This is a genomic window from Methylophilus sp. UBA6697 (assembly GCF_002454655.1).
Classification (GTDB): domain Bacteria; phylum Pseudomonadota; class Gammaproteobacteria; order Burkholderiales; family Methylophilaceae; genus Methylophilus.
The window spans coordinates 1-57,671 of sequence record NZ_DKJH01000007.1 but is presented as its reverse complement, the minus strand read 5'-3'; the positions used below and the strand labels follow the sequence as shown (position 1 = coordinate 57,671).

Annotated in this window: 52 protein-coding genes, 1 tRNA gene and 2 pseudogenes (1 of these 55 running past the window's edge); 43 read left to right on the top strand and 12 right to left on the bottom strand. The window is 49.9% G+C overall.

Going from position 1 to position 57,671, the window contains the following annotated elements:
• Nucleotides 1-1,686: the 3' portion of a monovalent cation:proton antiporter-2 (CPA2) family protein gene (locus tag B3355_RS03785; protein WP_292780287.1), read on the top strand. It extends 102 nt beyond the left edge of the window; 1,686 of the gene's 1,788 nt are visible here — the last part of the coding sequence; the start codon falls outside the window, past its left edge; it ends in the stop codon at nt 1,684-1,686.
• A gap of 1 nt (nt 1,687) precedes the next feature.
• Here the strand turns inward: B3355_RS03785 and B3355_RS03780 are convergent, their stop codons facing one another.
• Nucleotides 1,688-1,870: a LysR substrate-binding domain-containing protein gene (locus B3355_RS03780; RefSeq protein ID WP_292780284.1), complete on the bottom strand. Its 183-nt coding sequence runs from the start codon at nt 1,868-1,870 to the stop codon at nt 1,688-1,690.
• Nucleotides 1,848-2,528, bottom strand: coding sequence for a LysR substrate-binding domain-containing protein (locus tag B3355_RS03775; RefSeq protein ID WP_422655870.1), 681 nt, complete (start codon nt 2,526-2,528; stop codon nt 1,848-1,850). Before B3355_RS03775 ends, B3355_RS03780 begins: the two co-directional genes overlap by 23 nt.
• A 156-nt stretch (nt 2,529-2,684) precedes the next feature.
• Between B3355_RS03775 and B3355_RS03770 the strand changes: the two genes are divergently transcribed.
• Genes B3355_RS03770 through B3355_RS03760 form a run of 3 tightly spaced genes read left to right on the top strand, consistent with a single transcriptional unit; the run spans nt 2,685 to nt 4,864 of the window.
• Complete coding sequence (locus tag B3355_RS03770) at nt 2,685-3,434, top strand: glucose 1-dehydrogenase (protein ID WP_019880783.1); 750 nt, start codon at nt 2,685-2,687, stop codon at nt 3,432-3,434.
• A 17-nt stretch (nt 3,435-3,451) separates the two neighbouring features.
• Nucleotides 3,452-4,087, top strand: coding sequence for a glutathione binding-like protein (locus B3355_RS03765; protein WP_292780277.1), 636 nt, complete (start codon nt 3,452-3,454; stop codon nt 4,085-4,087).
• Between the two features lie 3 nt (nt 4,088-4,090).
• Nucleotides 4,091-4,864 carry an alpha/beta hydrolase gene (locus B3355_RS03760; protein WP_292780275.1) on the top strand — a complete coding sequence of 258 codons (774 nt, stop codon included), beginning with the start codon at nt 4,091-4,093 and terminating at the stop codon, nt 4,862-4,864.
• Between the two features lie 271 nt (nt 4,865-5,135).
• Here B3355_RS03760 and gyrB read toward each other — a convergent pair whose 3' ends face one another.
• From gyrB to dnaA, 3 genes are all read right to left on the bottom strand, one after another.
• A complete protein-coding gene (gene gyrB, locus B3355_RS03755) occupies nt 5,136-7,541 on the bottom strand; it encodes a DNA topoisomerase (ATP-hydrolyzing) subunit B (protein ID WP_019880780.1) in 2,406 nt (801 codons plus the stop codon).
• 70 nt (nt 7,542-7,611) lie between these two features.
• A complete protein-coding gene (gene dnaN / locus B3355_RS03750) occupies nt 7,612-8,715 on the bottom strand; it encodes a DNA polymerase III subunit beta (protein ID WP_024930202.1) in 1,104 nt (367 codons plus the stop codon).
• A gap of 256 nt (nt 8,716-8,971) precedes the next feature.
• Nucleotides 8,972-10,393 carry a chromosomal replication initiator protein DnaA gene (dnaA, locus tag B3355_RS03745; RefSeq protein ID WP_292780271.1) on the bottom strand — a complete coding sequence of 474 codons (1,422 nt, stop codon included), beginning with the start codon at nt 10,391-10,393 and terminating at the stop codon, nt 8,972-8,974.
• Between the two features lie 325 nt (nt 10,394-10,718).
• Between dnaA and rpmH the strand changes: the two genes are divergently transcribed.
• The 5 genes from rpmH to mnmE are packed head-to-tail and all read left to right on the top strand — an operon-like array spanning nt 10,719 to nt 14,411.
• Nucleotides 10,719-10,853, top strand: coding sequence for a 50S ribosomal protein L34 (gene rpmH, locus B3355_RS03740; RefSeq protein ID WP_018987191.1), 135 nt, complete (start codon nt 10,719-10,721; stop codon nt 10,851-10,853).
• Nucleotides 10,854-10,885: 32 nt separating this feature from the next.
• Nucleotides 10,886-11,230, top strand: coding sequence for a ribonuclease P protein component (gene rnpA / locus B3355_RS03735; RefSeq protein ID WP_024930200.1), 345 nt, complete (start codon nt 10,886-10,888; stop codon nt 11,228-11,230).
• Complete coding sequence (yidD, locus tag B3355_RS03730) at nt 11,230-11,448, top strand: membrane protein insertion efficiency factor YidD (protein WP_081624271.1); 219 nt, start codon at nt 11,230-11,232, stop codon at nt 11,446-11,448. The genes rnpA and yidD overlap by 1 nt, the downstream gene beginning before the upstream one ends.
• 19 nt (nt 11,449-11,467) lie before the next feature.
• On the top strand, nt 11,468-13,063 hold the full coding sequence (gene yidC / locus B3355_RS03725) for a membrane protein insertase YidC (RefSeq protein WP_292780256.1): 1,596 nt from the start codon (nt 11,468-11,470) through the stop codon (nt 13,061-13,063).
• On the top strand, nt 13,053-14,411 hold the full coding sequence (mnmE, locus tag B3355_RS03720; RefSeq protein ID WP_292780253.1) for a tRNA uridine-5-carboxymethylaminomethyl(34) synthesis GTPase MnmE: 1,359 nt from the start codon (nt 13,053-13,055) through the stop codon (nt 14,409-14,411). Before yidC ends, mnmE begins: the two co-directional genes overlap by 11 nt.
• Nucleotides 14,412-14,420: 9 nt before the next feature.
• Here the strand turns inward: mnmE and B3355_RS03715 are convergent, their stop codons facing one another.
• Together B3355_RS03715 and cycA are read right to left on the bottom strand one after the other, a co-directional pair.
• Nucleotides 14,421-15,005 (bottom strand): cytochrome b/b6 domain-containing protein, encoded by a 585-nt coding sequence (locus B3355_RS03715; RefSeq protein ID WP_081979310.1) that lies wholly within the window; start codon nt 15,003-15,005, stop codon nt 14,421-14,423.
• 5 nt (nt 15,006-15,010) lie between these two features.
• A complete protein-coding gene (gene cycA, locus B3355_RS03710) occupies nt 15,011-15,445 on the bottom strand; it encodes a cytochrome c'' (protein ID WP_019880773.1) in 435 nt (144 codons plus the stop codon).
• A gap of 209 nt (nt 15,446-15,654) precedes the next feature.
• Between cycA and mnmG the strand changes: the two genes are divergently transcribed.
• The 19 genes and pseudogenes from mnmG to B3355_RS03615 all read left to right on the top strand — a co-directional run bounded on the left by mnmG (nt 15,655) and on the right by B3355_RS03615 (nt 34,595).
• On the top strand, nt 15,655-17,586 hold the full coding sequence (gene mnmG, locus B3355_RS03705) for a tRNA uridine-5-carboxymethylaminomethyl(34) synthesis enzyme MnmG (protein WP_292780348.1): 1,932 nt from the start codon (nt 15,655-15,657) through the stop codon (nt 17,584-17,586).
• A complete protein-coding gene (rsmG, locus tag B3355_RS03700; RefSeq protein WP_292780244.1) occupies nt 17,583-18,212 on the top strand; it encodes a 16S rRNA (guanine(527)-N(7))-methyltransferase RsmG in 630 nt (209 codons plus the stop codon). Before mnmG ends, rsmG begins: the two co-directional genes overlap by 4 nt.
• Nucleotides 18,212-18,906 (top strand): annotated as a pseudogene (locus B3355_RS03695) (ParA family protein). Before rsmG ends, B3355_RS03695 begins: the two are co-directional and overlap by 1 nt.
• Before the next feature lie 49 nt (nt 18,907-18,955).
• Complete coding sequence (locus tag B3355_RS03690) at nt 18,956-19,816, top strand: ParB/RepB/Spo0J family partition protein (protein ID WP_019880768.1); 861 nt, start codon at nt 18,956-18,958, stop codon at nt 19,814-19,816.
• Nucleotides 19,817-19,964: 148 nt separating this feature from the next.
• A complete protein-coding gene (locus B3355_RS03685; RefSeq protein WP_019880767.1) occupies nt 19,965-20,357 on the top strand; it encodes an ATP synthase subunit I in 393 nt (130 codons plus the stop codon).
• Nucleotides 20,358-20,386: 29 nt separating this feature from the next.
• Complete coding sequence (atpB, locus tag B3355_RS03680; RefSeq protein ID WP_019880766.1) at nt 20,387-21,223, top strand: F0F1 ATP synthase subunit A; 837 nt, start codon at nt 20,387-20,389, stop codon at nt 21,221-21,223.
• Nucleotides 21,224-21,271: 48 nt separating this feature from the next.
• Nucleotides 21,272-21,538, top strand: coding sequence for a F0F1 ATP synthase subunit C (atpE, locus tag B3355_RS03675; protein ID WP_018987204.1), 267 nt, complete (start codon nt 21,272-21,274; stop codon nt 21,536-21,538).
• Between the two features lie 78 nt (nt 21,539-21,616).
• Nucleotides 21,617-22,087: a F0F1 ATP synthase subunit B gene (locus B3355_RS03670; RefSeq protein WP_019880765.1), complete on the top strand. Its 471-nt coding sequence runs from the start codon at nt 21,617-21,619 to the stop codon at nt 22,085-22,087.
• 17 nt (nt 22,088-22,104) lie between these two features.
• Nucleotides 22,105-22,641, top strand: coding sequence for a F0F1 ATP synthase subunit delta (locus B3355_RS03665; RefSeq protein WP_292780234.1), 537 nt, complete (start codon nt 22,105-22,107; stop codon nt 22,639-22,641).
• 16 nt (nt 22,642-22,657) lie between these two features.
• Nucleotides 22,658-24,199 (top strand): F0F1 ATP synthase subunit alpha, encoded by a 1,542-nt coding sequence (atpA, locus tag B3355_RS03660; RefSeq protein ID WP_024930194.1) that lies wholly within the window; start codon nt 22,658-22,660, stop codon nt 24,197-24,199.
• Nucleotides 24,200-24,228: 29 nt separating this feature from the next.
• Nucleotides 24,229-25,098 carry a F0F1 ATP synthase subunit gamma gene (gene atpG / locus B3355_RS03655; RefSeq protein WP_019880762.1) on the top strand — a complete coding sequence of 290 codons (870 nt, stop codon included), beginning with the start codon at nt 24,229-24,231 and terminating at the stop codon, nt 25,096-25,098.
• A gap of 67 nt (nt 25,099-25,165) precedes the next feature.
• Nucleotides 25,166-26,602 (top strand): F0F1 ATP synthase subunit beta, encoded by a 1,437-nt coding sequence (gene atpD, locus B3355_RS03650; RefSeq protein ID WP_019880760.1) that lies wholly within the window; start codon nt 25,166-25,168, stop codon nt 26,600-26,602.
• A 73-nt stretch (nt 26,603-26,675) separates the two neighbouring features.
• On the top strand, nt 26,676-27,101 hold the full coding sequence (locus B3355_RS03645; protein WP_019880759.1) for a F0F1 ATP synthase subunit epsilon: 426 nt from the start codon (nt 26,676-26,678) through the stop codon (nt 27,099-27,101).
• Between the two features lie 73 nt (nt 27,102-27,174).
• The gene (gene glmU / locus B3355_RS03640) at nt 27,175-28,545 is read left to right on the top strand and encodes a bifunctional UDP-N-acetylglucosamine diphosphorylase/glucosamine-1-phosphate N-acetyltransferase GlmU (RefSeq protein WP_292780230.1); all 1,371 of its coding nucleotides are present in this window, start codon (nt 27,175-27,177) and stop codon (nt 28,543-28,545) included.
• A gap of 4 nt (nt 28,546-28,549) precedes the next feature.
• Nucleotides 28,550-30,385: a glutamine--fructose-6-phosphate transaminase (isomerizing) gene (gene glmS, locus B3355_RS03635; protein ID WP_292780228.1), complete on the top strand. Its 1,836-nt coding sequence runs from the start codon at nt 28,550-28,552 to the stop codon at nt 30,383-30,385.
• 102 nt (nt 30,386-30,487) lie between these two features.
• Complete coding sequence (locus B3355_RS03630) at nt 30,488-31,708, top strand: EAL and HDOD domain-containing protein (protein WP_047515611.1); 1,221 nt, start codon at nt 30,488-30,490, stop codon at nt 31,706-31,708.
• A gap of 110 nt (nt 31,709-31,818) precedes the next feature.
• Nucleotides 31,819-32,283: an Hsp20 family protein gene (locus B3355_RS03625; RefSeq protein ID WP_019880755.1), complete on the top strand. Its 465-nt coding sequence runs from the start codon at nt 31,819-31,821 to the stop codon at nt 32,281-32,283.
• Nucleotides 32,284-32,405: 122 nt separating this feature from the next.
• Nucleotides 32,406-34,070, top strand: a complete 1,665-nt coding sequence (gene ettA, locus B3355_RS03620; protein WP_047515615.1) for an energy-dependent translational throttle protein EttA — start codon at nt 32,406-32,408, stop codon at nt 34,068-34,070.
• Nucleotides 34,071-34,259: 189 nt separating this feature from the next.
• Nucleotides 34,260-34,595 carry a YegP family protein gene (locus tag B3355_RS03615; protein ID WP_019880753.1) on the top strand — a complete coding sequence of 112 codons (336 nt, stop codon included), beginning with the start codon at nt 34,260-34,262 and terminating at the stop codon, nt 34,593-34,595.
• A 17-nt stretch (nt 34,596-34,612) separates the two neighbouring features.
• Here B3355_RS03615 and B3355_RS03610 read toward each other — a convergent pair whose 3' ends face one another.
• Complete coding sequence (locus tag B3355_RS03610) at nt 34,613-35,422, bottom strand: SDR family oxidoreductase (protein WP_292780223.1); 810 nt, start codon at nt 35,420-35,422, stop codon at nt 34,613-34,615.
• Between the two features lie 66 nt (nt 35,423-35,488).
• Between B3355_RS03610 and B3355_RS03605 the strand changes: the two genes are divergently transcribed.
• Together B3355_RS03605 and B3355_RS03600 are read left to right on the top strand one after the other, a co-directional pair.
• On the top strand, nt 35,489-35,863 hold the full coding sequence (locus B3355_RS03605; RefSeq protein ID WP_019880750.1) for a DUF6394 family protein: 375 nt from the start codon (nt 35,489-35,491) through the stop codon (nt 35,861-35,863).
• A gap of 60 nt (nt 35,864-35,923) precedes the next feature.
• Nucleotides 35,924-37,582, top strand: coding sequence for a potassium channel family protein (locus B3355_RS03600; protein WP_019915199.1), 1,659 nt, complete (start codon nt 35,924-35,926; stop codon nt 37,580-37,582).
• 303 nt (nt 37,583-37,885) lie between these two features.
• Here the strand turns inward: B3355_RS03600 and B3355_RS03595 are convergent, their stop codons facing one another.
• The 3 genes and pseudogenes from B3355_RS03595 to argS all read right to left on the bottom strand — a co-directional run bounded on the left by B3355_RS03595 (nt 37,886) and on the right by argS (nt 40,933).
• The gene (locus tag B3355_RS03595) at nt 37,886-38,533 is read right to left on the bottom strand and encodes a thiol:disulfide interchange protein DsbA/DsbL (protein WP_292780219.1); all 648 of its coding nucleotides are present in this window, start codon (nt 38,531-38,533) and stop codon (nt 37,886-37,888) included.
• Nucleotides 38,534-38,616: 83 nt separating this feature from the next.
• Nucleotides 38,617-39,207, bottom strand: a complete 591-nt coding sequence (locus B3355_RS03590) for an SPOR domain-containing protein (RefSeq protein ID WP_024930182.1) — start codon at nt 39,205-39,207, stop codon at nt 38,617-38,619.
• Between the two features lie 42 nt (nt 39,208-39,249).
• Nucleotides 39,250-40,933: pseudogene (argS, locus tag B3355_RS03585) on the bottom strand (arginine--tRNA ligase).
• A gap of 59 nt (nt 40,934-40,992) precedes the next feature.
• Between argS and B3355_RS03580 the strand changes: the two are divergent.
• The 12 genes from B3355_RS03580 to B3355_RS03525 all read left to right on the top strand — a co-directional run bounded on the left by B3355_RS03580 (nt 40,993) and on the right by B3355_RS03525 (nt 56,091).
• Nucleotides 40,993-43,266, top strand: coding sequence for a primosomal protein N' (locus tag B3355_RS03580; protein WP_292780216.1), 2,274 nt, complete (start codon nt 40,993-40,995; stop codon nt 43,264-43,266).
• Nucleotides 43,267-43,404: 138 nt separating this feature from the next.
• Nucleotides 43,405-45,114, top strand: coding sequence for a ShlB/FhaC/HecB family hemolysin secretion/activation protein (locus B3355_RS03575; RefSeq protein ID WP_292780214.1), 1,710 nt, complete (start codon nt 43,405-43,407; stop codon nt 45,112-45,114).
• Nucleotides 45,115-45,359: 245 nt separating this feature from the next.
• A complete protein-coding gene (locus B3355_RS03570) occupies nt 45,360-48,716 on the top strand; it encodes a filamentous hemagglutinin N-terminal domain-containing protein (protein ID WP_292780212.1) in 3,357 nt (1,118 codons plus the stop codon).
• Between the two features lie 105 nt (nt 48,717-48,821).
• Nucleotides 48,822-48,895: transfer RNA gene (locus tag B3355_RS03565), tRNA-Gly, on the top strand.
• An 11-nt stretch (nt 48,896-48,906) separates the two neighbouring features.
• Complete coding sequence (gene thiD / locus B3355_RS03560) at nt 48,907-49,764, top strand: bifunctional hydroxymethylpyrimidine kinase/phosphomethylpyrimidine kinase (protein ID WP_024930177.1); 858 nt, start codon at nt 48,907-48,909, stop codon at nt 49,762-49,764.
• Nucleotides 49,748-50,374: a thiamine phosphate synthase gene (gene thiE / locus B3355_RS03555; protein ID WP_292780210.1), complete on the top strand. Its 627-nt coding sequence runs from the start codon at nt 49,748-49,750 to the stop codon at nt 50,372-50,374. Before thiD ends, thiE begins: the two co-directional genes overlap by 17 nt.
• A 70-nt stretch (nt 50,375-50,444) precedes the next feature.
• Nucleotides 50,445-51,815 (top strand): UDP-N-acetylmuramate:L-alanyl-gamma-D-glutamyl-meso-diaminopimelate ligase, encoded by a 1,371-nt coding sequence (mpl, locus tag B3355_RS03550; RefSeq protein ID WP_292780208.1) that lies wholly within the window; start codon nt 50,445-50,447, stop codon nt 51,813-51,815.
• A gap of 15 nt (nt 51,816-51,830) precedes the next feature.
• On the top strand, nt 51,831-52,787 hold the full coding sequence (locus tag B3355_RS03545) for an energy transducer TonB (protein ID WP_292780206.1): 957 nt from the start codon (nt 51,831-51,833) through the stop codon (nt 52,785-52,787).
• Complete coding sequence (locus B3355_RS03540) at nt 52,784-53,140, top strand: (2Fe-2S) ferredoxin domain-containing protein (RefSeq protein ID WP_414683406.1); 357 nt, start codon at nt 52,784-52,786, stop codon at nt 53,138-53,140. Before B3355_RS03545 ends, B3355_RS03540 begins: the two co-directional genes overlap by 4 nt.
• Nucleotides 53,141-53,152: 12 nt before the next feature.
• A complete protein-coding gene (locus tag B3355_RS03535; RefSeq protein WP_292780203.1) occupies nt 53,153-54,406 on the top strand; it encodes a biosynthetic peptidoglycan transglycosylase in 1,254 nt (417 codons plus the stop codon).
• Between the two features lie 45 nt (nt 54,407-54,451).
• On the top strand, nt 54,452-55,552 hold the full coding sequence (locus B3355_RS03530) for a pseudouridine synthase (RefSeq protein WP_292780201.1): 1,101 nt from the start codon (nt 54,452-54,454) through the stop codon (nt 55,550-55,552).
• A 149-nt stretch (nt 55,553-55,701) separates the two neighbouring features.
• The gene (locus tag B3355_RS03525; RefSeq protein WP_292780199.1) at nt 55,702-56,091 is read left to right on the top strand and encodes a YidB family protein; all 390 of its coding nucleotides are present in this window, start codon (nt 55,702-55,704) and stop codon (nt 56,089-56,091) included.
• 42 nt (nt 56,092-56,133) lie between these two features.
• Here the strand turns inward: B3355_RS03525 and pyrE are convergent, their stop codons facing one another.
• Entirely contained in the window at nt 56,134-56,781 is a 648-nt protein-coding gene (pyrE, locus tag B3355_RS03520; RefSeq protein WP_292780197.1) for an orotate phosphoribosyltransferase, read from the bottom strand.
• Nucleotides 56,782-56,807: 26 nt separating this feature from the next.
• Here pyrE and B3355_RS03515 point away from each other — a divergent pair, with 26 nt between their 5' ends.
• Nucleotides 56,808-57,581 carry an exodeoxyribonuclease III gene (locus B3355_RS03515; protein WP_292780195.1) on the top strand — a complete coding sequence of 258 codons (774 nt, stop codon included), beginning with the start codon at nt 56,808-56,810 and terminating at the stop codon, nt 57,579-57,581.
• Nucleotides 57,582-57,671 lie beyond the last annotated feature (90 nt).

The following is a 57,671-nucleotide window of genomic DNA, read 5'->3' as shown; positions in this document are numbered from 1 at the left end:
TATTTGATTGCGGGCATTCTGATTGGGCCTTATGCCTTAAAACTGATTGCGGACCCCGAACATGTGCTGCACTTTGCCGAGTTTGGCGTGGTGCTGATGTTGTTCCTGATTGGCCTGGAGCTGGAATCGCAAAAAGTATGGGAGTTACGCAAGCTGCTATTTGGGCTGGGAGGCTTGCAAGTCACACTCACCATAGGCCTAGTCACCGTCATTGCACATAGCCTGCATTTTAGCTGGCCTGAAGCTCTGATTATCGGCATGGGTGTCGCCATGTCATCCACCGCCATTGGGCTGACCGCGCTGATTGAGAAAAAACAATTGCACACGGCTGGCGGCCAGGCTGCGTTTGCCACCTTGCTGTTTCAGGATTTATCGGTGATTCCGCTGTTTATGCTGCTGGCGTTTATTGCGCCCAACCATACGGGCTCCAGCGTTGACCTGTTGGCTGTGGCTAAGGCGGTTGCCGTGATCGTCGCCATTGTTCTGGCCAGCCGGACGGTGTTGCGCCCTATCATGCGCGTGATCGCGCAAACTGGTGTGCGCGAGATTTTTGTCGCTTTTTCATTATTGCTGGTGATTGGTATCTCGCTCGCCATGGAGTCGGTAGGCTTGTCGATGGCGTTGGGCACCTTTCTGGCCGGTGTGTTATTGGCCGATTCAGAATACCGCTATGAGCTGAGGCTGGATATTGAGCCGGTAAAAGGCTTGCTGCTCGGCCTGTTTTTTATTGCCGTGGGCATGACCGTCGATTTAGCGCTGGTTACCAACCAGCCATTGCTGATTTTTGGCGGCGCCTTACTGATTGTACTCACCAAACTATTGGTGCTGGTGGGCCTGGGCTGGCTGTTTAAATACCCACTGCGTGACAAGTTGTTGTTCGGCGCATCATTGTCGCAAATCGGCGAGTTCGCATTTGTGATTTTTGGCCTGGCGCTCGCGCAAGACTCTATTTCACGCGACACATACAACATCCTCAATGCCATGGTCGCCGTCTCCATGCTAACCACGCCGATACTGCTGTTGCTGTATGACGCGTTTGTAGGCCTGCAATGCAGTGAACGCCCCAAAGACTCCATCCCCGAAAATAACGCCGTCATCATTGCCGGTTTTGGCCGCTTTGGGCAAATCGTCGGCCGCGTACTCATGGCCAAAGGCATCACCCCTACCCTGATTGATAACGACCCTAACCAGGTTGATTTAACGCGGCAATTTGGCTGGCGTTGTTATTACGGCGATGCCTCCAGACTGGACTTGCTGGAAGAGGCAGGCATTGCCGAGGCAAAATTACTGGTGATTGCGGTTAATGACTCCCATGCGGCGTTAGAGATGGCGAGGCTGGTTAAAGAGCGCTGGCCGCAGGTAACGATTGTGGCCAGGGCCAGAAGCAGAACGGACGCGTTTGATTTACGTGAGCTGGATTTACATCCGATTCGGGAAACGTTTTACTCTTCGTTAGAAGCGGCTAAACAATCGCTGGTCGCTATTGGTGAAACCGCCAGTGCAGCGGCCAAAATCATCAAGCAATTTGAAAAACACGACCAGGAACAACTGGAAGCCACACTTAAAATCAGGCATGACAGAAAAGCCTTATCCAGCGTCATGGAACAGGGTCGCCAGGATCTGAAAACCTTGCTGGAAATGGAAAGCACCAGTGCCGAAAAAAATGAGGCGCAGGCAGCGCCTTGATTCAGCGTACGTTCTGTAGCAAGCTACATTCAGAAAATAACTCGGCCACCCACTCAATAAACGCCCTCACCTTGGAGGAAAGGTGCCGGTTTTGTGGGTACAGCGCATTGATAGGCAAGCTGCCAGCTGGGTAATCCTTCAATACCTTTTCTAACTTACCGTCACTTAAATAGCCTTGCACCATAAANNTTATTAATGGCCAGTTTGCGTATGGTAGGGATTTCTTGCTCTACGCCATTTTGCTGAAGGATGAAGTTGCGCACTTTGCCGGTTTTGGATGAAAAGAAGTGCACAGCCTGGTGACGTTGCAGGTCGTCCGGGGTTTGTGGTGTGCCGTAGGTTTTTAAATACTCTGGCGAGGCTACCAGCAAAAACTGCATGGTGCCAACACGGCGGGCGACCAAGCTGGAATCGAGCAGATTGCCGATGCGGATCACACAATCAACGCCCTCTTCCAGCAAATCAATCGGCCTGTCATCACAGCCGATCTCCAGTTGTATTTCCGGGTAACGTTTAAAAAAATCCGGCAGCGACGGAATAATCACTAACCTCCCCAACGGGGTAGGAACATCTACCCGTAACCGCCCTTTGGCACTGACCGTGGCCTGGTTAAGAGAGGCTTCGGTTTCTTCGAGCTCGTTTAATAGCCGAATCGCCCTTTCGTAATAGGCGGCGCCATCGGTGGTGACGCTGATACGCCGGGTAGTGCGGTGCAGCAGTTTGACGCGCAGGCGTTTCTCCAGCGCCAGCACCTGCGCCGAGACCGTGGTCTTGGGCAGATTAAGCGACAGCGCAGCTTTAGTGAAGCTCTCGAGTTCTACCACTCGCGTGAACGCCAGCATGGTGTCAAAGCGGTCCATACACTTCCTTGTTGATCTTGATTGTCCAATAAATTAGCACAGTGATTGCATATTTAGCTTATTTATCTGTGATTTTTATTTATTTATAGTGGTCACCAGATTTAAACAACTTCATTACTTTTTATTTAGGAGATTTTTATGAGCAAGAAACTTGAAGGTAAAGTGGCCGTGGTCACTGGTGCATCCAAAGGCATAGGCGCTGAAATTGCCAAACGTTTTGCACGGGATGGCGCGGCAGTGGTCGTTAATTATTTATCCAGCAAAGCAGGTGCAGATAAAGTAGTGGCCGAGATTACCCAGGCCGGTGGCAAGGCGGTTGCCGTGGGTGGCAGTGTGAGCGAGGCGGCCGAGGCGCAAGCCATTATTGAAGCAGCCATCAGCAACTTTGGCAAACTGGATATTTTGGTCAACAACTCCGGTATCTACGAATTTGCCACCATTGAAGAAATTACTCCTGAACATTTCCACAAACAGTTCAACATCAACGTGCTGGGCTTGTTGCTCACGACGCAAGCCGCGGTCAAATACTTGCCTGAGGGCGGCAGCATTATCAACATCGGCTCAGTGGTCAGCCGCTTAACGCCTCCAGGTGCTGCTGTATACACCGCCACCAAAGGCGCAGTGGATGCGATTACTGGCTCATTATCTAAAGAACTGGGCCCACGCAAAATTCGCGTCAATGCCTTGAACCCGGGCCTGGTAGCAACAGAAGGCACACAAACCGCTGGTGTGATTGGCTCAGAGATGGAGAGCGGCTATGTAGCACAAACACCACTGGGGCGCACTGGCCAGCCGAATGATATTGCATCAGTGGCAGCCTTTTTAGCCTCTGAAGATTCCTACTGGCTGACTGGCGAGCAACTGTTGGTAGGCGGTGGCTTGCGTTAATTTTAGAGAGTAAATAAATGATCAACTTATATACATGGGCAACGCCGAATGGTCGAAAAATCTCCATCCTGCTGGAGGAGTTAGGACTCGACTATGCGGTGAGCCCGGTTGATCTGGGCAAGCTGGAGCAGTTTTCTGCCCATTTCAGCGCGATTTCGCCCAACAACAAGATTCCGGCCATTATCGATACTGAACCAGATCGCGACCCGGTCGTGATTTTTGAGAGCGGCGCTATTCTGACTTACCTGGCGGAGAAAAGCGGCCAGTTTCTGGCACCTCATGGACAAGCACGCTATAGCGCTATGGAATGGTTGCACTGGCAAACCAGTGCGCTGGGGCCAATGTTAGGACAGCTTGGTTTTTTCGCAGTGAGAAGCCAAGAGAAATCACCATTAGCCATTGCGCGATTTACCGAAGAAGTGGAGAGATTGCTCACCGTGATGGAAAAGCAGTTAACAAGCAATGCTTATCTGGCAGGTGAAGAGTATTCAATCGCTGACATTGCCTGCTACCCTTGGGTGCAAGCGGCTACGGTCTATTTCAAAGAAGCTTTAAATGGCTCGTTTGACACTAAACCAGCGTTGCAACGCTGGTTAAAAACGGTGGGCGAACGCCCTGCGGTTAAGCGAGGCATGGCGGTGCCAACACTTTAAGCCATGTGGACAACAACTTTTGAATACTCGGCCAGTGCAACACCAATTACTTTGCAGGTGTTTGGCAAAGGCGATGCTAAACGCAAACAACCCGTCCTGATTTATTTTCATGGCGGGTTGTTTAACTGCGGCAGTATTGAAACCGCTTATGACATCGCCCACGCGCTCTCTGAGCACATGGTGGTGGTGTGTGTCGCCTATCCTTTGGCGCCGGCCATGCAGTTTCCTGACACGATAGAAGTCGCCTACGCAGCGCTGGCGTGGGTCAGTGCGCACGCGAAAACAATAGGCGCGGACACCAAAAGGATCTTTGTTGCCGGGGAGCAAGCGGGGGGCAATCTGGCCGCAGTCGTCGCCATGCTGTTTCGTGACCGCGGATTAACTTGCCGTAATCAATGCAGCCTGCAGGGACAAATATTGATCAACCCCATGCTGGATGCACTGCAAACGTCAAAATCACTGGCAGCTGTGGCAGATAGCCCGTGTCGCCGGGCGTGGGCGGATTATACGCAGGTGGCCAGCAATGCCTTGCATCCGTATGTGTCGCCGGTCAATTCCTGTCGACTGGCCGGACTGGTACCCGCCATGATCATCAACAGTGACACCAACCCGCTCAGGGATGAAGCCGAAGCCTATGCCACAAAACTGGTGCTCGCTGGCGTGCCAGTGCAAGTACAAAGACTGGAAGATAATGCTTTGAACTTAAGTAACAGCCAGCATCCTGCTTTTCACACACTCTGCCAGTTAATCAGGCAGTTTATCGGGCCCACCGCATAAATTGCCTGCTGGCTCAGTGATAATTCATCCTGTCGAGCGCCAGGGCCGGCTATTTATCTGTCGTAGATGCAACAGAAAGTGCTAGCAAGGCCGCCTAGCGCACGAATAGGCTGCTCCCCACCCCAAGGTATGTCCTGGGAAGTATTTTGAGCGCAGGCGCGCCGATAGTGATATCAGCCAATCATCCGGCAACGCTAAAAATCAAACGAATGGCAGAATAATAAAAAAGCGCCCTCAGGCGCTTTTTTAATTCAGATGAAAACGAATTTCCTTAGACATCCAGTGAGCTAACGCTAAGCGCATTGCTTTCGATAAACGCACGACGTGGTTCCACATTGTCGCCCATCAGTGTCGTGAAGATTTCATCGGCACCGATAGCATCTTCAATTTGCACTTTGAGCAGGCGGCGTACGGTTGGGTCCATGGTGGTTTCCCACAATTGTTCCGGGTTCATCTCGCCCAAGCCTTTATAACGCTGAATATTCAGGTTATGTTTGGCTTCGCCCAGCAACCAGTCCAGCGCTTGTTTGAAAGTACTGACTTTTTGCTCTTTCTCACCACGCTTGATCAATGCGCCCTCGCCTAACAGGTTGTTGACCATGTTTGAGGTACGGTTGATCTGGCGGAAATCGCCACTATTCAGGAACTCGGCATCGATCACGCAGCTTTGCAGGTTACCGTGCACGTATTTGTTTACTTCCAGGCGATAAGCGCTGGTTTCAGTATCTTGCGCCACAATGACTTCCGAGCCGACGGCACCCAGGATAGGACGCAATTTTTCAGCTGCAGTATTGGCCGCAGATTCCGTACTCAAATCCAGGTCACCTAAATCCTGAATCGCGCGCAACACGCTTTCATCGTAAAGGTTGGCGATACGGCGGATCACCGCTTCTGTCAGCACCATTTGTTTGGCGATACTGGTCAGGGCGTCATCTTTCAGAATGTCGCCACCGTCTTTTGTCACCAGCACGGCATCACGCAGGGCTGAGTTAAGCAGGTATTCATCCAGCTCGTGCTCATCTTTGAGGTAACGCTCGTCACGGCCTTGTTTGACTTTGTATAACGGTGGTTGCGCAATGTAGATATGGCCGTTTTCAACCAGCTCAGGCATTTGACGATAGAAGAAAGTCAGCAACAAGGTACGAATGTGCGCACCATCCACGTCCGCATCGGTCATGATGATGATGCGGTGATAGCGCAATTTTTCCAGGTTGAAGTCATCTTTACCGATGCCCGTACCCATGGCAGTAATCAGCGTGGCGATTTCCTGTGAGCCCAGCAGTTTGTCAAAACGCGCTTTTTCTACGTTTAAGATCTTACCTTTGAGCGGCAGAATCGCCTGGAATTTACGGTCACGACCTTGTTTGGCTGAACCACCTGCAGAGTCACCCTCGACCAGGTAGAGTTCGCTCAAGGCTGGATTTTTTTCCTGGCAATCAGCCAGCTTGCCTGGCAAGCCCATAGTATCCATCACACCTTTACGGCGGGTGATTTCACGCGCCTTACGCGCCGCTTCGCGCGCACGCGCTGCTTCTACAATCTTACCGCAAACAATTTTGGCATCGACCGGGTTTTCTTCCAGGAACTCTGCCAGTTTGGCTGCCACAATCTCGGAGACCACTGGCTGCACTTCGCTGGACACCAGTTTGTCTTTGGTTTGTGATGAGAATTTAGGATCTGGCACTTTGACTGACAGCACGCAGGTAATCCCTTCGCGCATATCGTCACCGGTGGTTTCGACTTTGGCTTTTTTAGCGAATTCGTTTTGTTCGATATATTGATTCAGCGTGCGCGTCATCGCGGTACGCAAACCGGTCAAATGGGTACCGCCATCGCGTTGCGGAATGTTGTTAGTAAAACACTGTACAGTTTCAGAGTAGCTATCGTTCCATTGCATCGCTACTTCAACCGTCATATTGTCTTTTTCGCTGATGGCATAAAACACTTTTGGGTGCAGCACCGTTTTAGTACGGTTCATGTACTCCACAAAGCCTTTGATACCGCCGCTAAAAGCGAAGTTTTCAGATTTGCCTGTGCGTTGGTCGATCAACTCGATCTTCACGCCATTGTTCAGGAAAGACAGTTCACGGATACGCTTGGCCAGAATTTCAAAGTGATATTCAACCAGGGTAAATGTTTCAACCGATGCCAGAAAATGGACTTCTGTGCCCTTTTTTTCAGTTGTGCCAGTGATGGCTAATGGCGCTTGTGCCACACCACGATGAAACTCCATCTGATGCACTTGGCCCTTGCGGTAAATTTTCAGTCTCAGCCAGTCAGACAAGGCGTTCACCACAGACACACCCACACCGTGCAAACCACCAGACACTTTGTAAGAGTTCTGGTCAAACTTGCCGCCCGCATGCAACTCTGTCATCACAATTTCAGCGGCCGAGCGTTTGGGTTCGTGTTTGTCGTCGTCTTTAATATCGGTTGGAATACCACGGCCGTTATCAGAAATACTGATGGAATTATCCGGATGGATAATCACTTTAATATCGTCACAGTGGCCTGCCAGTGCTTCGTCAATCGCATTATCGAGCACTTCGAATACCATATGGTGCAAACCGGAACCATCTGACGTGTCACCAATGTACATGCCTGGACGTTTACGTACAGCGTCCAAACCTTCCAAAATCTTGATACTGTCTGAGTTATATTCTTGTGGCTGTGCCATAACAAAAGTTTCTTTAATTGAGATTTAAAAGTCACTGCAGCGTGTTTCACGTGAAACACGGGTGCAGGCATTATATGCGCATTGGCATCACAACGTATTTATAGTTGCTATCGCTGGCAGCGGTGATCAGGCAACTGCTATTGGCGTCGGCAAAAGCAAACTCAATTTGCTCATCACTCAGGTTATTCAGCACATCAATCAGATAAGTGACATTAAAGCCAATATCCAGCGCTACCTGGCTGTAATCAATTTCCAGTTCTTCTTCCGCTTCTTCTTGCTCGGTGTTGGTGCTAATCAGCTTGAGCAAGCCTTGCGTGATGACCATGCGAATACTGCGGTATTTTTCGTTAGACAAAATCGAAGCACGTTGCAAAGCACTCAAAATCGCTACGCGGTTCACCATAAAGGTATTTTGATGGCCGGTTGGAATCACGCGGTTGTAATCGGGGAACTTGCCGTCGATCACTTTGCTGATCAGTTGAATATCACCAAACTCAAAACTAACCTGGCCATTGAGTAAATCAATGACGACTGGTGCTTCAGATTGTTCATCCAGTAACTTGGTCAGCTCCAGCACGGTTTTACGCGGCAAGATGACTTCCGTTTTTTCAAAACTTTGATCCAGCGTGGTGTTGGTATAGCTCAAACGATGGCCATCAGTGCCCACAACATGCAACTGGTTACCATTCACTTCGAGCAACAAACCGTTCAGATAATAACGGATATCTTGCTGTGCCATAGCAAACTCAACCTGTTTCAACAGGCGCTTGAGCTCTGACTGCGCCAGGCTGAAACTAATGTTCTGGCCGCTGGCTTTACTCATCAAAGGATAATCAGCCGCTGGCAAGGTTTGCAAGTTAAAACGGCTCTTGCCTGCCTTGAGCGTAATGCGGTTGTCCTGGTTGTTCATTTCAATAGACGAGCTATCTGGCAATGAGCGACAAATATCCAGCAATTTTTTTGCAGAGATGGTGGTACTCAATTCACCTTCTACCCCGCCATTGACTCTCAGCGAAATCTGCATTTCCAGATCGGTGGCTGTCAGATGCATTTCTTGCTGCTTGATGTTCACCAGCAGATTAGAAAGGATAGGCAGTGTATGTCTGCGCTCTACGATGCCAGTGACACTATTGAGGGGTTTAAGCAGTACCTCACGGTTTATTTTGATTTGCATGGCCTGACCTGATTAATAACTTTATTTCAATATATAAAAGATAAGACTAATAGTAATGTACGACTTTTTTGTGGGTAACTCTAAAAATTAATTTAATTCAAAGACTTACAAACATTTTAGCTTGTGCATAAATTGCGTTTTAAACATGCATTATTTGTGGCTGATATTGTAAACTGATTTTATCCTGTCTATACGCAATATTTAAACACACGTCATTCTCAACTTATCCACAGCTTATCTTGTTAAAATTTTTTCTCTAATCACGAATGACTTGCGTCAGCAAACCAATATCGCGCGCTAACGTTTGGTCATTTAAGCGTAATTGTTCAATTTCTTCACAGGCATGCATCACGGTGGTGTGGTGACGTCCGCCAAAAGCTTCACCGATTTCCGGGAAACTGTGATTGGTCAGTTCACGTGCCAGTGACATCGCAACCTGGCGCGGTCTGGCGACATTACGTGAACGTTTTTTACTAAACATATCGCTGACTTTAATCTTATAGTAGTCAGCGACTGTTTTCTGGATGTTTTCAATGGTGATCTGGCGTCCACGTACGGCGATCAGGTCGCGTAAGGCATCTTTAGCCAGATGCACATCAATGGCATGGCCGGTGAAATTGGCCATGGCAATAATACGGTTTAGTGCGCCTTCAAGCTCACGCACGCTGGAGCGAATCTGCTTGGCCACGAAGAAAGCCACATCTTCATGCAGGTTGATTTTGAGGTTTTCAGCTTTTTTGCGCAAAATCGCGACGCGCATTTCCAGTTCTGGTGGTTCAACTGCTACAGTCAGGCCCCAGCTAAAACGCGTACGCAGGCGTTCATCCATGTCTACGATCTCTTTGGGATACGTATCGCAAGTGATGACGATTTGTTTTTTCTCTTCGATTAAGGAGTTAAAGGCGTAGAAAAACTCTTCTTGGGTGCGGGTTTTTTTAGCAAAGAACTGAATATCATCAATCAATAATAAATCGAGCGAGTGATATTGCTGCTTGAACTCGTCAAAGGCCTTGTTTTCGTAAGCTTTCACCACGTCAGACACATAACGCTCAGCGTGCAGGTAGCGTATATTGGCTTCTGGCTTGGCTTTTTTCAGCTCATTGCCAATCGCCTGCAACAAATGGGTTTTGCCCAAGCCCACGCCACCATAAATAAATAAGGGGTTATACGCCTGGCCAGGATTGCCTGCTACTTGAATGGCTGCAGCACGTGCTAACTGGTTGGCGCGACCGGTGACATAGTTATCAAACAGGAAGCTGTCATTGAGGCCACTGCTTTTCTCTGACTTGAGATGTTTGGCCGGGGCGCGGTTACTCACCGGTTTTTTATCAATGACTCTGGCTGTGTGTTGTTGTGCGGCTGCTGCAACCACCGCTTCTACTGGTGATTGCGCAGATGGCGCAGTTTTTATTGGCGCTGCGCTAGGTGCGGGCGCGGCCTGCTCAGACGTATCTACGATGAGTTCAACGACTGCGCTGGGGGATAATTCGGTCGCAATGGTGGCAATGCGGGTGAAAAATTTGCTTTTTACCCACTGCATGACAAATTTATTAGGCGCGACAATCTGCACCGCCTCGCCATTGACGCGTGCTTTCAGGGGTTTAATCCAGGTATTGTATTGTTGTGCCGAAAGTTCTTTTTCGAACTTGAGCAAACAATAGGCCCAAAAATTTTCCATTGCTCCAGTGCTTTTTAAAAGTGTCAGCAAAAAGCCAGCCTGTTTCCGTGTTTCAGGCGCTGTTTGCGTTTATTCGTTATAATTGCCGGGAAGAGTGGCAGAAGACGTGGTCTTGATGGTGATTGTCACCTTGACCTGTTGCAGACATTCTAAACGTTTTAACCTGAGTTATCCACAGCCACGACCTATAAAAAAATAAAAAAAATCATTGACATAAGGTCGCGATTTGCTGTTTAATTAAGGGTTTTTGAAATCGGCAAATATTCACTGTTAAATCAGCGTTGCCGGATTAGAGTTTAATTGCCAATTTGGCAGGAGTTTAATAATGAAACGTACCTATCAACCATCCAAAACCCGTCGTGCACGTACCCATGGCTTTCTGGTACGCATGAAAACCAAAGGTGGCCGTGCAGTGATTGCTGCTCGTCGCGCTAAAGGTCGTAAACGTCTGGGTCTGTAATCCCTGACGATGCATTGCTTGAAACTCAATGCATGACATTGTACAAGCTAAAAAAAACGGATGAATTTTCATCCGTTTTTAGTTTCAGGAAACGGTTTTATGGTGAGTGGCTGTTTGCCAACATCATGCCTAACCAGCAAGACCATCATCGCTACGGTTTGGTCGTGTCGAAAAAAGTCGCCAAACTGGCGGTTAAGCGTAACTATATGAAGCGTGTCTTGCGCGAGTTATTGCGCGCACAAACCTCTCCAGTAGCCAGTGGTTTTGATGTGGTGCTGCAAGTGCGCAAGGCTTTTCAACACGAAGATTTTCCGGCCATACAACGTGATTTGTCACAATTGCTGGCTAGACTGAAAAAAACTGCACCTGTTTCCTAATGACGCTGATGAAAACGATACTGATTACATTAGTAAAATGTTACCAGTGGGGGTTAAGCCCCTGGCTGGGGCGTCAGTGTCGTTTTCATCCAACCTGTTCACACTACGCCATTGAGGCGCTGCAACGCTATGGTGCCTGGCATGGTAGCCTGTTGGCCTTGCGCCGCATTGGTCGCTGTCATCCGTGGCATCCGGGTGGTGTGGATCCCCTTCCCTGACTTGTAAATACGAAACCTTATGGATACTCGCCGTTTAATTCTGTTCGTGATCTTTTCCTTCTCCATTATGTTGCTATGGGACGCCTGGCAGCAGCACGCACCTGCGCCAGTTGCACAGCAAGAGGCAGTGCAAACCTCGCCTGCTGACAAACCACAGGAAAATGGTTTTAAACTCAGCCAGGGTGCACGTATTGCTGTGAAAACAGACCGTTATGCGGCAGTGATTGATACAGTTGGTGGCGATTTGCGTCAGCTGTCCTTGCTGGAGCATAAGGCCGATGACAACTCCGGCCCTTATGAGCTTATGAGTGATGCCAGTGCAGATAAACTGTATGTGGCACAGACCGGTTTAAAAGGGGATGGCTTACCTACGCATTATGTAACGTTTACGGCCGCTGAGACTAATTACAGCCTGCAAGAAGGCCAGGACACATTGGAAGTGCGTTTAACTGCGCCAGAAACCAATGGTGTGGCTGTGGATAAGGTATATCGCTTTCACCGTGGTCAATACCTGATCGATGTACAGTATGAAATCAAAAACAACAGCGATAAAGCGATTTCGCCTTCTGTGTATTACCAGATTATTCATGATAACGAGTCTAACCAGGGCTCTAAAATGATGCCGACGTTCACTGGCGGCGCTTATTTTACTGAGGCAGACAAATACAACAAGGTCAAATTTGATGAAATGGCCAAGAAGGATGTGTCGATTAATGCCAAAGATGGCTGGGTAGGTCTAGTACAACATTATTTCGTCAGCGCCTGGGTGCCGCAATCCACGGCTGAGCGCAAGTTCTACACGACCAAGCTGAGTGAGCATGATTTCTCTATCGGTACTATTTTGCCTGTCGGTGAAATTGCAGCCGGTAGCAGTAAAACGGTAGATGCGAAACTGTTCAGTGGCCCACAAGCTCAGGATGACCTGGCAGCTGCTGCGCCTGGTCTGGAGTATGTGGTGGATTACGGTATTCTGACCGTGATTGCCAAACCTCTAATGTGGTTGTTGACCCATATTCACGAACTGGTGAAAAACTGGGGCATTGCCATCATTGTACTGACCATTCTGATCAAGGCCGCATTCTTTAAACTGTCTGCTTCTGGCTATCGCAATATGGCGCATTTACGTGAAATGGCGCCTAAGATGCAGTCTCTCAAAGACAAATTTGGTGATGACAAGCAAAAGTTGCAACAAGCCATGATGGAAATGTACCGTACCGAGAAAATCAACCCGATGGGTGGTTGCTTGCCTATTTTGGTACAGATTCCGGTATTCATTTCACTGTATTGGGTGTTGCTGGGTTCAGTTGAGTTGCGCCATGCGCCTTTCTTTGGCTGGATTCAGGACTTGTCAGCGACCGACCCCTACTTCGTATTGCCGGTGCTCATGGGCGCGACCATGATTATTCAAACCTTTTTGAATCCGCCACCAACGGATCCGATTCAAGCCAAGGTAATGAAAATCATGCCAGTCGCATTTAGTATTTTCTTCTTCTTCTTCCCAGCTGGCCTGGTGTTGTATTGGTTGGTGAACAATATTCTGTCTATCTGGCAGCAATGGGCGATTAACCGCATGATTCATGCGGAAGCTGTGGCAAAAAAAGGGCATGGCAAATAATCAGCTCGTCTTAAGCACTGACACCGTTGCCGCCATTGCAACGGCGCCTGGTGCAGGTGGTATTGGTGTGGTGCGGGTATCTGGGCCGTTGGCAGCAGATATCGCCACACAAATCCTCGGTCACTGCCCTGCCCCACGGCATGCGGCTTACCTGCCTTTCTTGCAAGCCGATGCTACGTTGATTGACCGTGGTATCGCCATTTACTTCCCTAATCCACACTCTTATACCGGTGAAGATGTGCTTGAGCTGCAAGCGCATGGCGGCACAGCGCTAATGCAAATATTGCTGGCACGCTGCATAGAATGCGGCGCCCGTCATGCACAAGCCGGTGAGTTTACCCAACGTGCCTATTTAAACGACAAGCTCGACCTCGCACAAGCAGAGGCTGTTGCTGACCTGATTAATGCGGCAACGGTAGAAGCTGCACGCAGTGCTGTACGCTCACTTTCGGGTGAGTTTTCGCAAACCATACAGACCTTGTTGCAACAACTGGTCGATTTACGCATGTATGTTGAAGCTTGCCTGGATTTCCCTGAAGAAGAGATTGATTTCATCACCCAGGGCCGCGTGTTGGAAAAGTTACAGGCGAACCAGGCGGCCTTGCAACATATCTTTCACCAAGCCAAGCAAGGCGTCTTGTTGCGCGAAGGCATCAATGTCGTACTCATTGGTCAGCCTAATGTAGGTAAGTCCAGTTTATTGAACGCGTTGTCTGGTGAAGAGGTGGCGATTGTGACGCCAATTGCCGGTACCACGCGCGATACCATTAAAAGTGTCATCCAGATTGAGGGTGTACCCTTACATGTGATTGATACTGCTGGCTTGCGTGAGACTGAAGATACGGTTGAACAAGTGGGTATTGCCCGCACCTGGAAGGCGATTGAAACCGCACATGTCGCTTTATTGTTGGTGGATAGCCAACATGGCATTGGCGATCAGGAAAAAGCTATTTTGCACAAATTGCCAGCAGAAGTGAAAAAAGTCTGGGTGCATAACAAGATAGATGTTTCACGTGAAACATCGCGCATTGAAAAGCGTGAAAATGAGCAGCACGTGTTTTTATCGGCCAAGACAGGTGATGGTATTGCCAGCCTGCAAAAAACGCTGCTAGAGATTGTGGGTTATCAGCCTGGTGGTGAAGGTGTGTTTATGGCCAGGGCGCGTCATTTGCAAGCACTTGCAGAAGTTGAGCAGCATTTAGACCTAGCAATGTTACAAATGCATGCGGCTGAATTGGTCGCAGAAGAGTTGCGTTGTGCACAAGAAGCGCTAGGGTCGATTACCGGTGAATTCACATCGGATGATTTGTTAGGTGAGATTTTTAGTCGATTTTGTATCGGCAAATAAAAACCCGCATTAGCGGGTTTTTTTTCGAGGGAATGGCGTATTGCGTTGATCAAACCGTTCATCAATACTACACACCCGTTTACAACCGGTGATCATGGCCCAGATCAGGTTGTCGTGATGAATAAAGCTTTCAAAAATCACGCCTAATACATGCACCACCACCACTGCCAGCCAAGTCCAGGTTGCATAGTGGTGCAGCACCTGCGCCATATCGTCATCAATAAAGCCCCAGCCGCTGTTATACACAATGCAACCAGAGCCTACGGCAACAATTCCTAAACCCAGCATGGCATAAATAGCAATTGAGCCAGTGGGGTTGTGGCCAATATAGTGTCTGGCAGTGCCTTTGAGTAGCTTAAACAGGTATTTCGCAGCCCAGACCGGATTTAATGGAAAGCTGTGAAAGTTGGCGTAACCTGTAGCAATCAGGCCCCAGATAATACGCGCAACGATTAATGTACCGGCGACATAGCCCGCGTAAGCATGGTGTAGCCGGTCCCACATGGAGGCGTGGGTATAAAAAGCATACCCGAACGCCGCCACTAGAGACCAGTGGAAGATCCTGATGAAAGGATCCCAGACATACCGTAGCATTTGAATTATTTGCTAGGTTTGGTTTCTGTTAACAGATAAGCAATAAAGTTGGCTTTTTCTGAAGGAGAGCAATCAGCACCCAGAATGTCGTTGCAGTGTTTGGTGAACTCTTCTTCTACTTTATCAAGGTCAGTAAAGCGTTTGGTGTTCACACGTGGTGCCAACGGTGGGATCTCTTTGTTGGTCACAATGTTTTTGCCGACGTTAGCTGGATTGTTGGTGTGGCATGATGCACATGCTGCTTCTTTACCGCTAGGGGTTTTGAATTTGCGGTTAAAGAAAATTTTACCGTCTGTAATAGAAGGTGCTTCGTACATTGAGTTGGCGGAGTGTGCGATGTTGGTGTACTTGTATACCAGTTTTTCGGCATTAGTCACATCAGCCATGGCGTGTACAGAAAACAAGACCCCGAATGTAGCAATAATTGTTTTGATTTTCATGGTAAGAGCTCCTTGGTTGTTTTGAAAAAATTCTATTCTTTTTATGTTAAGTAAATATGGCCTGCTTGTAATTGATTTGTATTAAACCGTAATAACTTTGTATTAAAGCATGGAACAAGTGTATCAAAGCAGCGAATTAAATGACCATTTGATTAGTTTACGCTAAAATCACAATTCTTTTTAAATCAAACAGTTCAAGATTATTTATGATGGACTTTCCTGATCGATTCGATGTCATTGTGGTGGGTGGCGGCCATGCCGGTACCGAGGCTGCGCTGGCGGCTGCCCGTATGGCGCAGAAAACGCTGTTGTTAAGCCATAACATTGAAACATTGGGACAAATGTCCTGTAACCCTTCTATTGGCGGCATCGGCAAGGGCCACCTGGTGAAAGAGGTAGATGCGCTTGGTGGTGCCATGGCAGCCGCGACGGATGAGGGTGGCATACAGTTTCGTATCTTGAACTCAAGCAAGGGTCCGGCGGTGCGTGCCACGCGCGCGCAGGCAGACCGTATACTTTATAAAGCAGCTATTCGGCACCGCCTGGAAAATCAGCCTAATTTATGGCTGTTCCAGCAGGCGGTCGATGACATTATTCTCGAGGGTGATCGGGCTGCAGGTGTTGTCACGCAAATTGGCCTGCGTTTTTACGCAAAGTCGGTTGTGTTGACGGCCGGTACGTTTTTGGGTGGTTTGGTGCATGTTGGCCTGCAAAATTACAGCGCCGGTCGCGCCGGAGATCCACCAGCCATCTCACTCGCCGCGCGTTTGCGTGAAATTGGCCTCCCGGCCGGTCGCCTGAAAACCGGTACCCCACCCCGTATTGATGGTCGCTCGATTGATTATAGTGTCATGACCGAGCAACCTGGTGATACGCCGGTGCCGGTGTTTTCTTTCCTGGGGAATGCCGCACAGCACCCGCAACAACTGCCTTGCTGGATTACGCACACCAACCAACAGACACATGACATTATCCGTAGTGGCTTGGACCGTTCTCCGATGTACACGGGGGTGATTGAGGGTGTGGGGCCACGCTATTGCCCTTCTGTGGAAGATAAAATTCATCGTTTTGCGGATAAGGAATCACATCAGGTTTTTCTGGAGCCTGAGGGGCTAACCACACACGAAATTTATCCAAACGGTATTTCTACCAGCTTGCCATTTGATATTCAGTTGGCACTGGTGCGATCTATTCGTGGTTTGGAAGGTGCGCATATATTGCGCCCCGGATACGCTATTGAATATGACTATTATGACCCGCGAGGCTTGAAGTCGACTCTTGAAACCAAAACTGTTCGCGGCCTGTTTTTCGCCGGTCAAATCAATGGCACGACTGGTTATGAGGAGGCAGCAGCCCAGGGTTTATTAGCGGGTGCAAATGCGGCGTTATTTTCACAAGACAAAGAGGGTTGGTGCCCTTCCCGTGAGCAAGCCTATTTAGGTGTGTTGGTGGATGACCTGATTACCACCGGTGTAAATGAGCCTTACCGTATGTTTACCAGTCGCGCTGAATACCGTTTGCAATTGCGAGAAGATAACGCAGATATGCGCTTGACAGAAAAAGGTCGCGAGCTCGGTTTGGTGGATGATGTGCGTTGGGAAGCATTCTGTAAGAAGCAGGAAGCGGTTACGCGTGAGCAAGCCAGATTGAAGCGTACATTTTTGCAGCCGGATAACGGTCAGCCTGCAGGCCAAAATAAAATTGTTTCACGTGAAACACAGGTAGCCGTTTTTGGTAAGCCTCTGGAGCATGAGTATTCATTGTTCGAATTATTGCGTCGTCCGGAAATTGCTTATCAATCGCTGTTGGATTTGGTGCCAGCACCAGAAGTACTGGCTGAAGATGTGTTGGAACAAGTTGAAATTGCTGCCAAATACCAAGGGTATATTGACAGGCAGAACGAAGAGATTGCCCGTCAGAAAAATAGCGAGAATATTAAACTGGGTGATGCTATCGATTACAATGACGTGCATGGCCTGAGTAATGAGGCGCGTCAAAAGTTGCTGGCGCAAAAGCCGGAAACGATTGGGCAGGCAGGTCGCATACAAGGTATTACGCCAGCGACCATCTCCTTGTTGCTGGTGTATCTGAAGCGTAAACATAAAAAACAAAGCCAGTCGGGCGATATTGCAGCAGCATGATAAGTGATTTGTTGCCGCAATTAGCCGCCGGGGTGGAGGCACTTGGTTTACAATCTGTAGTGACGGCGGAAAAGCAGGCGCAGTGTCTGGCTTATTTGGCTTTGCTGCAAAAATGGAACAAGGTATATAACCTGACAGCAGTGCGTGATCCGCAAGAAATGCTGGTTTTGCATTTGCTGGATAGTTTGAGTGTGCTGCCTTATATTCAGCCTGGAAATTTACTGGATGTGGGCAGTGGTGGTGGTTTGCCTGGTTTGGTGGTTGCGATCACGCGGCCAGATGTGCAGGTGACGACCATAGATACGGTGCAGAAAAAAGCGATCTTCATGCGCCAGGTCAAGGCTGAGTTGGGCTTATCGAATGCACAGGTGGTACATGGTCGGGTGGAGGTTTTTCAACCGCCCTCGCCTTTTACGCAGATTATCTCGCGTGCTTTTTCCGATATTGCTTTGTTTAAGCAGTTGACGACGCATTTGATGGCGCCGCATGGCCGTTGGTTGGCGATGAAGGGGGTAGTGCCAACCGATGAAATGCAACAGGCTGCGGTGTTACCTAAAGAAGTCATTCGTTTGCAGGTGCCCAACCTGCAGGCAGAACGGCATTTAATTGTGTTTGAGAATACATAATGAAAATAATCGCAATCACCAACCAAAAGGGTGGTGTTGGTAAAACAACCACCTGCGTCAATCTTTCTGCGAGCTTGGCAGAGCATGGCAAAAAAGTATTGTTGGTTGATTTGGATCCACAAGGTAATGCTAGTACGGGGAGTGGTATTGACAAGACGCACTTGAAAGACAGTATTTACCAGGTGNNCCCTCTAACCGTGACCTGGCAGGGGCTGAAGTTGAATTGGTGAATGAGATGGCCCGCGAAACGCGTTTAAAAAATGCCATCCTTAAGTTGGGTGATGATGCCTACGATTATGTCCTGCTAGACTGCCCGCCTTCGCTGAACCTGGTGACTGTGAATGCCTTAACCGCTGCTCATTCGGTGATGATTCCCATGCAGTGTGAATACTATGCGCTTGAGGGTTTGTCAGACCTGGTCAATACCGTCAAGAAAGTGCGTGCTCACTTAAACCCTGTGCTTGAGATAGAGGGCTTGTTGCGCACCATGTTTGATAATCGCAATATGCTGGCACAGCAAGTGTCGGCGCAACTGGTCAGTCATTTCGGCAAAAAAGTGTACCAAACCATTGTGCCGAGAAATGTGCGGCTGGCCGAGGCGCCAAGTTATGGTATGCCGGTGTTGCTGTATGATCGCTCCTCCAAAGGGGCGCAAGCCTATCTGGAGTTGGCGCAGGAAATCATCCAAAAATAGTAGCAATAAAAATCACAATTTTTACAGACAGATTAAAGGAAGTAGCAGCATGGTAAAGCCCAAAGGACTTGGACGCGGACTCGACGCATTGTTATCAGGCGACACGGAAACGATTGCCCAGTCAGATACCTTGCGCACCCTGCCCGTTGGTCAGTTGCAACCGGGTAAATATCAGCCTCGCTCATACATGAATGAGGAGGCGCTGCAAACGCTGGCGGACTCGATCGCGGCACAAGGCATTATGCAGCCTATTCTGGTGCGTGAAATTGCAGCAGACAAGTTTGAGATTATTGCAGGTGAACGTCGTTGGCGCGCTTCGCAAAAAGCCGGCCTGACAGAAGTGCCGGTGTTAGTGCGTGAGATTGCTGACGAAGCTGCGCTGGCAATGGCGTTGATTGAAAACATCCAGCGTGAAGACCTGAATCCGTTGGAAGAAGCTATGGGTATCAAACGTTTGATTGATGAGTTTGATATGACGCATGAAAAAGCCGCTGCCGCCGTTGGCCGCTCACGTGTGGCGGTCTCTAATTTGTTGCGCCTGCTTACCTTGACGCCGATGGTGCAAGACATGCTGCTGGATAATCAAATCGATATGGGCCATGCCAGGGCGCTGGTTGGCAGTGAGCCGGCACAGCAAATCCTGCTGGCCAATAAAGTGGTACAGGATGGTTTGTCTGTGCGCGAAGTGGAGCGCCTGATTCAATCTGAGCCCGCCACAGGTAAAAAGGCCAAGCAAGCGGTGCATCCCGATGTCGCTTCCTTGCAAAATCAACTCAGCGAGCAATTGGGTGCCGAGGTTGCGATTAGCAGTAAAGCAAGCGGCGCTGGTGTATTAAAGCTGAGCTTTTCAAACCTCGATCAACTGGACGATTGGATAGCGAAACTGACCGATAATCGCCTGAAATCGTAAGTTAAATCGCACATAAGCCATCCGAAAGCAGATTTTTCCCAAACATTCAGACAGTTAAGTCCTGTTTGGTGCTTGACTTCGGCGAGTGAATAATTCAAAATCTCGCGTCTTTGTAGTATTTTGCCTTGAATTTTAGCGGTCTAACCCCATGAGTGGTCAACAAAACACTGCGGCTGGCATGTCGCTCTATAGCAATGTGCTGCGCTGGCAGCTCATGGCGACGGCGGCTGTCACGTTGATTGCCTATGCTGTGGGTGGTTTAACGGCTGCATTATCTGCATTAATGGGTGGTTTTTCTGTGGTCATCGGTGCATGGTTTGCAGCGAGAATTGCAGAAAAAGGTCGTTCAAAAACAGACCCCACGGCAGTGTTGCTAAATTTACTCAAGGCAGAAGCAGTAAAAATATTGATCATCGCGATTATCCTGTTTGTGGTTTTCAAGCTGTACCAGGCATTGGTGCCCTTTGCACTGATTGCTGGTTTGGCGGCCGCGGCGCTGTTTTCTGGCGCAGCACTGGCAAAATCACAAGTGGATGTGTAGACACGTTAATTTAAAAATAGTTTGAAGATATGACAACTGAACACGCACAAAACGTAGAACTCACCCCTTCTGAATATATCGCGCACCATTTGAGCTTTAATGCTCAGGGCGTTAACGGCAATACTGCCTCTGAAGGCTTCTGGGTGTTGCACTACGACACCTTGTTGACCTCTGTTGTTCTGGGTTTGCTGGTCATGGGTTTGATCTGGTGGGTGGCACGTGGTGCAACCGCTGGCGTGCCGAGCAAGCGTCAGGCCTTTGTTGAGTTGGTGTTTGGTTTTGTCGATGATCAAGTCAAAAACATTTTCCACGGCGACCGCCATTCATTTATTGCCCCAACAGCCCTGACCGTCTTTATCTGGGTGCTGGCAATGAACTCCATGGATTTCCTGCCGGTCGACTGGGTGGCTGGTATCGTGTCATTCTTCGGTGGCGAACACGCAAAATGGCGTATCGTCCCTACTTCCGATATCAATACTACCTTTGCTTTAGCATTGGCTGTCTGGTTCCTGATGATTTTCTTCTCCATCAAGGCTAAAGGCCTGGGTGGCTGGATCCACGAACTATTCTGTGCACCATTCGGCAGCAATCCGCTGGTATGGCCTGCCAACTTTCTGTTCAACCTGATTGAATACGTTTCAAAACCACTTTCTCACTCATTGCGTCTGTTCGGTAACATGTACGCCGGTGAAATCATCTTCTTGCTGTTGGGTATGTGGGCTGCCACAGGCCTGAGCGGAACCGTGTTTGGTGCCATTCTGGGAGCTGGCTGGTCTATCTTCCACATCCTGATTGTGGCATTGCAAGCGTTTATTTTCATGATGCTGACTGTGGTCTACCTGGCCATGGCGCATGAGTCACACTAGTTTTTAACTTTGTAGTTGTTTTTAATTCTTTATAAGAGAGGGTATTAAATGGAAGCATTAGCATTGATTCAAGCCTACACAGGCGTTGGTATCGGTTTGATCATTGGTTTGGGTGCCGCTGGCGCTTGTATCGGTATTGGTATCATGTGTGCAAGTTTCCTGGAAGGCGCTGCTCGCCAACCAGAAATGATCCCAGCCCTGCAAGGTAAAGTATTCCTGCTGTTGGGTCTGATCGACGCTTCTTTCATTATTGGTGTTGGTCTGGCAATGATGTTTGCATTTGCAAACCCATTGTTGAGCGTTGTTGCTAAGTAATTATTACTCGGTAAATACCGCCCGGTAGGGTTTAAGTGCTACTTAAACCTTTCAACCAATCAGTATGATGGATCCAAAATGAATATTAATTTCACACTCATCGCGCAAGCTATCGCATTTGCAGTGTTGATCTGGTTCACGGTGAAATTCGTTTGGCCGCCGCTGTTAACAGCGATCGAAGCGCGCCAAAAGGAGATCGCAGATGGTTTGGCTGCTGCCCAGGAAGGCAAAAGTGCCCTGGAAGTGGCTGCCAAAAAATCTGAAACCACACTGAACGAGGCCAAACAAAAGGCAACTGAGATCATTGGGCAAGCCGAAAAACGCGCCGCTCAAATCATTGATGAAGCCAAGGGTAATGCCAAAGCTGAAGGTGATCGCATTATTGCCGGTGCCAAAGCTGAAATCGATCAGGAAGTGAACCGTGCCAAAGAAGGTTTGCGCGCACAGGTTTCCACATTGGCCGTAGCCGGTGCTGAAAAAATCCTGCGTAAAGAGATTGACGCTAAAGCACACAGCGAAATGTTGGCTAAACTCGCTGCGGAACTTTAAGGTAAAAGGGATAAAACATGGCTGAACTCTCAACCATTGCAAGGCCTTATGCTGTCGCTGCCTACAAACTGGGCAAAGAAAAAAAAGCATTGGCAAAATGGTCTGAAATGTTGGCATTGGCCGCGGCAGTCGCAGCAAATGACCAAATGAAAACCCTGATTGATGACCCTAAACTGAATGCCGCTGATGTTGAAGCCGCATTTCTCAAGGTTTGTGGCGACAATCTTAACGAGCATGGTCAGAATTTGATCAAGACCTTGGTTGAATATGGCCGTTTATCCTTATTGCCTGCCATTGCTGAAGCTTTTGAGGCTTTGAAAGCGCAAGATGAAGGCACCTTGGACGCACAAATCATTGCCGCTGCCAAAATCACGGCAACGCAAACTAAAGATTTGGTAAAACGTCTGGAAGCCAAGTTCGGCAAGAAAATTGAAGCAAGCGTTTCCGTAGATCCGGAAATCATCGGCGGCATCAAAATTATTGTTGGCGACACCGTTATCGACGCGTCTGTCCAAGGTCAGTTACAAAATTTAGCCTATACGCTCACAGCATAAGGCATAGGAGAATTAAATGCAGTTATCTACATCAGAGATTAGCGAGCTCATTAAGAGCCGTTTGGAAAACTTCTCTACTTCTGCGGAAGCCCGTACTCAGGGTACCGTGATTTCCGTAACAGACGGCATTGTGCGTATCCATGGCCTGTCTAACGTGATGTCCGGCGAGATGATTGAGTTTCCAGGCAACACTTTCGGTTTGGCATTGAACCTGGAGCGTGACTCCGTAGGTGCCGTGGTATTGGGTGATTACGAGCACATTACAGAAGGCGATACCTGTAAATGTACCGGCCGTATTCTGGAAGTGCCAGTGGGTCCGGAACTGATTGGTCGCGTAGTGAACGCGCTGGGTCAGCCTATTGATGGCAAAGGTCCGGTTAACGCCAAACTGACTGACAAAATTGAAAAAATTGCGCCAGGCGTGATTGCACGTAAATCCGTGTCACAACCAGTGCAAACTGGTCTGAAGTCTATCGACTCCATGGTACCAGTTGGCCGTGGCCAACGTGAATTGATCATTGGTGACCGTCAGACTGGTAAAACAGCTGTTGCCGTTGATGCGATCATCAACCAAAAAGGTCAGAACATGACTTGTATCTACGTTGCGGTTGGCCAAAAGGCTTCAACCATTGCCAACGTGGTACGTAAACTGGAAGAGCACGGCGCGATGGCTTACACCATTATCGTTGCGGCTTCTGCTTCTGACTCTGCTGCCCTGCAATTCCTGGCACCTTATGCCGGTTGTACCATGGGTGAATACTTCCGTGACCGTGGCCAAGATGCATTGATCGTTTACGATGACTTGTCCAAACAAGCGGTTGCTTACCGTCAGATTTCCCTGTTGCTGCGCCGCCCACCAGGCCGCGAAGCTTACCCAGGTGACGTGTTCTACATCCACTCACGTTTGTTGGAGCGTGCTGCTCGTGTGAACGAAGAGTATGTTGAGAAATTCACCAACGGTGAAGTTAAAGGTAAAACAGGTTCATTGACTGCATTGCCAGTGATTGAAACTCAAGCCGGTGACGTGTCTGCATTCGTACCAACCAACGTGATTTCGATTACCGATGGTCAGATTTTCCTGGAAACTGACTTGTTTAACGCGGGTGTTCGTCCTGCGATCAACGCCGGTATTTCTGTGTCTCGCGTGGGTGGTGCTGCACAAACTAAAATCATCAAAAAACTGGGCGGTGGTGTACGTCTGGCTTTGGCGCAATATCGTGAACTGGCTGCGTTTGCGCAGTTTGCTTCTGATCTGGACGAAGCTACCCGTAAACAACTGGACCGCGGTCGTATGTTTACCGAGTTGATGAAACAGGCACAATACGCGCCATTGAACGTGGCAAACATGGGCGTAAGCTTGTTTGCAGCGAACAAAGGTTTCTTTGATGACGTGCCAACCAATAAGGTATTGGCATTTGAAAATGCATTGCATGGTTTCCTGAACTCCAAGTACAAGAACATCATTGATGCTATCGAGTCCAGCAAAGATCTGAGCGGTGATAACGAGAAAGCATTGGAAGCTGCGATTCAAGATTTCAAAGCAACCAACGCTTATTAATCTCTGACACTTCGACTTAGGAACCTAATATGGCAGGTAGTAAAGAGATTAGAACCAAGATCAAGAGTGTAGAAAATACACGCAAGATCACCAAGGCGATGGAGATGGTAGCTGCTTCTAAAATGCGTAAAGCGCAGGACAGAATGCGTGCTTCCCGCCCCTACGCGGATAAAATCCGTAACGTGGCGGCTCACCTCTCCTTTGCACAATCCGAGTATCGTCATCCGTTTTTGATTAAACGCGACGTGGTGAAAAATGTCGGCCTGATTGTGGTCAGTTCAGACAAAGGTCTATGCGGTGGTTTGAATACCAACGTATTGCGTTTGTCGCTGAGCCAGATGAAAGCCTGGGAAGCTGAAGGCAAAGGCATCAGCGTCAGTGCGATCGGTAACAAAGGCTACGGCTTTATGAACCGTATCGGCGCGCAGGTGAAATCCCATATCACCGGTTTGGGCGATACTCCGCATCTGGAAAAGCTGATCGGCACCATCAAGGTCATGCTGGATGCGTACATTGCCGGTGAAATTGATCAGCTTTACATCTGCTATACCAAATTCATCAACACCATGAAGCAAGAGCCGACCATGCAACAATTGTTGCCATTGACCGGTGAGCAACTGGGCAGCCCGAATGGCCATTGGGATTACATCTATGAGCCTGAAGCAAAACCAGTGGTAGATGAGTTGATGACGCGTTATATCGAATCACTGATTTACAACGCAGTGGCCGAAAACATGGCGTCCGAGCAATCTGCCCGTATGGTGGCGATGAAATCTGCTTCTGATAACGCGAAGAGCGTAATTGGTGAGCTGAAGTTGGTATACAACAAAGCCCGTCAGGCAGCGATTACCAAAGAGATTTCAGAAATCGTCGGCGGTGCGGCAGCAGTCTCCTCCTAAGGCGCGTGCGTTAAAAGCATCGTGAAAGAATTCAATTAGATCTGACTCATACAGTTAGGAAAAGAAAATGGCAAAGGCAAATCAAGCAGTAACAGGTAAAGTAGTGCAGTGTATTGGCGCTGTGGTTGACGTGGAGTTTCCACGCGATCAAATGCCTAAAGTATTCGATGCATTGATTATTGATGCAAAAGACAGCAATGCAGAAGCCGGTTTGACACTGGAAGTGCAACAGCAATTGGGCGACGGCGTGGTCCGTACCATTGCCATGGGCTCTTCTGACGGTTTGGCACGTGGTACCGCATTCAAAAACACGGGTGCAGCGATCTCTGTACCAGTGGGTGAAGGTACTTTGGGCCGTATCATGGACGTATTGGGTCGCCCAATCGATGAAGTGGGTCCAATCGACTCTACCGAGTTCCGTTCTATCCACCAGAAAGCCCCGGCTTTTGAAGAGCTGTCACCGTCTGTTGACCTGTTGGAAACAGGCATCAAGGTGATTGACCTGGTTTGCCCGTTTGCTAAAGGCGGTAAAGTGGGTCTGTTCGGCGGTGCGGGTGTAGGCAAGACCGTTAACATGCTGGAACTGATTAACAACATCGCTAAACAGCACTCCGGTTTGTCCGTATTTGCTGGTGTAGGTGAGCGTACCCGTGAAGGTAACGACTTCTACCACGAAATGGCAGATGCAGGCGTAATCAAGCTGGACAACATGAAAGAGTCCAAAGTAGCGATGGTGTTCGGTCAGATGAACGAGCCTCCAGGCAACCGTCTGCGCGTAGCGTTGTCTGGTTTGACCATGGCTGAAAAATTCCGTGACGAAGGCCGTGACGTGTTGTTCTTCGTGGACAACATCTACCGTTACACATTGGCCGGTACTGAAGTATCTGCGTTGCTGGGTCGTATGCCTTCAGCTGTAGGTTACCAACCTACCCTGGCTGACGAAATGGGCCGTCTGCAAGAGCGTATTACTTCTACTAAAGTGGGTTCTATTACTTCTATCCAAGCGGTTTACGTGCCTGCGGATGACTTGACTGACCCATCACCAGCAACGACTTTCCAACACTTGGACTCGACAGTTGTGTTGTCACGTGACATCGCTTCCCTGGGTATCTACCCAGCGGTTGATCCACTGGACTCTACTTCACGTCAGCTGGATCCACTGGTGGTTGGCGAAGAGCACTACTCAGTTGCGCGCTCTGTACAACAAACACTGCAACGCTACAAAGAGCTGCGTGACATTATTGCGATTCTGGGTATGGACGAATTGTCTCCAGAAGACAAATTGGCAGTAGGCCGTGCACGTAAAATCCAACGTTTCCTGTCACAACCTTTCCACGTGGCTGAAGTATTTACTGGCGCGCCAGGCAAATACGTGCCACTGAAAGAAACCATCAAAGGCTTTAAAGCGATTGTGGCTGGTGAATACGATCACTTGCCAGAGCAAGCGTTCTACATGGTTGGTGGTATCGAAGAAGCGGTTGAAAAGGCTAAAACACTGAACTAATCGTTGTTTGTGCGGGCAGGTTTAAATATCTGCCTGCATCACAAATCTTCAGTGATATAGAAAAGAGAACATTATGGCAAATACAGTGCATATCGATGTTGTGAGTGCCGAAGAGTCCATCTTCTCTGGTGAAGCCGAGTTTGTGGTTGCACCAGCTGGCGCAGGTGAAGTGGGTATTTATCCGCATCACGCACCGATGATTACCACCATCAAGCCAGGCGCATTGCGTATCAAGCAAACTGCCGAGCAAGAAGAAACTGTGATTTATATTTCCGGCGGCATGCTGGAAGTACAACCAGGACTGGTAACAGTGCTGGCAGACACCGCGATTCGTGGCCAGGATCTGGATGAAGCAAAAGCCATCGCAGCGAAAGAAGCCGCAGAAGAAGCATTGCGTAACCGTTCTTCAGAGATCGATTACGCAGCTGCCCAGGCTGAATTGGCAGAAGCGATCGCACAAATCCAGGCAATCCAGAAATTGCGTAAATCTGTGCACTAGATTCCTGTGGAGTCTGGCAATAAAACAGGCGGCTTTCGAGCCGCCTTTTTTGTTTCTGAGATAAAATAACAGCATGACTGATTTGAATATCGTAATTCTCGCTGCGGGTAAAGGCACACGCATGCGATCAGACCTGCCTAAGGTGCTGCATGCGGTGGGCGGTAAGCCTATTCTGCATCATGTGATTGACGCGGCACGTCAGCTAAATCCACAAACCATCACGGTGGTGTATGGCTTTGGCGGCGAACAAGTACAAAAACAGACGCCAGGCGATGACTTGCAATGGGTATTGCAGGCAGAGCAGCTGGGCACTGGCCATGCGGTACAACAAGCCCTGCCCACCTTGCCTGCTCATGGTAAAACACTCATTCTGTTAGGGGATGTGCCATTGGTCGATGTGGCGGCTTGCCGTGACATGTTGACGCAAGCCGATCAGCATCTGGTGGTGCAGACGTTTATCAAGGCAGACCCCAGCGGTTATGGCCGTATTGTGCGTAATGACAACAACGAAGTCGTCGCCATTGTCGAGCATAAAGATGCCAGCGTAGCGCAACGCGCGATACAGGAAGTGAATACCGGCATTATGGCGATGCCGAATGCACAGTTGAAACATTGGTTGGCTAATATCAGCAACCAGAATGCGCAACAGGAATATTATCTAACCGATATCATCGCGCTCTCCGTCAAGGAAGGCCGTGCGGTGTTGCCGCATGTGGTCGCCGATGCCTGGTCGGTCACCGGCATTAACTCCAAACTCGATTTGCAGCAAATCGAGCGTGAGTACCAGCTGCGTCAGGCAAATGTTCTGATGACACAAGGCGTGACCTTGCTGGATGCGCAGCGTATTGATATCCGTGGCGCATTACAATGCGGTCGCGATGTGTTGATTGATGTGAGTTGCGTCTTTGAGGGTCAGGTCACGCTTGAGGATGATGTACAGATTGGCCCGCATTGCGTGATTAAGGATGCCGTGATCGCCAAAGGCTCACGCCTGGCGGCATTTACGCATATTGATGATGCCAAGGTTGGCCCGGGCAGCAAAGTCGGCCCGTTTGCGCGTTTACGCCCTGGTACGCAGTTAGCCGCAGAGACGCATGTTGGCAATTTTGTTGAAATCAAAAATGCCACCGTGGGCGTCGGCAGCAAAGTCAACCATTTGACTTATGTCGGTGATGCCAGCATTGGTGCCAATGTGAATATCGGTGCCGGCGTGATCACTTGTAATTATGACGGGGCGAACAAACATAAAACCATTATTGAGGATAATGTGTTTGTCGGCTCCGATACCCAATTAGTTGCGCCAGTGACTGTGGGTCGTGGGGCAACGATTGCAGCAGGCTCAACCATTACCAAAGATGTGCCGGCAGATAGCTTAACGCTGTGCCGCGCACGGGAACAACGGTCAATTCAGGGATGGAAACGTCCACAAAAGGTGAAAAAATAAGCATATGTGCGGCATTGTCGGTGCGGTCTCCAATAGAAATATCGTTCCACTCCTGATCGAGGGCTTAAGCAGGCTCGAATATCGCGGCTATGATTCGGCCGGGATTGCCGTGCTTAATCAAACCATAGAGCGCGCACGCGCGGTTGGCCGTGTCGCCGAGTTGCAATTAAAAGCACAAGGCATGCATAGCCATGTTGGCATCGGCCATACGCGCTGGGCCACACATGGTGGCGTCACCGAGCAAAATGCACACCCGCACGTCTCCCCTGGGCAAGACCAGGCGCAAATTGCCGTGGTACATAACGGCATTATCGAAAACCACGACGAACAACGTGACCGCTTAAAGGGCTTGGGCTATCAGTTTTATTCACAAACCGATACCGAAGTCATTGCCCATCTGGTGCATTATTATTATCAGCAAAGCCATGACTTGTTCACGGCGGTCAAACAGGCGATTGCAGAGCTGACAGGCGCTTATGCAATCAGCGTGATTGCTTTGGAGCACCCCCAACAAATGGTCGTTGCCCGTCTCGGCTGTCCATTGTTGATTGGCCTCGGTGATGGCGAAAATTTTGTCGCTTCTGATGTCTCAGCTGTTTTGTCTGCCACGCGCAAAGTGATCTACCTGGAAGACGGTGATGTGGCGACCTTGCAAACCGATGCCGTGGTGATTGTCGACAAACGCGGCGAAGTCGCTGAACGCAAAGTGCATATGAGTGATGTGTCACTGGCCTCACTAGAGTTGGGCCCTTATAGCCACTTTATGCAAAAAGAAATCCATGAGCAACCACGTGCGATTAGTGACACCATTGAAGCCCTGATTGACGATGGCGCGTTCAGGAGTGAGCTGTTCGGCCAATCAGCGGCTGCCGTATTTTCTCAAATTGACAGTGTATTAATCCTGGCGGCAGGCACCAGTTATTACGCCGGCCTCACCGCAAAATACTGGTTGGAAAGCATCGCAAAAATTCCGACCTCCGTGGAAGTTGCCAGTGAATACCGCTACCGTGAATCCGTGCCTAATCCTAAACAGTTGATAGTCACCATTTCGCAGTCTGGCGAAACGCTGGACACTATGGAAGCGCTTAAGCACGCGCAGAAACTGGGCCACGCGCACAGCCTGGCGATTTGTAACGTGCAGGAAAGTGCAATTCCACGCGCTTCATCATTGATTTTCTACACCCGTGCCGGTGCTGAAATTGGTGTGGCGAGCACCAAAGCATTCACCACACAGCTGATCGCGCTATTTGTGTTGGCAGTAACATTAAGCAAAGCACGTGGCTTACTCAGTCAGGCACAAGAGCAGCAATATTTATCTGACTTGCGTCAGCTAACAGGCGGCGTACAGATTGCGTTGAATCTGGAACCGCAAATCCGTGAATGGGCCCATCGTTTCGGCGACAAAGACCATGCCTTGTTCCTGGGACGTGGCGTGCACTTCCCGATCGCGATGGAAGGCGCACTCAAACTCAAAGAGATTTCCTATATACACGCCGAAGCCTATCCGGCCGGTGAGTTGAAACATGGTCCATTGGCATTGGTTGATAGCAATATGCCGGTGGTGGTCATCGCCCCTAACGACGCTCTGCTGGAAAAAGTAAAATCCAATATGCAGGAAGTCAAAGCACGTGGTGGCGAGTTATTTGTGTTTGCTGATGCCGACAGTCACTTTAAAGAGTCTGAAGGCGTACACGTGATACGAACACCCCGCCATGTGGGTGTACTCTCGCCTATTTTGCATGCTATTCCGGTGCAACTGCTGGCTTATCATGCTGCTTTGCTTAAAGGCACGGATGTGGATAAACCGCGTAACCTGGCTAAGAGTGTGACCGTAGAATAAGCGATAAAGACCTAAAAAGCCCCGATAATCGGGGCTTTTTTCGAATAAGAAAACGACCAGTTTCCCTTATACTGATCTTAGATGCTCATCAGGAAGGCAGTCATGACCACGTCGCAACACAGTATTATCGGCCGCCAGCCGATTGTTAACAGTCAACAACAGATTATCGGCTATGAGTTCTTTTTCAGGAACGATAGCAATGGCAGCAATGCGCCTTTTGAAGAGGATATTCAAACCTGCGCCAAAATCCTCTCAACCACGATTGATGAGATGCACGAAAGCTGGCTGTTGGGGCAGCAACTGGCTTTTATCAACGTTGATCATGTCATGCTTAACAGTGTATTTCTGGAGTTGATGCCGGCAGAAAAAACAGTGCTTGAGGTTGTGCACACGGTACAAGTCACGCCTGAAATCATCGCGCGCTGCGGAGAGTTAAAAGCAAATAAATTCAAAATTGCGCTGGATAACCCGCAACATCACCCGCAGCTGGAAGCACTGATTCCATATGCGGATTACATCAAGCTGGATATGCGTGACGTCGATATTGCCCAGGCCACGCTGTGGCTGAAAAAATATCAGGCTTCCGGTTGCAGCTTAATTGCAGAAAAAGTTGAGCAAAATGCACAATTCAGCAGCTTGCTGGACGCAGGCTACCAGCAGTTTCAAGGCTATTTTTACGCTAAACCGGAAAACCTCAATAGCAAGGTCATTAACCCCAGCTTTGATGGCGTACTGCATTTATTGAACCTGGTGAGCCAGGAGGCAGACAACAAAACCATTGAAAATGGGTTTAAGCGAGACACCACCCTGAGCTACAAACTGCTGCGTTACATTAACTCGGTTGGTTTTGGTTTGTCCTGCGAGGTGCAGTCCATTAATCATGCCTTGACGATTTTAGGCCGTAACCAACTTTATCGCTGGTTAACGTTATTGATGGTGACGGCAGGCAATAACACCAGCTCCCCTGCCCTGATGAAAACTTCGATCACGCGCGGGCGCTTGACTGAACTGTTAGGTGAGCCCTTTTTTGATAAGCGTGACCGTGACAATTTATTTGTGGTCGGTGTATTTTCATTACTGGATGTGATGCTGAAAGTGCCGATGGATAATGTACTGGAGAAACTGCAACTGCCAGAACCGATTGTGGATGCCTTGACCAAACGTGAAGGTATTTTTGGGCCGTTTCTCAAGCTGACTGAAGCTTGCGAAGACGCCAATAATGAAGAAATCCTGCAACTGGCATCCTTGCTGCAATTGAATCCGGACAAAGTGAACCAGTGTCATATGGATGCCTTGGCCTGGACGGAGGCCTTGGGTATTTAGTCAGCCGACCCTTGAAAAAATAAAGCGAATTCCCATATTGAACATACAGATGCTTGCAGTTTGAGGTCTGTGAATCATGTTAATCGCTTTATTTTTAAAAGGATCAACCCATGCGTACTTATGACTTAAGCCCTTTCTACAGAACCGCGATTGGTTTTGACCGTTTGGCGAAAATGCTCAACGAAAACCAGCGTAGTGAAAACGAAATCAGCTATCCGCCTTATAACATCGAACTGGTCGACGAAAACGCCTACAAAATTGTGATGGCCGTCGCCGGGTTCCAGCAGGACGAATTGGAAATCGAAACCGAACATCAGGCTTTGCGTGTGACTGGCCGCAAAGCGAAAAGGGAGCAGGAAACCACCTTTTTGCACCGTGGCATCGCCACGCGTGATTTTGAACACAAGTTCCAGTTGGCTGACCATGTCAAAGTGACCGGTGCCAACCTTGAAAACGGCCTGTTAACCATTGCCCTGCTGCGTGAAATCCCAGAGGCCTTGAAGCCACGTAAAATCGAGATCGGCACACAAGCACAAGCCAACACCACGTTTATTGAACAACGTGCCGCCGCTTAAGTGATGGCAAAATAAAAAAGGGCTGAAAGGCCCTTTTTTCATGTCGAATACTGTTATCTACAAGCTAATTTTGACCGCGCGTATTAAAATACGCACTTTCAATCACCGTCCCGGAATTTCTCATGGCGCAATATGTGATGTCCATGCTCCGCGTGAGCAAAATCGTGCCGCCCAAACGGCAAATCATTAAAAATATCTCCCTGTCATTTTTCCCGGGTGCCAAAATCGGCCTGCTGGGTTTAAATGGCTCGGGTAAATCCACTGTGCTGCGCATCATGGCGGGTGCCGATAAAGAGTACGAAGGCGAAGTACAATGGCAGCCTAATTTGTCCATCGGCTATTTGCCGCAAGAGCCTCAGCTGGATCCGGATAAAACTGTGCGTCAGGAAGTCGAAGCGGGTTTGGGTGCCATCATGGAAGCCAAGCAAAAGCTGGAAGAGATTTATGCGGCTTATGCCGAACCGGATGCCGATTTTGACAAACTGGCCGAAGACCAGGCCAAGTATGAAAATATCCTCGCGGCCAGCGGCAGCGATGTCGAGCAACAACTGGAAATCGCCGCCGATGCGCTGCGCCTGCCACCATGGGATGCCGTGATCGGACCATTGTCCGGTGGTGAAAAGCGCCGTGTGGCCTTGTGTAAATTGCTGCTCTCCAAGCCGGATATGCTGTTGCTGGATGAGCCGACCAACCACCTGGATGCGGAATCTGTGGAATGGCTGGAGCAGTTCCTGGTGCGTTTCCCGGGCACCGTGGTTGCCGTTACCCATGATCGCTACTTCCTTGATAATGCCGCTGAGTGGATCCTGGAGCTGGACCGTGGCGAAGGTATTCCATGGAAAGGTAATTACTCAAACTGGCTGGAGCAAAAAGAAGACCGCTTGGCACAAGAGCAGAAACAGGAAGATGCCCACCGCAAAGCCATGAAGCAAGAGCTGGAATGGGTGCGCCAGGGTGCAAAAGCACGCCAAAGCAAGAGCAAGGCGCGTCTGGCCCGTTACGAAGAAATGTCCAGTGTTGAGTACCAGCGCCGCAATGAAACACAGGAAATTTTTATTCCGCCAGGCGAGCGCTTAGGCAATCAAGTCATTGAGTTTAATAATGTCTCTAAAGGCTTTGGGGACCGCCTGCTGATTGATAATCTGTCATTTAGCATTCCGCCCGGTGCGATTGTCGGCGTTATCGGCCCTAACGGTGCCGGTAAATCTACCCTGTTCCGTATGTTGCAAGGCCAGGAGCAGCCGGATAGCGGTGAAATTATCACTGGGCCAACCGTCAAGCTGGCAGCCGTTGACCAGTCGCGTGAAGGCTTAGATGACAGCAAAACGGTGTTTGACGTGATTTCTGGTGGCCTGGATATGTTGAATGTTGGCAAGTTTGAAATGCCAAGCCGTGCCTATATTGGCCGTTTTAACTTCAAAGGCGGTGATCAGCAAAAGGTGGTTGGCCAGCTTTCTGGTGGTGAACGCGGCCGTTTGCACTTGGCCAAAACCCTGATTTCTGGCGCAAACGTTTTGCTGCTGGATGAACCGTCAAACGATCTGGACGTGGAAACCCTGCGTGCACTGGAAGATGCTTTGCTGGAGTTTGCCGGTTGCGTACTGGTCACCTCGCATGATCGCTGGTTCCTCGACCGGATTGCGACGCATATCCTGGCAGCGGAAGGTGATTCGCAATGGACCTTCTTTAACGGTAACTACCAGGAATACGAAGCCGACAAGAAAAAACGGCTGGGTGAAGAAGGCGCCAAACCTAAGCGCATCCGTTACAAACCAATCACGCGTTAAAACGAAAGCCCATTCAGTTGAATGGGCTTTTTTATGATGAATGTTAAGGGATGTTGTAAATCATCCACAGCCGCATTTTTCAACACCTTTTAAAAAGGACGATTCTTTACAAAAATGAGTAGAAATCGCAAGATGAATCTGGAATCGTTGTAAGAATTTCTTTATTGATGATAAACAGAGGAGCGAGCGATGGCAGGTTGGTTTGAACTAACAAAAAGTGATGCAAACGGTCAATTCAGTTTTGCATTGAAGGCGGGCAATGGTGAGCAGATTCTTAAAAGTGAGCAATACACCACCAAGGCCGCGGCACAAAACGGCATTGAGTCTGTGCAGAAAAACAGTCCGCTGGATGAGCGTTATCAGAAACTGACGGCCAAAGATGGCCGCCCTTATTTCAATTTGCTGGCAGGCAATAGCCAGGTCATTGGCACCAGCCAGATGTATTCTGCGGAAGCTGGGCGTGACAATGGTATTGCTTCGGTGAAAACCAATGGCGCTAGCGAAACGATTAAAGATTTGACTTAGTCAGCTCAGTTTAGGGATTAAAGCCTCGCCTTGTGCGGGGCTTTTTTCATAATAAGATCCCACACGCACGCGGGTAATAAGCGCATCAGGCGTGCTACCACACCCATTTGCCACGGAATAATGGTAAAGCGCCGCTTGGCTGCAATCGCCCGCCGCGCTTTGCGTGCAAATACATCGGCTGCCATTAAAAACGGCATGGGATAGGTGTTGATATCGGTCATTGGCGTGCGGATATAACCAGGTGCAATGGTGGTGACGGCGATGCCGTATAACTGCATTTCCACGCGCAGGCTTTCCAGGTAAGTGATGGCGGCAGCCTTGCTGGCACTGTATGCGCCCGAGCCTGGCAGGCCGCGAATACCGGCAACACTGGCAATGCCAACCAGTTGCGCAGGCTCCCCTTGGCCAGCAGCGGTTTTCATGGCTTCAATCAAAGGCTGGAAGGTATGTACCAGGCCCATGACATTCGTCTCAAACACCGCTTGGAACGCCGGGATATCTTCGGCAAACTCGGTTAAGGTGCCACGGCTGACCCCGGCGTTGCCGATGACAATATGCGGTGCGCCAAAGCGTTGTAAAAAGTCCTGCGCCATGGACTGCATTTGCGCGGCGACACGTACATCTACGCAATAAATCGCGCAGGTAGTTTGATATTGCTGCTTTAAACTGTCAGCCAGTGCCTGTAAGGCGGTTTCATTTCTACCACATAAGGCGATCTGTAGTTGCTCACCATATTGTTCAGCATAGGCGGTTGCCATCGCAGCGCCAAGGCCACTGGAGGCGCCGGTAATTAAAACACGCATGGCAGACACACTATTTTTCGACATAAAAACATCGCAGTAAACAAATTTTAATCGGGTAGAATGCCATAAAACAATGCTTGGGGAAACGTAATGAATTTGGAAAAAGTGATTTTTGGCTTTTTTATTATTCTGGCCATGACACTCAATTTTGGTTTTTTTGTCGGCGAAATTGATAATCCGCAACACCATTTGCATTACGAATTATATGTGGCGATTGTGGTGAACCTGATTGCCACCGTCCTCAAGTTTGGTGACCGTACCCAGATAGGTGCGATTCATCTGGCCACCAGCCTGGTTGCTGACATACAACTGATTGCCGCAGCGATTATCTGGGTGGTTGCCGGGAGCAAAGGCGCAGAGCCGGAGGTGATTGTGGGCATTGTTTCCTTGTCTGGCGGCGCGTTTCTGGCCAATATCACTTCAGTGATTTTACTGATCTACGAAACCGTGACTTTGCGCCGCTAGCGTGCATTAACGGAGACAGCGGTGAGTCTCAATCAAATCATCTTCCTGATTTTGCGGCGCATGCGTGCGCCGCTGCTGATGGTTATCATTAGCTATGCCATCGCGCTGATTGGTTTCGTGCTGATCCCTGGCGTAGATGATCATGGTCAGCCTTATCGCTACGGTTTTTTTGATGCGTTTTATATTCTGAGCTATACCGCGACCACTATTGGTTTCGGTGAAATCCCCTACCCGTTCACCACACATCAGCGTTTGTGGATGACTTTCTCAATTTACCTGACGGTCATTTCCTGGTTCTATGCCATCGGCGCGATCATTGCGCTGTTTCAAGAATCCGCCTTAAAGCTGGCGTTTAAAAACGCCATGTTCCAACGTGATGTGAGAAACCTGATGGAACCGTTTTACCTGATCTGTGGCTATGGTGAAACAGGTGGTGAACTGGTGCGGGCGCTGGATAAAAATGAACTACGCGTTGTGGTGCTGGAGATTTCGCCGGAGCGTATCAATGAACTGGAAATGACCGATTACCAGTTCTATATCCCGCATTTGTGCGCAGACGCTAAATTGTCAGAAGTGTTGTTGTATGCTGGCATTAAAAACCCGATGTGCCGTGGTGTGGCCGCCCTGACCGATGATGATCATGCCAACCTGGCGATTTCGGTAGCCGTGAAACTGATCAAGCCGGATTTGCCGGTACTGGCGCGTGTGCAAAATGATGTGATTGCCGCCAATATGGCGTCATTTGGTACTGACCGCATTATTAACCCTTACAATATTTTTGGCGAACATCTGGCCATGCGCTTAAACGCGCTGGGCACCTATTTGTTGCACGAATGGCTGACCAGGGCGCCGGGAGATGCGATTGCTACGCCAGCACCCGTGCCGCAAGGGCATTGGATCGCCTGTGGCTTTGGGCGTTTTGGCAAATCGGTAGTCAGTAGTCTGCAAAATGGCGAAATGCATGTCACCGTGATTGAGGCTGATCCGCAGGGCACGCAATGTGAAGACTGTATTATTGGCAGCGGCGTTGAATCGCACATTCTGCAGCAGGCCGGGGTCGAGCATGCGGTGGGGATTGTTGCCGGAACCGACAATGATATTAATAATTTGTCGATTGTGATGACAGCACTTGAACTGAATCCAAAGCTGTTCGTCATCATCCGCAAAAACAAACGGCATAATGATCCGCTGTTCCAGCACTTTAATGCCGATATTACCATGCAGCCCAGCGATGTGATTGCTCACACCTGTTTGTCTTATATGGTGTCACCGATGCTGGCGGAGTTTCTGGTGACTGCGCGGCATCAGGGCAACGCCTGGGCCAATGCCGTGATTGCGCAACTGGTTTCAAAATTAGGCGAGCAAGTGCCTGATACCTGGGATATCACCATTACAGGTGACATGGCTGTGGCTGTATGCGCCTTGATGGAGCAAGGCATACACCCTGCGCTCAAGCACTTGATGATGCGCCCGGCCGGACAGCAGCGACATGAGATGCCGGTGGTGCCATTGATGCTGGTGCGTGGCGAGCAAAAAATGTTATTGCCGGAGTTGTCCACACCGTTGCAAATTGGCGACACGATTTTATGTTGTGGCCTGGATCAGGCCAAATCGATACAGCGTTTTGTGATGCATGATATTAAGACCTTGCATTATCTGGTGACGGGGACGGAAATGCCGGAAACCTGGATTGGGCGTTGGTTGAAGGCGGGTCGTTAAGGTATTGATTTTGAAGGATTGATAAGGTGATTGTTAGATTTCCTTTCTTTTCCGACGTAACAGTATTTCGTGAGCATTTGTTGCGCCTTGTTGGCGAGTGACTTTTCTTTACTTGCCCAAAGCGAAGACTATTCTATGATCGATCTATTTCGCCTTTCCGGCGACCGTTCTTTCTTATGCTTGTCCATAAGAAAGAAGGCAAAGAACAAGACNNTGACTCGCCGAGAGGCGAAAGAAAAAGCTAGCATTCAATAAAAAACGCCTGATGTGGGGCATCAGGCGTTTTTTAATTCAAGCGGAGATTTATTTTTTACCTGCAGCTCTGTCTTTGCGCACGTTCTGAATAATAAAGTCAGCGGTTTGTAGGGCTGCTTCATTGCCACCGGCCATGGAGCTACCGGTGATGAATTTACCGTCGATAATCAGGGCAGGAACCCCAGTTGCGCCTGAAGCGCGGAAAGTTTGCATGGCTTTATTCATTTGCATGTTAATCGCGAATGACTTGAATGCCTTTTCAACTTTGATTTTATCGAGACCACCTTGCTTGGTAACCCAATCGATCAAAGACGCTTCGTCAGCCTGTGGACTCAGGGCTTTGCTTTTGTGGATGGCATCAAATAACTGGCTATGCAGTTTTTCAAGTACGCCGAGTTCTTGCATGGCAAAGTAAGTTTTAGCCAATGGTGCCCAGTTGGCATTGGGCAGCGCTGGTATGCGTTTGAAGTAAACATCGGCTGGCAGTTTTTTCACCCAGGCTTGCAGTGGCTGTTCCATGTGGTAACAGTGCGGGCAGCCGTACCAGAACAATTCTATGACTTCGATTTTGGCCGGTTGGTCGGTCGTGATTTGCTGCGCAACCTGATCAAACTGTTCACCCATCTGCGGGTCTGCCAGTGCTGAGGTCGCGGTAAAGCCAGCCCAAAGCATCAAACTCAACAACATATTTTTCATAAAGTCAGTTTCCTAAAGTTTTGTGGAACATCATGCAATAACGTGGCAGCTGTGCGTACGATGACAACGCGATGACAGCGGCATTAATGGGTTGAAGATTCGATATTGACCTTGATCAGATTGGCCTGGAAGCCATTGGTTTCCAGATCGTGGCTAATTTTGTTGATTTTGGCCAAGTCATTGAGCGGGCCAATACGCACGCGGTGCATGGTGCCTTTGTTGGGGATTTCTGCCGTTTGCACAAATGCTTCAAACCCGACCAGTGCCAGGCGGGTTTTGAGGTTGTTGGCATCATCCTCTTTGGCAAAGGCGCCGACTTGCACAAAATAGCTTTCTTGCTTGATGGTCGGGTTCTTTTTCACCTGCTGTTCACTGATCTTGCTCTCGGTGTCGGGCAAAATGGTGTAGAAATCAAACTTGTTGGGGTCCTCAATTGAGGCGCTACCAGGTTTGACTTCTTCTTCGGTGACGGTGCTCTTGATTGGGATTTCTTGCTGGCCCTCGTCTTTTTTGAACGCGCTGGAAAATGGGCTGTGATCACCTTTGATGTAGATAATCAGTGCCACGGTCAGCGCGACCCCTAAAAACAGGCCAACCAGCAGGCCGTTAAAGAAAGTGCTGCCGCTGCTTTTGCTTTTTGCTTTGGCTTGTGAGGGTTTGTAGTCGCGACTCATTGTAAGATTAACCAATCAATTCAGCAGTCATTAAAGGGATGCTTACATTTTTTCCGGCGCGCCAACGCCCAATAATGCCAAGCCATTACGCAACACCGTGCGGGTGGCGGTGATCAGCGCCAAACGTGCCAGTTTGACTTGTTCGTCATCCACCAAAAATTTGGTGTCATTGTAATAACTATGCAAGGCACTGGCTAGCTCCTTGAGGTAGTTAGCCACCATATGCGGTGCCAATGCCTGGCAGGCACTGCTGACGACTTCTGGATATTGGCCCAACGCTTGCATCAGCGCTGTCTCTGTGGCGCTTTGTAGCGGTGACAGTTCAGCCGCTGTTAAATTGGCCACATCGCCGTTCCATTGGTTGAGTACGCTGCAGATGCGGGCATGTGCATACTGAATGTAATAGACTGGGTTGTCGTTGGTTTGCGCGCGCGCCAGGTCGATATCGAATACCAGTTGCGAGTCCGGGCTACGGGCTGCCAGGAAATAACGCGTGGCGTCGCAGCCGACTTCTTCAATCAGGTCACGCAAGGTGACGTAGCTACCGGCGCGCTTGGACAATTTGACCTCTTCGCCACCGCGCATGACGGTGACCATCTGGTGCAGTACGTATTCCGGCCAGCCTTGCGGGATGCCGACATCCAGGGCCTGCAAGCCTGCGCGCACACGGGTGATGGTGCTGTGATGGTCTGCGCCCTGCTCGTTGATCACGCGTTTGAAGCCGCGGTTCCATTTTTCGCGGTGATAAGCGACATCCGGCACAAAATAAGTAAAACCACCTTCTTTTTTGCGCATGACGCGGTCTTTATCGTCGCCAAATTCGGTGGTGCGCAGCCACAAGGCGTCATCCAGCTCGTAGGTGTGGCCGCTGGCAATCAGTGATTGCACGGTGTTTTCTACTTTGCCTTCGCTGTATAAGGCGCTTTCGAGTGAAAACACATCAAACTTGATCTGGAAGGCTTGCAAGTCCAAATCTTGCTCATGACGCAAATAAGCCACGGCAAACTTGCGGATGGATTCGGTATCTGCCACATCGCCGCTGGCGGTTACTTGCATATCGTCAGCGGTAATGGTGGCTTTGGCCAGGTAGGCTTGCGCAATATCGACGATGTAGTCGCCGCGGTAGCCGTCTTCCGGGAAGCCGGCATCGTCAGGGTTGATGCCTTGCACACGTGCCAAGACTGACTTGGTCAGGTTGTCGATCTGGGCACCGGCATCGTTATAGTAGAACTCACGGGTCACTTCCCAGCCATTGGCATCCAGCAGGCGGCACAAACAGTCGCCCACCGCTGCACCACGGCCATGGCCGACGTGCAAAGGTCCGGTCGGGTTGGCCGAGACAAATTCCACTTGCACTTTTGCCGCCTGGCCAGCCTGGTTGCGACCAAACGCAGCACCTGCTTGCAGAACNNAACGCAGCGCCTGCTTGCAGCACTTCGTGCACAATTGCCTGTTTGCTGTCAGCCGATACAAAGAAGTTAATAAAGCCTGCACCGGCGATATCGACTTTGCTAATGACATTGTTGGCGGGCAAGGCATCAATAATCTGCTGTGCAATCGCACGCGGATTTTGCTTTAAAGGCTTGGCCAGTTGCATGGCGATATTAGTCGCAAAATCACCGTGGTCGGCAGACTTTGGCCGCTCAAGAATGATAGTGAGGCTGGAGGTATCTTCTACCAGTGGTTTCACTGCTTGCAGAATGAGTGCTGTGATCGTTTGTTTCAAGGTTAAAATGGTGCTGAATAATCAAACCGCCATTTTAACCTAATTAAGCATTTTCACCCATGTGTTCAACTGTCACCGACCTTCAGGCCGCAACCCCTGCCAGTATTGTGCGCGTGGTGCTGGACGTGCCACTGGATCGCCAGTTTGATTATTTAAACCCCGGCTTGCCGATCTGTGTAGGCAATCGTGTCGTGGTGCCTTTTGCCGGGCGGCAATTGGTGGGCATTGTCATGGCGCTGCTGAGCGAAACTGATGTGCCGCCGCACAAACTCAAAACCGTGCTGCAAGTGTTTGATGACGTGCCATTTGACGCCGCGACCTTGAAGTTGCTGCGGTTCTGCGCTGACTATTATCATTATCCTTTTGGGCAGACGGTGCTGGCCAGCTTACCACTGCGTTTGCGTCAGATTAAGCCGGCAGTGACGCGGAAAATGTGGCTGTACCAGTTGGCGAAAACCATTCCGGAAGACTTTATTGGTAAACGGCAACAAGTGCTGGCCAGACTGGTGGCGTCCCTGCGCCAGCATGGTGAATGCAGTGAAGCGATGTTGAGTGAGGTGTCTGCCACCTGGCGTAAAGCCATACAGCCATTGCTGGATGATGGCTATGTCTCCAGGCGTGAAGTGATTGCCACGCGCCCTTCCCTGCCTGCATCGGATCTGGAACCGACACTGAATGATGAGCAGGCCCAGGCAGTCAAGGCGATTTTGGGCGATGTAGATCGTTTTCAACCCTGGTTGTTATTCGGAGTCACCGGCTCGGGTAAAACCGAGGTCTATATCCGTTTGCTGCAAACCGTGCTCGCGGAGCCACAGGCGCAAGCACTGATCATGGTGCCTGAAATTAACCTCACGCCACAACTGGAGAGCCGTTTTCGTAGTCGCTTAAGTCAATTCTCACTGGTGACTCTACATAGCCATTTGAGCGAGAGTGAGCGCTTGCAAAACTGGCAGGCAGCGCAGTCTGGCGCAGCCCGCATTGTTATCGGCACGCGTTTGAGTGTCTTCACACCCATGCCGCATCTGAAATTGATGATTCTGGATGAAGAGCACGATACCTCTTACAAGCAGCAGGATGGCATGCGTTACCATGCGCGGGATGTCGCACTGGTGCGTGCCAAGCAATGCCGGATCCCGGTGGTATTAGGTAGCGCGACACCTTCGCTGGAAAGCTGGTACAACGCTATGGGTGACCAGGGGCAAGGGGTAGCGAATGCCAGAAAAGCCAGCTATCGCTTGCTGACGATGACCAAGCGGGCGGCGGCCCAGGCAAAATTGCCACGTATTTTTTGTATTGATACCACGCACAGTCCACCGGAAGCCGGGCTGACGCCGCAATTAAAGCAGGCCATTGAGCTGCGATTGCAGCGCGGTGAGCAAAGCCTGCTGTTTATTAATCGCCGCGGTTATGCACCGGTATTGCATTGTTCCGCCTGCCAATGGCTGGCGGATTGCCGTCGCTGCTCTGCCAAGGCGGTATTGCATTTGCGCCAGCGCGTCTTGCGCTGCCATCACTGTGGTGATGAGCAGCCGATTCCGGTGCAATGCCCAAGTTGCGGTAATCCTGATTTGCGCCCGGTTGGCCAGGCCACGCAGCGGGTTGAAGAAAGCATGCAACAGTTGTTTCCGCAGGCGCGTGTTGCCCGCGTGGACCGCGACACCATACAGGCCAAGGATGCTTTAACTGAGCTGTTGTCCGCGGTACATGCGGGTCAAGTTGATATTTTAATCGGGACGCAAATGCTGGCCAAAGGCCATGATTTTGCCAATTTGACGCTGGTGGGTGTGCTGGATATAGACAGTGCGTTATATAGCCCGGATTATCGTGCTAGCGAGCGCCTGTTTGCCCAGCTCATGCAGGTGGCGGGCCGGGCTGGGCGTGGTGACAAGCCGGGTGAGGTGCTGATACAAACTGCTTTTCCGCAGCATGCCTTGTTTGCTGCGTTGCGCGAGCAGAATTATGCTGCTTTTGCTGACGATTTATTGCAGGAGCGCATGGCCATGCAGTTTCCGCCTGCGACCTATATCGCGGTGATGAAGGCAGAAGCGGCCGATTACAGTCTGGTCAATCAGTTTTTGACTGACTTTAGCCAGGCGGCCAGGGACTATGTCACTGAGCAAGCGGCAACCCTGCCTGACCAGCCTTTGGTCTATGACCCGGTGCGTCCCGGCATTGCCAGACTTAACCGCATGGAGCGCGGGTATGTGATGTTGCAGTCTGCACATCGCGGCGCCTTGCAGCAGCTATTGCAAGTGGCGGTGGACTGGGTCAGAACACATCCGCTGCAAGCCAAAATCCGCTGGGTGCTGGATGTGGATGCTTTGGAGTATTAGCAAAAGTTACAAATATGCTACTAAATAGACTTTTATTTGTAAAAGAACGTTAGCATTTGACTGTTTTTTAAAGTAAATTTTGGTGTTGTTATACTATTGAAAAGATTATAGATTTTATAAAGCTTGTGGGGAGTCATCTTGAAAAAACAATTAAAGCGTATAGGCCTGTTGCAGTTACTGGCATTGGGTTATACATCGCAAGTACTGGCTGGGGGCGTATCTTTGCCGGACATTCAGCAAAACTTACCTAGACCGGCATTGCCCGACCCAAGACCGATTCTGCAGGTACCTGCAGAAACACCGGCACCAGAAAAAAAACAAAAAAAATCCAGCCTCAAGATTGTTGTAAAAGAGTTTAAATTTTCCGGTAACAAACAGTTTTCAGATGAGGTGCTGGCGGCGCAACTTGCGCACCTGACCGGCCATGAAATTGGCATGCGTGAACTGAATGAAGCGGTGGGTACAGTTCGTAACTACTACCGCCAGCGCGGCTACATGCTGACGCAGGTCTATTTACCGACACAGGATTTGCAGAAAACCACAGAAGCTGAAGCCGTGGTAGAGCTTTCAATCCTGGAAGGGACCCTGGGCGAAGTGAAAGCAGAAGCTGGGCAAGGCCTGGACCAAGATTACTTCCAGTCGCTATCAGAATACGGCCTGAATAAGGGTGATGTGCTCAATGAGCGCAACCTTGTGCGTAACATTATGGTAATGAACGGTTTGCCGGGCATTCAGGTGACTTCACAGTTAAACCCTGGCGAGGCTGTAGGTAGTTCGGATGTGGCCGTGGCGGTGGAACCACGCACTCCCCGTGTCACTGGTTTTGTCAGTGCGAATACCTATGGCAACCGCTACACAAACCATGAAACCTTAGGCTTTGGTGTTGCCGTCAATAACCTCCGTGGCCGTGGTGACCAACTGGCTGTGGTGGGTAAAACTTCCAGAGATGAAGGACAGCGTTCTATCAGCGGTTTGTACTTCACACCGGTAGGCAGCGCGGGCACGATTATGAATCTGGCCTACAGCTATGTAGATTACAAACTTGGCGGTGACTTTAAACAGTTTGATGCGTCTGGTGATGCCCATTATTTTTACGGCTCGCTTGAGCATCCATTGCTGCGTGAAACCAAAAAAGGGGTTGCATTCAAGGTCGGCGGCAACTACAAAATTTTAGATGATGATGTCGACGCATTTTCGATTAACAACCGTCGCGATATCAGCAGCCTGGAATTAGGCCTGGTTGGTGACTGGATTAATGATATCGGCAGCGTGGCCTATCAATGGAGCTTTGTGGTCACAGGCGGTAACGTTTCATACAAAGACGGTGCGGCAAAAGCCAATGACAAAAACCAGCTGGATACGCAAGGTAGCTTTATCAAATGGAACTGGACCTCTAGTCGCACGCAGGTGTTTGAGAATGGTGTGAACTGGATCGTGCGTGCTGATTATCAGGGCGCCGGTAATAATCTGGATATCGCGGAACGATTCGGCATTGGTGCCATTAACCGCTGGCGTCAATTCTCTGAAATCCCAAGCCAGGCGGATCAAGGCTGGATGGTTGGTACGGATGTACGTAGAACCTTTGTATCTAGCGCTGCTGATGTCACACCTTATATTCAGTCTGTGACGCCATTTGCATTCTATGATGCAGGTCGCGGCAAGCTCAACCATGACCCGATTGGAAGCAGTAATTACGTTAGATCGAATATGGTGGGTATCGGTACTGACATTCAGTTTCCGGGACAATGGATCTTAACGACTACCTATACCCAGCAAAAACGTGACCTCGACGGTGCGGCCAGCAATACAGAGTATCAACTCTGGGGTCAGTTAAGAAAAAATTTCTAGTTTTAAATCTGTAGTAAACAATGACCCGGGCAAAAAGCCTGGGCATAAAAAATAAGTAGCCTGCGTGAGTGCGGACTCATCCAATTGGAGTTGGATGAGTCCTAGCTCGCATTAGTCATAGTGGGCTACATACAAAAATAATTTCCTGAACCAAAATTACACCCATATCAGGAAAAGAGAGAAGTGATAGTAACCCGCTGGCCCTTATCAGGATCAGTGGCGTTTCTTACTAAAGGAGAAGTGTCATGAAAGCAGCATCCTTAAACCATGTTTATCGTCTGGTCTGGAGCAAACTCCAGCAAGCTTGGGTCGCAGTGGCCGAAACAGCACGTGCACATGGTAAATCCAGCGTGAGCGGCCAAACAGGAACTGCGCCTGCGGCAAATGCTGCACTAAACGTTTTATTCACCCAGTCTGGAAAATGGCGTTATGTGGTTGCAAGCGCTTTTGCGGCCATGGTCATGCCACTCTCTTCTTATGCCGCCGATACCAATGTGATCGCTGGCGTGCCTGTAGGGGATTTAACCGTAAAAGAGGTGACTCCAACTCAAACGCAGTATATCCATACTGCGAATGTCAACATTGTAGACTTCTACAAATTTGGCGTGATGAAGGGGCATCAGCTGGATGTGATTATGCCGGATGCTGGCCGTGCGCTGTATCGTGTGATTGGTAATAGCCGTTCTGAAATCATGGGTACGTTGAACTCCAACGGCAGCCTGTTCCTGATTAACCAGAATGGTGTTTTATTTGGCCATGGCTCAGAAGTGAACGTCGGTAATATCGTGGCTTCGACCTTGAATATTTCCAATGATGACTTCCTAAAAGGTAATTACAATTTTACGGTTGGTAGCATCAGGGGTGATATCGAAAACCATGGTGTGATTAAAGCAAAAAATGAAGGCTACATTGTCCTGCTTGGCAAAACGGTTGATAACAGCGGTACATTAGTCGCCAGCAACGGCAGCGTCGTGCTTGGTTCTGCACAAGCCGCGACATTGGACTTTTTCGGTAATGGCCTGGTAAAAGTCAAATTGTCAGGTGACGCCTTGGAAGCCACTATTAAAAATAGCGGTAACATTTATGCTGATGGTGGCTTTGTACAAATGGCGACCAATGCGCGTTCTGCCGCGATCAATATTTCCGGCATTGTGGAAGCCAACCAGTTGGTTGAGCGTGAAGGTGTGATCCGTCTTGAAGGTGGTGATAACGCCAAAGTCGAGGTGTCCGGTCAATTGCTCGCTAAAGGTCAAGGTACGACAGGCGGCACGATTGAGGTGACCGGCGAACAAGTGGCACTGATGAATGGTGCTTTGCTAGATGCCTCTGGTGATACAGGTGGCGGCACGGTGTTGGTTGGTGGTGATTATCAAGGTAAAAACGACGCCGTTTATAACTCAAGAACCACTTATGTGGCCAGTGGCGCAACGATCAAGGCTGACGCACTGCAACAAGGTAACGGCGGTAAAGTGGTGGTTTGGGCCAATGATTTAACCCGTTATTACGGCAGCATTTCCGCGCAAGGCGGTGCAGCCAGCGGTAACGGTGGTTTTGTAGAAGTGTCAGGCAAGCAGAACCTGGCCTTTCTTGGTACGGTAAATGTCGCTGCGGCTAATGGCATCGGCGGTACAGTCTTGCTGGATCCTGAAACAATCAATTTGATCAGTGGCGGCTCTACCCCAGCAGATAATGCGTCAGGCACACCAGACGTGGCATTTGCCGATAATGCCGGCGGCACAACTAACGTTAATGTCGCAGGTATCACAGGCTTTAACGAGTTGTTCCTGCAAGCAACCAAAGACATTAACGTAAATGCAGCCGTCACAATGACAAACTTGGCTGGCAATATTCGGTTGGAAGCTGGTAATGACATCAATGTAAATGCCGCATTGACTACGACAGGTACTGGCAGCATTAATCTGAAAGCAGATGCTGATACCGATGGTGTTGGTAATCTGGCGATTGGTGCCAATATTACTGGCCGAGGCGGCGTAATTCTGTCTGCGGCTACTTTAACTCACACAGCAGGTAACATTAGCGCCAGTGGTAATATCACCGGTTTTGGTCATGCGGGTAGTGTAAGCATTACTGTGGCAGGCCTGGCAGATTTAGGTTCTGCCAACATTACTGCGAACGGACGTTCTGCTTCAAGCGCCAACAATGGATTTAATGGTGGTAGCGTGGTGATTAAGGCCGGTAGCCTGAATATGACAGGTAATATTGATACCAGAGGCTCTGCTTCCGGCACACCAGGAACCGGGACATCCACACCACCTTTGGGTACAGGCGGCACAGGTGGTAAGGTCGACATTACAACTACCGGTGATGCAAAAGTTGGCAATATTACAACTGGTGCGGGTAACGCAGGTCGCAATTCAATCGTTTCTACTACTTCTGGTGAAGTGAGTGTTAAGAGCACTTCTGGCAATGTGACCGTAGGCGATGTGACGACCAAGGGTGGCTTTAACTCAATTGGTAATAAAGTGACGCTTTCAGCGGCTAACGGTAGCGTGACTGCTGGCAGTATTGATACCAGCGCTGGCATAGGCCGTAATAATACAGATGGTAAGAGTGCAGGTGCGGTGAATATTACCGCTGGTACAGGCATCACGACCCAATCTATCGTCGCGTCTGGTGCTGATGGCAATGGTACAAACAAATCTGGCGGTGCAGCGGGTGCTGTGACATTAAAAACGACGACAGGTGACGTCAACTTTGGCGCGATCACTGTGCTGCCGGGTGCTAAGACTGGTACCGGTATTGCTGGTAATGGCGCTAAGGTTCTTGTGCAAGCTGGCCAAGATGTAAACATGAATGGCAATATTTTGAGCGGTAGCAATGCCACTGATGCTGTACAACTGGTTGCAGGCCGTAACTTCAAGAATAACACCAATTCAAGTATCACCACTGGGGCAACTGGACGCTGGACTATTTACAGCAATGACCCAACCGGTGACGTAAAAGGTAGCAACTTGCTGGCGACTTATGACTACAAACAATACGGCACGGCATTTGGTGGCGCATTGTTAGGGACTGGTAACGGTTTTGTACATCAAGTGACACCAACAGTGACCGCGACCTTGTCCGGGACATCCACTAAAGTCTTTGATGGCACGAATACCGTGACTGATCTGAGTGGGTTGAATCTGACGACTGGCGGCGTGCTGGATAATGATGTTGTGACCTTCTCACCAGCAGCGTTAACAAGCGCATCGTTCGATACCGCAGCGGTTGGTGCAGGTAAGGCCATTACGACCGGTGCGACGACGATTACCAGTGCGGTGACCAATGAGGGTAAAATTATTTACAATGGCTATACCACGGTAAGTAATAACTCTACTGCGACGGGCAGCATTACAGCTGTACCAGTCACACCAGTCGCTGCGTTTGCATCACCGCGTGATGATGCCGGTTTGGGTGGCTTGATTCCAAACAACCCGATATTGAATACGATGTTCATCGTTTCTCTGAACCCTGCTGCTGGTGATGAGGAAGATCTGGATGCGGTCGCTTGCCCAACCAATGAGGATAGCCTGGGTAGTACGCCTATCCTGAGTTCTGGCGTGAAATTGCCAGATGGTGTGAACTCAAATTGTATTTAATCACATGCGTTTAACAAAAGCCGGACAACTGTCCGGCTTTTGTTTTTGTGCTGAATAATGTTTTGTATTCGACGATACACCAAGTAAAATAGCGGTCATTCGTTCGCGGCTGTAGTTCAATGGTAGAACGCCAGCTTCCCAAGCTTGATACGCGGGTTCGATTCCCGTCAGCCGCTCCAAAGGAATTTTCATGGCCAATACTCCACCCACCGTTTTAACATTTGCAGCGACCGATCCGAGCAGTGGTGCCGGTGTGCAAGCGGATATCATGGCACTGGCCAGTATTGGCTGTTACCCGCTGTCTGTGATTACCGGTGTGACGGTGCAGGATACCGTAGGTGTGGAAAGTGTGATGCCGCTCGATGCCGATTGGATTAATGACCAGGCACGTGCGATTCTGGAAGATGTCTCTGTGAGCGCCTTTAAATTAGGCTTGTTAGGCAGCGTTGAAAACGTGGCGGTGATTGCAGAAATCGTCGCTGATTATCCGGATGTACCGCTAATCATCGATCCCATCCTCGCTTCAGGCCGTGGGGACGAGCTTTCCAATGAAGAAATGCAGGCAGCCATGTGCGAATTACTTTTCCCGCAGGCAACACTGATTACCCCTAATAGCCTGGAAGCGCGTCGCCTGGCTTATTATGACGAGAGTGACGAAGTTAAACACAGCTCGCTCGAAGAGTGTGCATTGCGCTTGTTGGGCATGGGCAGCGAGTATGTGATGATCACTGGCACGCATGAGCGCTCTAATGATGTGGTCAACAGCTTGTATGGCGTGCAAAATGAGATACCCGGGCTGATTAAAGATTATCACTGGGAACGTTTGCCGGGCAGTTATCACGGCTCAGGGTGTACACTGACCAGCGCAATTACTGCTTGTCTGGCGCACGGATTGACTATGGAAGAAGCTGTGCATGAAGCGCAGGAATTTACCTGGCAAACGCTGCGCCATGCTTTCCGTCCTGGGATGGGGCAATTTATCCCTGACCGCTTCTTCTGGGCGCGCGAGTCTGATGTGCAGGAAAAAGCGAGTGAACTTCAGCATTAGCGGTTTATATCTGGTCACACCGGATTGTGATGACACCGCCTTGCTGTGCGAGCAGGTCTCACAGGCGTTACAAGGTGGGGTTTCACTGGTGCAATACCGCCATAAAACAGCCAGCGATGCCTTGCGTTTAGAGCAAGCGACAGCCTTGCTGGCGATTTGCCGCCAGGCGCATATTCCTTTACTGATTAATGACCACGTCACACTGGCTGCCGAACTTGAGGCCGATGGCGTGCATGTCGGCCAGCATGATAGTGCGATTGCTGCCGCACGTGCGGTGCTGGGACCACAGAAAATCATTGGTGCTTCCTGCTATAACCGCTTTGAGTTGGCCGAACAGGCGCAGGCAGCGGGGGCTGATTATGTGGCATTCGGGGCCTGTTACCCCTCTTCTACCAAGCCCAATGCACCGCGGGCAAGCGCTGCCTTGTTCACACAAGCCAAGCAGTTATTGGCAGTGCCGGTCGTTGGTATCGGTGGCATTACGCTGGATAACGCTCGCCCATTAGTTGAAGCAGGTGCCGATGCATTGGCGGTGATTACCGATATTTTCCAGGCTGCAGATATCGCTGCACGCTGCCGCCAGTATCTGCCACTATTTGCCAAAAATTGAGCGGTAATCGCTACCGCTTTACCAGACGTTGTTTGGTAAAATGCATGCATTCATTGTTTTGGTAACGTCTATGCACATTCACATCCTTGGTATTTGTGGCACTTTTATGGGTGGCATCGCCGTGCTGGCCAAAGCGGCCGGACACCGTGTCACCGGGTGTGATGCCAATGTTTATCCCCCCATGAGCACGCAACTCGAAGCGCAAGGCATCGAGCTGATTGAGGGCTTTGACCCTGCACAAACCAGCCTGAATCCCGATATCTATGTGATTGGTAACGTGGTGACCCGCGGCAATCCGCTGATGGAGGAAATCCTCAATCAAGGCTTACCTTATATTTCTGGCCCGCAATGGCTGGCCGAGAATGTGTTGCAAGGTAAATGGGTGCTGGCCGTCGCTGGTACGCATGGCAAGACCACTACTTCTTCTATGCTGGCCTGGGTGCTGGAGTATGCAGGACTGGCGCCTGGTTTCCTGATTGGTGGTGTGCCAGAGAACTTTGGAGTGTCTGCCCGTTTGCCACAAACCCCCAGGCAAGATCCTAATTCCGTTTCACCGTTTTTTGTTATTGAGGCCGATGAATACGATACGGCTTTCTTCGACAAGCGTTCCAAGTTCGTGCATTACCGCCCGCGCACGGCGGTGTTGAATAACCTTGAGTTTGATCACGCCGATATTTTTGAAGACCTGCCCGCGATTGAAAAACAGTTTCACCATCTGGTGCGTACTGTGCCGCAACAAGGCTTGGTGGTTGCCAACCAGCAGGAAAGCCTGGATCGCGTGATTGCGCGTGGTTGCTGGAGCGGGCTGGAGCGTATAGACAGTGCCAGTGGCTGGCAGGTACAAAATGTCGATGCACAAGGCCGGTTTGATGTGTATTTTAACGGTGAGCGCCAGGGCAATGTGAGCTGGGAGTTGCTCGGTGAGCATAATCGTAATAATGCACTGGCCGTGATTGCCGCTGCTCGTCATGTTGGCGTTGCACCATGTATCGCGATTGAAGCGCTGGGTGAGTTCAAAAATGTGAAACGCCGCATGGAGGTCAAAGGCGTGGCTAATGGCGTGACGGTTTATGACGATTTTGCCCATCACCCGACGGCAATTGCCACCACGGTGGCTGGTTTGCGTGCCAAAGTGGGTAAAGCCCGTATTTTGGCCGTGTTGGAGCCACGTTCCAACACTATGAAACTGGGGGTGATGAAAGATGCCTTGCCCGGTAGCCTGCGTGATGCCGATGCCGTGTTCTGCTATGCCAATAACCTGGGTTGGGATGCGGCGGCGGCTTTAGCGCCCATCCAGCATAAAGCGCAAACCTATGATGATCTGGGTCAGTTGGTGGCTGCGGTGGCCGCCGCAGCGCAAGCAGGGGATCAGGTACTGGTGATGAGTAATGGCGGTTTTGGTGGCGTACACCAAAAATTGTTGCAGGCCTTGCAGGGATAGTTGGGCAGACGCCGCATGGGCTTACCAGAGAGTTTCCGCAAACGCTCACCGCTGGTGTGGGCGTTGTGGTTTTCGCTACTGGCACATGCAGTGGTGCTAACACTGCATTTCCAGCCGGAACTCAAGGCTTTTAAAGACCAGATTCCTTCATTGGAAGTGATGCTGGTTAACAGCAAAACCAAAAGTGCACCCGAGAAGGCAGATGCGCTGGCGCAAGCCAATCTTGATCGCGGCGGCAATACCGATGAAAAGCGGCAGATGAAGAGTGCCTTGCCCAGCGTGCAACAAATGCAGGCTTCTATGCCACATGCCGCACAGGCCACGCTACCGTCGGCAACAACTGCGAGCAGCCCGCATGAAGCTGAACTGGTGCGTGAAAAGCAGCGTGTGGCGCAATTAGAGCAAGAGGCGCAAGCCCTGCTCACACAGTTAAAAGCCAGCCAGGCCGTGACCAGCCTGCAAACACCGCCGTTGTCGCAGCCACATGCGGCTGTCAGGCAGCAGCCACCTTCGCAACATGTGCCGGTGCAAGCGCAGCCGCAAACGGCAGCCATGCAAGAGATGGCCAAGCTCGAGGCGCTGATTGCCAAGCAGCAAGAAGAATACGAAACGCGGCCCAAGCGCCAGTTTGTTGGCGCGCGCACGCGTGCATATCGTTTTGCCAATTATGTAGAGCAATGGCGGCAACAAATCGAGCGCGTGGGTAACCTGAATTATCCGCAAACGGCCAGAATCCAAAAGCTCTACGGTAAATTACAAATGACCGTTTCCATCAAAGCCGATGGTAGTATAGAAAGTATTCGTATCCACCAGAGCTCCGGGCACCGGTTATTGGATGAATCTGCGCGCCGCATTGTCCAGCTGGCAGCGCCCTTTCCGGTCTTTCCGGAAGATATTCGCCAAGATACCGATGTACTGAGCATTACGCGTACCTGGACCTTTACCAGAGATGACCAACTCTCCACCGAATAAGCGTTTCATTCGGTGCGAGGTTTTACAAGGCAATCGTTATGACCGCAAGCCACTTTCAATATCACGTATTTTTTTGTCTTAACCAGCGCGAAAACGGCGAAGACTGCTGCATGAACAGAGGCGCCGAGGCTGCGTTTGACTATATGAAAAAGCAAGTCAAACAACAAGGCCTGGCGGGTGCAGGCAAAGTCCGTATCAATCGTGCCGGTTGCCTGGACCGTTGTGCCGAGGGGCCGGTCATGGTGATTTACCCGGACGCGGTGTGGTACACCTTTGTCGATGAAAGCGACATTGACGACATTATTGAGAGCCATCTGCAGCAGGGCAAGGTGGTGGAGCGTTTGCTGGTTTAAGGTGACGCCATCATGCTGAAAAAATGGTGCCTACGCCTCATTATTAGCCTGTTGATTGCCTGCTTGCTGGCCATCCTCGGCGTGGCGGCCTGGGTTTGGCAACCCTATGACAAAACGGCCTGGCGGGTAAAGTTGCCAATAGGTAGTGGCATACAAGTGCGCGTACTGCCCATGCTGATGCTGGCGACTTCTCCAGCCGGGCGCTGGCTGCTGGATAAAAAAGGCTTCAGCCTGCATCATGGCGATGTCCGGCTGTATGATGCTGATGGTTTGCGTGTGCATTGCCAGCACTGTTGGCTGGAAGCTAAATCCGTCAGTGATAAACCATTGATGCTGGACTCTGTGGCGTTGTGGTTAAAGCTCGATGGACAGCAATTAAATGGTTATTTATTAGTAGACGCGGCCAAACAGCCATTCAAAATTGATTTTGAAGGCAAGGCTACCATGCGCTCATTAAAGCTGAACTGGACCCTGCCAGCCACGCCTCTGGCCAGTTTGCTCAGTCCTTTGCGCGATCATTCAGAGGCTATTTCGCAAGCCACGGTATCCGGTTCTCTTTCGGCCACTGGCATTTTGCGCTGGCCCCGCCAAAGCTGGAGTGTGCAACCGCAGTTGGCGCAGTTACACGTGAGCGGGCTGGACTTAAGTAAGGTCACCTCTTCGTCTGTGCAATATGATTGCCCGCTGCTGGATGAGCAAAAGCACCCGGAAAAAGTACATTGGCTCAACTACGACAAAATGGGCCGCTGGTTACCGATGGCAACCATTATTGCCGAAGATGCCGAGTTTAGGCACCATCCTGGCTATGCGCTCACACAAATGCAGCAACTGCTGGGCAAGGAAAGCACTGACAAGGCGGTGGGTGGCAGCACCATTACCCAGCAAGTCGTGAAGTATATGTTCACCAATGGCGAACGCACCTGGAAGCGCAAAATAGAAGAGTTGCTTTATGCGGTGCAACTGGAAAACACGCTGGATAAAACAAACATTCTTAACTTGTATCTGAATACGGTCGATTGGGGTCCCAGTTTATGTGGCGCACATGCCGCGGCAAATTATTACTTTGGCCTCTCCCCTGCGCAGATGAGTCCGATACAAGCCGCCTGGCTAGCGGGAATCATCAAAAATCCGCATCGTGCCTGGAAGCAGCAGTTTATGGCAAAAAAACCGGAGTTGGCGCGGGCCGAAAGCATTTTACGTTATATGCCAGAGAGTGCGCGTAAGCAGCCGGGTAGCCTGAATTTTCGTGCGTCAGCAGCCAAATAAATTACAATAGCAACTTATTCATCTTTCATTAGTGAGAAGACTGTTTTGTCTACGCTCAAACTCAATAAATCCCCCGCCACCGCAGATCAAAAACGCCAGAAACCGGTCAGACAATTGTCACCGGAGCTGCGTGATCGTACTAAACCACCTGCCAAAAAAGAGGTGTATGCCGAGGTGCAACAAGATGCTGGCTCAAAAGAGCAGGCACCGCGCAAAGACAAAGTATTTAAAGATAAAGATCAGCGTAAACCTGCTGGCAAACCAGCCTATGCAGGCGGTGGACGCCAGCCGGCAGCCAGAGCTGGTGCAGGCCGCAGCGAGAAGCCACGTGATAAAGATCGCCCATATGTTGCGAAAACAGGGGATAGACCAACCGCCCGCAGAGCGACGCCAACGCCAACGGTAGCAGATGCTGACTTGCAACCGCGCTTGTCCAAAGTGATGGCAGACCGTGGCCTGTGCTCGCGCCGTGAAGCCGATGACTGGATTGCCAACGGCTGGGTCAAGGTTGATGGTGAAATCATTGAAACCTTAGGTACGCGGATTGCGCCGGATGCCGAGATCGTGATTAGTGCCTATGCCAAAGAGCATCAGGCCGAAACGGTGACCATTTTGCTACACAAACCTGTTGGTTACGTCAGCGGGCAAGCCGAGGATGGTTATGAACCTGCGGTTGTGCTGTTTAATCCGGACAATCAATGGTCAGAAGATAGCAGTGGCATCGACTTCAAGCGCGGGCATTTGCGTGGTCTGGCCCCGGCAGGTAGATTGGATATCGACTCCACCGGCTTGCTGGTACTTACCCAGGATGGCCGCGTTGCACGCAAGCTGATTGGCGATGACTCCAATGTAGAAAAAGAATATCTGGTGCGGGTAGAAGGCCAGCTGAGCAATAATGGCCTGGCGTTATTAAATCACGGTCTCAGTCTGGATGGTGTTCAGCTAAGGCCCGCTAAAGTTTCTTGGCAAAATGAGGACCAACTGCGCTTTGTGTTGCGTGAAGGCCGTAAGCGGCAGATTCGTCGCATGTGTGAGCTGGTGGGTTTGCATGTGGTCGGTTTGAAACGCATTCGAATTGGCAGCATTAATTTGGGTAAGTTACCGCCGGGGCAATGGCGATATCTGGCAGCGCACGAACGGTTCTAATACTGACCACATTGCACTAGAGCAAGCAATAGTGCCTAAGTACACTACCTTTGGTTTACAATTGACAATAAATGTTAGCATTCCTGTTTCTACCATCTAGGCGAAACAGGCTTTTTATTGATCAACCGCATATTTAGAAGGAAGAAAAAATGGGATTATTCGATAGCGTTGCTGGCGCCATGATGAACAAAGTCATGGGTGATAAAGGTCCATTGGCAAAACTGGCCATGGAGTTGTTTCAGCAATACGGTGGTTTACCTGGCATTTTGCAAGCACTGAAAAATGGTGGTTTGACCGAACAGGTAGATTCCTGGGTGAGTACCGGCGCTAACCTGAATGTCAATGCGCAGCAAATTGGTGCGGCCTTAGGCGGTTCGGTGCTTGCCGGAATTGCCGGTAAATTGAATATGAGTACGGATGACCTGACGGGTAAAATTGCCGAGCATTTGCCGGATGTTGTGAACCAATTGACCCCGAATGGCGCGGTGGAAAATAACCCGGCGCTTATCATGTCCCGCTTAATGGGCATGTTGAAATAAATAAAGCGAGCATTTGCTCGCTTTATTTATTGGAATTTTTCCTTATCGAACGCAATACTGTGTGCGATAAGCCTCAATGGCCGGGAAATACTGCGCCAGCTTCTCATTGCCTTGCAAATACGCAAACAGGTCAGCCAGTCTGGCAATGCTGACCACAGGCATCTGGTTGGTTTGCTCCACTTCTTGCACGGCTGATAACTCACCCAAACCTTTTTCCTGACGGTCCAGTGCAATGCTCACGGCGCAAGGTGTGGCACCCGCATTGCGAATCAGCTCGACGGATTCGCGGATAGACGTCCCGGCAGAAATCACATCATCAATAATCAGCACGCGGCCTTTTAATGCGGCGCCTACCAGCGTGCCGCCCTCGCCATGGTCTTTGGCTTCTTTGCGGTTATAAGCGTAAGGGTAATTTTTGCCCATGCGCGCAAAAGCAATGCTGATGGCCGTGACCAGTGGAATCCCCTTATAAGCCGGGCCAAACAGCATGTCGAATTGCAAACCAGACTGTAGAATACTGTTGGCGTAGAATTCACCCAGTTTGAGCATGCTTTCGCCATCATCAAACAGGCCAGCGTTAAAAAAATAGGGGCTTAAGCGCCCCGCTTTGGTTTTAAATTCGCCAAAGCGCAACACCTGTTTCTGGATGGAAAAAGCAATAAAATCGGCACTTAATGTGTTTGTAGTCATTTTTAAAAGCAGAAAGTATTTAGACAATGCGTATTATAACCTTGAACCTCAATGGCATACGGTCAGCCTGTAACAAAGGCTTTTTGCCTTGGCTGGCAAATAGTGGCGGCGATATTGTCTGTTTGCAGGAGCTGAAAGCGCAGGCAGGTGATATGCAGCCTGAAATGCTGCAACCACCCGGCTATCATGGCTATTTTCACTATGCCGAGAAAAAAGGCTATAGCGGCGTAGGCATCTACAGTAAACAGCCTGCGGATAAAGTCATCATTGGTTTGGGTCATGCGCACATTGATGCTGAAGGTCGTTACCTGGAATGCCAATATGGCAATTTGAGTGTGGTGTCTTTATACCTGCCGAGTGGCTCCAGTGGCGAAGAACGCCAGCAATTTAAATTTCAGGTCATGGATGTATTCTTACCGCACCTTGAGCAGTTGGTCGCCTCTGGTCGCGACGTGGTGATTTGCGGTGACTGGAACATCGCGCATCAGGAAATCGACCTCAAGAACTTTAAAGGTAACCGTAAAAATTCAGGCTTTTTGCCAGAAGAGCGCGCCTGGATGACTGATGTGCTGGGGCGTGTGGGTTGGGTGGATACCTATCGCGGTCTATATCCTGATACCACGGATGAATGCTATACCTGGTGGAGTAATCGCGGGCAGGCGTATGCCAAGAACGTCGGCTGGCGTATTGATTACCAACTGGCAACCCCGGCGTTGGGGGCAAAGGTTGTGGCGGCCAGTGTGTATAAGGCGGAACGATTTAGTGATCATGCGCCGTTGACTGTGGATTATGCGGATTGATTAAAAAAGGTCATTCTTTGCTGGGCCAATGTTAATTTATGAACTAACTATTTCGCCCTTTCGGCGACCGTTCTTTCTTATGCTTGTCCA

Bases quoted from the DNA above. Each gene is read 5' to 3' on its own strand.
- B3355_RS03645 (WP_019880759.1), top strand. From the start codon at position 26,676: ATGGCAAATACAGTGCATATCGATGTTGTGAGTGCCGAAGAGTCCATC.
- B3355_RS03525 (WP_292780199.1), top strand. From the start codon at position 55,702: ATGGGATTATTCGATAGCGTTGCTGGCGCCATGATGAACAAAGTCATG.
- rsmG (WP_292780244.1), top strand. From the start codon at position 17,583: ATGATAAGTGATTTGTTGCCGCAATTAGCCGCCGGGGTGGAGGCACTT.
- glmS (WP_292780228.1), top strand. From the start codon at position 28,550: ATGTGCGGCATTGTCGGTGCGGTCTCCAATAGAAATATCGTTCCACTC.
- rpmH (WP_018987191.1), top strand. From the start codon at position 10,719: ATGAAACGTACCTATCAACCATCCAAAACCCGTCGTGCACGTACCCAT.
- B3355_RS03685 (WP_019880767.1), top strand. From the start codon at position 19,965: ATGAGTGGTCAACAAAACACTGCGGCTGGCATGTCGCTCTATAGCAAT.
- B3355_RS03690 (WP_019880768.1), top strand. From the start codon at position 18,956: ATGGTAAAGCCCAAAGGACTTGGACGCGGACTCGACGCATTGTTATCA.
- atpD (WP_019880760.1), top strand. From the start codon at position 25,166: ATGGCAAAGGCAAATCAAGCAGTAACAGGTAAAGTAGTGCAGTGTATT.
- B3355_RS03630 (WP_047515611.1), top strand. From the start codon at position 30,488: ATGACCACGTCGCAACACAGTATTATCGGCCGCCAGCCGATTGTTAAC.
- B3355_RS03760 (WP_292780275.1), top strand. From the start codon at position 4,091: ATGTGGACAACAACTTTTGAATACTCGGCCAGTGCAACACCAATTACT.
- dnaN (WP_024930202.1), bottom strand. From the start codon at position 8,715: ATGCAAATCAAAATAAACCGTGAGGTACTGCTTAAACCCCTCAATAGT.
- B3355_RS03670 (WP_019880765.1), top strand. From the start codon at position 21,617: ATGAATATTAATTTCACACTCATCGCGCAAGCTATCGCATTTGCAGTG.
- B3355_RS03570 (WP_292780212.1), top strand. From the start codon at position 45,360: ATGAAAGCAGCATCCTTAAACCATGTTTATCGTCTGGTCTGGAGCAAA.
- atpG (WP_019880762.1), top strand. From the start codon at position 24,229: ATGGCAGGTAGTAAAGAGATTAGAACCAAGATCAAGAGTGTAGAAAAT.
- B3355_RS03765 (WP_292780277.1), top strand. From the start codon at position 3,452: ATGATCAACTTATATACATGGGCAACGCCGAATGGTCGAAAAATCTCC.
- B3355_RS03590 (WP_024930182.1), bottom strand. From the start codon at position 39,207: ATGAGTCGCGACTACAAACCCTCACAAGCCAAAGCAAAAAGCAAAAGC.
- cycA (WP_019880773.1), bottom strand. From the start codon at position 15,445: ATGAAAATCAAAACAATTATTGCTACATTCGGGGTCTTGTTTTCTGTA.
- rnpA (WP_024930200.1), top strand. From the start codon at position 10,886: ATGACATTGTACAAGCTAAAAAAAACGGATGAATTTTCATCCGTTTTT.
- B3355_RS03770 (WP_019880783.1), top strand. From the start codon at position 2,685: ATGAGCAAGAAACTTGAAGGTAAAGTGGCCGTGGTCACTGGTGCATCC.
- thiD (WP_024930177.1), top strand. From the start codon at position 48,907: ATGGCCAATACTCCACCCACCGTTTTAACATTTGCAGCGACCGATCCG.
- ettA (WP_047515615.1), top strand. From the start codon at position 32,406: ATGGCGCAATATGTGATGTCCATGCTCCGCGTGAGCAAAATCGTGCCG.
- B3355_RS03535 (WP_292780203.1), top strand. From the start codon at position 53,153: ATGCTGAAAAAATGGTGCCTACGCCTCATTATTAGCCTGTTGATTGCC.
- B3355_RS03605 (WP_019880750.1), top strand. From the start codon at position 35,489: ATGAATTTGGAAAAAGTGATTTTTGGCTTTTTTATTATTCTGGCCATG.
- atpB (WP_019880766.1), top strand. From the start codon at position 20,387: ATGACAACTGAACACGCACAAAACGTAGAACTCACCCCTTCTGAATAT.
- B3355_RS03515 (WP_292780195.1), top strand. From the start codon at position 56,808: ATGCGTATTATAACCTTGAACCTCAATGGCATACGGTCAGCCTGTAAC.
- B3355_RS03600 (WP_019915199.1), top strand. From the start codon at position 35,924: ATGCGTGCGCCGCTGCTGATGGTTATCATTAGCTATGCCATCGCGCTG.
- dnaA (WP_292780271.1), bottom strand. From the start codon at position 10,393: ATGGAAAATTTTTGGGCCTATTGTTTGCTCAAGTTCGAAAAAGAACTT.
- B3355_RS03780 (WP_292780284.1), bottom strand. From the start codon at position 1,870: ATGGTGCAAGGCTATTTAAGTGACGGTAAGTTAGAAAAGGTATTGAAG.
- B3355_RS03610 (WP_292780223.1), bottom strand. From the start codon at position 35,422: ATGTCGAAAAATAGTGTGTCTGCCATGCGTGTTTTAATTACCGGCGCC.
- atpE (WP_018987204.1), top strand. From the start codon at position 21,272: ATGGAAGCATTAGCATTGATTCAAGCCTACACAGGCGTTGGTATCGGT.
- B3355_RS03545 (WP_292780206.1), top strand. From the start codon at position 51,831: ATGGGCTTACCAGAGAGTTTCCGCAAACGCTCACCGCTGGTGTGGGCG.
- B3355_RS03625 (WP_019880755.1), top strand. From the start codon at position 31,819: ATGCGTACTTATGACTTAAGCCCTTTCTACAGAACCGCGATTGGTTTT.
- yidC (WP_292780256.1), top strand. From the start codon at position 11,468: ATGGATACTCGCCGTTTAATTCTGTTCGTGATCTTTTCCTTCTCCATT.
- mnmE (WP_292780253.1), top strand. From the start codon at position 13,053: ATGGCAAATAATCAGCTCGTCTTAAGCACTGACACCGTTGCCGCCATT.
- mpl (WP_292780208.1), top strand. From the start codon at position 50,445: ATGCACATTCACATCCTTGGTATTTGTGGCACTTTTATGGGTGGCATC.
- B3355_RS03595 (WP_292780219.1), bottom strand. From the start codon at position 38,533: ATGAAAAATATGTTGTTGAGTTTGATGCTTTGGGCTGGCTTTACCGCG.
- yidD (WP_081624271.1), top strand. From the start codon at position 11,230: ATGACGCTGATGAAAACGATACTGATTACATTAGTAAAATGTTACCAG.
- atpA (WP_024930194.1), top strand. From the start codon at position 22,658: ATGCAGTTATCTACATCAGAGATTAGCGAGCTCATTAAGAGCCGTTTG.
- B3355_RS03580 (WP_292780216.1), top strand. From the start codon at position 40,993: ATGTGTTCAACTGTCACCGACCTTCAGGCCGCAACCCCTGCCAGTATT.
- B3355_RS03615 (WP_019880753.1), top strand. From the start codon at position 34,260: ATGGCAGGTTGGTTTGAACTAACAAAAAGTGATGCAAACGGTCAATTC.
- B3355_RS03715 (WP_081979310.1), bottom strand. From the start codon at position 15,005: ATGCTACGGTATGTCTGGGATCCTTTCATCAGGATCTTCCACTGGTCT.
- glmU (WP_292780230.1), top strand. From the start codon at position 27,175: ATGACTGATTTGAATATCGTAATTCTCGCTGCGGGTAAAGGCACACGC.
- pyrE (WP_292780197.1), bottom strand. From the start codon at position 56,781: ATGACTACAAACACATTAAGTGCCGATTTTATTGCTTTTTCCATCCAG.
- mnmG (WP_292780348.1), top strand. From the start codon at position 15,655: ATGGACTTTCCTGATCGATTCGATGTCATTGTGGTGGGTGGCGGCCAT.
- B3355_RS03665 (WP_292780234.1), top strand. From the start codon at position 22,105: ATGGCTGAACTCTCAACCATTGCAAGGCCTTATGCTGTCGCTGCCTAC.
- gyrB (WP_019880780.1), bottom strand. From the start codon at position 7,541: ATGGCACAGCCACAAGAATATAACTCAGACAGTATCAAGATTTTGGAA.